Annotated in this window: 55 protein-coding genes, 2 pseudogenes and 1 riboswitch (1 of these 58 running past the window's edge); of the genes and pseudogenes, 45 read left to right on the top strand and 12 right to left on the bottom strand. The window is 35.5% G+C overall.

Annotated features, from left to right (window positions below; translation table 11 throughout):
- Positions 1-325: 325 nt before the first annotated feature.
- Together DES48_RS11210 and DES48_RS11220 are read right to left on the bottom strand one after the other, a co-directional pair.
- A complete protein-coding gene (locus DES48_RS11210; RefSeq protein ID WP_113869261.1) occupies positions 326-655 on the bottom strand; it encodes a hypothetical protein in 330 nt (109 codons plus the stop codon).
- Between the two features lie 1,178 nt (positions 656-1,833).
- On the bottom strand, positions 1,834-2,745 hold the full coding sequence (locus DES48_RS11220) for a LysR family transcriptional regulator (protein WP_113869263.1): 912 nt from the start codon (positions 2,743-2,745) through the stop codon (positions 1,834-1,836).
- A gap of 127 nt (positions 2,746-2,872) precedes the next feature.
- Between DES48_RS11220 and DES48_RS11225 the strand changes: the two genes are divergently transcribed.
- The 4 genes from DES48_RS11225 to DES48_RS11240 all read left to right on the top strand — a co-directional run bounded on the left by DES48_RS11225 (position 2,873) and on the right by DES48_RS11240 (position 6,170).
- Complete coding sequence (locus tag DES48_RS11225) at positions 2,873-3,337, top strand: flavodoxin family protein (protein ID WP_113869264.1); 465 nt, start codon at positions 2,873-2,875, stop codon at positions 3,335-3,337.
- A gap of 48 nt (positions 3,338-3,385) precedes the next feature.
- Positions 3,386-4,294 (top strand): MFS transporter, encoded by a 909-nt coding sequence (locus DES48_RS11230; RefSeq protein ID WP_113869266.1) that lies wholly within the window; start codon positions 3,386-3,388, stop codon positions 4,292-4,294.
- A 389-nt stretch (positions 4,295-4,683) separates the two neighbouring features.
- Positions 4,684-5,436, top strand: coding sequence for a hypothetical protein (locus DES48_RS11235; protein ID WP_113869268.1), 753 nt, complete (start codon positions 4,684-4,686; stop codon positions 5,434-5,436).
- Between the two features lie 110 nt (positions 5,437-5,546).
- Positions 5,547-6,170 (top strand): TetR/AcrR family transcriptional regulator, encoded by a 624-nt coding sequence (locus DES48_RS11240; RefSeq protein WP_113869270.1) that lies wholly within the window; start codon positions 5,547-5,549, stop codon positions 6,168-6,170.
- Between the two features lie 17 nt (positions 6,171-6,187).
- Here the strand turns inward: DES48_RS11240 and DES48_RS16210 are convergent.
- Positions 6,188-6,903: pseudogene (locus DES48_RS16210) on the bottom strand (IS3 family transposase); the annotation flags it as partial.
- Between the two features lie 527 nt (positions 6,904-7,430).
- Between DES48_RS16210 and DES48_RS11245 the strand changes: the two are divergent.
- The 4 genes from DES48_RS11245 to DES48_RS11260 all read left to right on the top strand — a co-directional run bounded on the left by DES48_RS11245 (position 7,431) and on the right by DES48_RS11260 (position 13,610).
- On the top strand, positions 7,431-9,362 hold the full coding sequence (locus DES48_RS11245) for a fructose-1,6-bisphosphatase (protein WP_113869476.1): 1,932 nt from the start codon (positions 7,431-7,433) through the stop codon (positions 9,360-9,362).
- A 186-nt stretch (positions 9,363-9,548) separates the two neighbouring features.
- On the top strand, positions 9,549-10,532 hold the full coding sequence (locus tag DES48_RS11250; RefSeq protein WP_113869272.1) for a tRNA dihydrouridine synthase: 984 nt from the start codon (positions 9,549-9,551) through the stop codon (positions 10,530-10,532).
- A gap of 417 nt (positions 10,533-10,949) precedes the next feature.
- On the top strand, positions 10,950-12,155 hold the full coding sequence (locus DES48_RS11255; RefSeq protein ID WP_113869274.1) for a beta-ketoacyl synthase N-terminal-like domain-containing protein: 1,206 nt from the start codon (positions 10,950-10,952) through the stop codon (positions 12,153-12,155).
- Positions 12,156-12,287: 132 nt separating this feature from the next.
- On the top strand, positions 12,288-13,610 hold the full coding sequence (locus DES48_RS11260; RefSeq protein WP_245911417.1) for a sensor histidine kinase: 1,323 nt from the start codon (positions 12,288-12,290) through the stop codon (positions 13,608-13,610).
- Positions 13,611-13,672: 62 nt separating this feature from the next.
- Here the strand turns inward: DES48_RS11260 and DES48_RS11265 are convergent, their stop codons facing one another.
- Positions 13,673-14,242, bottom strand: coding sequence for a PadR family transcriptional regulator (locus tag DES48_RS11265; RefSeq protein ID WP_281269244.1), 570 nt, complete (start codon positions 14,240-14,242; stop codon positions 13,673-13,675).
- Between the two features lie 114 nt (positions 14,243-14,356).
- Between DES48_RS11265 and DES48_RS11270 the strand changes: the two genes are divergently transcribed.
- The 19 genes and pseudogenes from DES48_RS11270 to DES48_RS11350 all read left to right on the top strand — a co-directional run bounded on the left by DES48_RS11270 (position 14,357) and on the right by DES48_RS11350 (position 30,925).
- Complete coding sequence (locus DES48_RS11270) at positions 14,357-14,860, top strand: phenolic acid decarboxylase (RefSeq protein WP_113869276.1); 504 nt, start codon at positions 14,357-14,359, stop codon at positions 14,858-14,860.
- Between the two features lie 156 nt (positions 14,861-15,016).
- Positions 15,017-15,391, top strand: coding sequence for a DoxX family protein (locus DES48_RS11275; protein ID WP_113869278.1), 375 nt, complete (start codon positions 15,017-15,019; stop codon positions 15,389-15,391).
- Positions 15,392-15,504: 113 nt separating this feature from the next.
- Positions 15,505-15,975 carry a GNAT family N-acetyltransferase gene (locus tag DES48_RS11280; protein ID WP_245911420.1) on the top strand — a complete coding sequence of 157 codons (471 nt, stop codon included), beginning with the start codon at positions 15,505-15,507 and terminating at the stop codon, positions 15,973-15,975.
- Positions 15,976-16,402: 427 nt separating this feature from the next.
- Positions 16,403-18,466, top strand: coding sequence for a methyl-accepting chemotaxis protein (locus DES48_RS11285; protein ID WP_113869280.1), 2,064 nt, complete (start codon positions 16,403-16,405; stop codon positions 18,464-18,466).
- 476 nt (positions 18,467-18,942) lie between these two features.
- Complete coding sequence (locus tag DES48_RS11290) at positions 18,943-19,767, top strand: aldo/keto reductase (RefSeq protein WP_113869282.1); 825 nt, start codon at positions 18,943-18,945, stop codon at positions 19,765-19,767.
- A 326-nt stretch (positions 19,768-20,093) separates the two neighbouring features.
- Positions 20,094-20,822: a DUF981 family protein gene (locus DES48_RS11295; RefSeq protein ID WP_245911422.1), complete on the top strand. Its 729-nt coding sequence runs from the start codon at positions 20,094-20,096 to the stop codon at positions 20,820-20,822.
- 130 nt (positions 20,823-20,952) lie between these two features.
- On the top strand, positions 20,953-21,405 hold the full coding sequence (locus tag DES48_RS11300) for a DUF2975 domain-containing protein (RefSeq protein WP_245911423.1): 453 nt from the start codon (positions 20,953-20,955) through the stop codon (positions 21,403-21,405).
- Between the two features lie 9 nt (positions 21,406-21,414).
- Entirely contained in the window at positions 21,415-21,627 is a 213-nt protein-coding gene (locus DES48_RS11305) for a helix-turn-helix domain-containing protein (protein ID WP_113869286.1), read from the top strand.
- 189 nt (positions 21,628-21,816) lie between these two features.
- Positions 21,817-22,179: pseudogene (locus tag DES48_RS16215) on the top strand (NUDIX domain-containing protein); the annotation flags it as partial.
- Between the two features lie 90 nt (positions 22,180-22,269).
- Positions 22,270-22,695, top strand: a complete 426-nt coding sequence (gene fosB / locus DES48_RS16220) for a metallothiol transferase FosB (RefSeq protein ID WP_170126211.1) — start codon at positions 22,270-22,272, stop codon at positions 22,693-22,695.
- A 23-nt stretch (positions 22,696-22,718) separates the two neighbouring features.
- On the top strand, positions 22,719-23,588 hold the full coding sequence (locus DES48_RS11315; RefSeq protein ID WP_113869290.1) for an ABC transporter permease subunit: 870 nt from the start codon (positions 22,719-22,721) through the stop codon (positions 23,586-23,588).
- Positions 23,585-24,523, top strand: a complete 939-nt coding sequence (locus DES48_RS11320) for an ABC transporter permease subunit (RefSeq protein WP_113869292.1) — start codon at positions 23,585-23,587, stop codon at positions 24,521-24,523. The genes DES48_RS11315 and DES48_RS11320 overlap by 4 nt, the downstream gene beginning before the upstream one ends.
- Before the next feature lie 96 nt (positions 24,524-24,619).
- Positions 24,620-24,997: a YbaN family protein gene (locus tag DES48_RS11325; RefSeq protein WP_113869294.1), complete on the top strand. Its 378-nt coding sequence runs from the start codon at positions 24,620-24,622 to the stop codon at positions 24,995-24,997.
- Between the two features lie 94 nt (positions 24,998-25,091).
- Positions 25,092-25,661, top strand: coding sequence for a GNAT family N-acetyltransferase (locus DES48_RS11330; protein WP_113869296.1), 570 nt, complete (start codon positions 25,092-25,094; stop codon positions 25,659-25,661).
- 33 nt (positions 25,662-25,694) lie between these two features.
- Entirely contained in the window at positions 25,695-25,850 is a 156-nt protein-coding gene (locus DES48_RS15935; RefSeq protein ID WP_170126206.1) for a hypothetical protein, read from the top strand.
- Positions 25,851-25,942: 92 nt separating this feature from the next.
- Complete coding sequence (locus tag DES48_RS11335; RefSeq protein WP_079708763.1) at positions 25,943-26,692, top strand: SDR family NAD(P)-dependent oxidoreductase; 750 nt, start codon at positions 25,943-25,945, stop codon at positions 26,690-26,692.
- Between the two features lie 117 nt (positions 26,693-26,809).
- Entirely contained in the window at positions 26,810-27,331 is a 522-nt protein-coding gene (locus DES48_RS11340; RefSeq protein WP_113869298.1) for a cupin domain-containing protein, read from the top strand.
- Positions 27,332-27,455: 124 nt separating this feature from the next.
- Positions 27,456-29,810, top strand: coding sequence for a polyprenyl synthetase family protein (locus DES48_RS11345; protein ID WP_113869300.1), 2,355 nt, complete (start codon positions 27,456-27,458; stop codon positions 29,808-29,810).
- Between the two features lie 335 nt (positions 29,811-30,145).
- Entirely contained in the window at positions 30,146-30,925 is a 780-nt protein-coding gene (locus tag DES48_RS11350) for a glycerophosphodiester phosphodiesterase (RefSeq protein ID WP_113869302.1), read from the top strand.
- 50 nt (positions 30,926-30,975) lie between these two features.
- Here DES48_RS11350 and DES48_RS11355 read toward each other — a convergent pair whose 3' ends face one another.
- Positions 30,976-32,229 (bottom strand): L-lactate MFS transporter, encoded by a 1,254-nt coding sequence (locus DES48_RS11355; protein WP_211318491.1) that lies wholly within the window; start codon positions 32,227-32,229, stop codon positions 30,976-30,978.
- Between the two features lie 176 nt (positions 32,230-32,405).
- On the bottom strand, positions 32,406-33,086 hold the full coding sequence (locus tag DES48_RS11360) for a CPBP family intramembrane glutamic endopeptidase (RefSeq protein ID WP_113869304.1): 681 nt from the start codon (positions 33,084-33,086) through the stop codon (positions 32,406-32,408).
- A 144-nt stretch (positions 33,087-33,230) separates the two neighbouring features.
- Here DES48_RS11360 and DES48_RS11365 point away from each other — a divergent pair, with 144 nt between their 5' ends.
- The 5 genes from DES48_RS11365 to DES48_RS11385 are packed head-to-tail and all read left to right on the top strand — an operon-like array spanning position 33,231 to position 38,184.
- Positions 33,231-34,136, top strand: coding sequence for a hypothetical protein (locus DES48_RS11365; protein ID WP_113869306.1), 906 nt, complete (start codon positions 33,231-33,233; stop codon positions 34,134-34,136).
- Positions 34,137-34,159: 23 nt separating this feature from the next.
- Positions 34,160-34,816, top strand: a complete 657-nt coding sequence (locus DES48_RS11370; RefSeq protein ID WP_113869308.1) for a DUF4129 domain-containing protein — start codon at positions 34,160-34,162, stop codon at positions 34,814-34,816.
- Between the two features lie 2 nt (positions 34,817-34,818).
- On the top strand, positions 34,819-35,943 hold the full coding sequence (locus DES48_RS11375; RefSeq protein WP_113869310.1) for a DUF4350 domain-containing protein: 1,125 nt from the start codon (positions 34,819-34,821) through the stop codon (positions 35,941-35,943).
- Positions 35,940-36,875, top strand: a complete 936-nt coding sequence (locus DES48_RS11380; protein ID WP_079708771.1) for an AAA family ATPase — start codon at positions 35,940-35,942, stop codon at positions 36,873-36,875. Before DES48_RS11375 ends, DES48_RS11380 begins: the two co-directional genes overlap by 4 nt.
- A complete protein-coding gene (locus tag DES48_RS11385) occupies positions 36,826-38,184 on the top strand; it encodes a DUF58 domain-containing protein (RefSeq protein WP_245911425.1) in 1,359 nt (452 codons plus the stop codon). Before DES48_RS11380 ends, DES48_RS11385 begins: the two co-directional genes overlap by 50 nt.
- On the opposite strand, the gene DES48_RS11390 is transcribed toward DES48_RS11385, so the two are convergent.
- Positions 38,164-39,141 carry a stage II sporulation protein M gene (locus DES48_RS11390; protein ID WP_079708773.1) on the bottom strand — a complete coding sequence of 326 codons (978 nt, stop codon included), beginning with the start codon at positions 39,139-39,141 and terminating at the stop codon, positions 38,164-38,166. The two genes, DES48_RS11385 and DES48_RS11390, sit on opposite strands and share 21 nt — an antisense overlap.
- Positions 39,142-39,244: 103 nt before the next feature.
- Here DES48_RS11390 and DES48_RS11395 point away from each other — a divergent pair, with 103 nt between their 5' ends.
- Positions 39,245-40,054, top strand: coding sequence for an RDD family protein (locus DES48_RS11395; protein WP_113869314.1), 810 nt, complete (start codon positions 39,245-39,247; stop codon positions 40,052-40,054).
- 251 nt (positions 40,055-40,305) lie between these two features.
- Here the strand turns inward: DES48_RS11395 and DES48_RS11400 are convergent, their stop codons facing one another.
- Both DES48_RS11400 and DES48_RS11405 read right to left on the bottom strand, forming a co-directional pair.
- Positions 40,306-41,667 carry a PFL family protein gene (locus DES48_RS11400; RefSeq protein WP_079708775.1) on the bottom strand — a complete coding sequence of 454 codons (1,362 nt, stop codon included), beginning with the start codon at positions 41,665-41,667 and terminating at the stop codon, positions 40,306-40,308.
- Between the two features lie 15 nt (positions 41,668-41,682).
- Positions 41,683-41,955, bottom strand: coding sequence for an ACT domain-containing protein (locus DES48_RS11405; RefSeq protein WP_113869316.1), 273 nt, complete (start codon positions 41,953-41,955; stop codon positions 41,683-41,685).
- A gap of 91 nt (positions 41,956-42,046) precedes the next feature.
- Positions 42,047-42,122, bottom strand: a riboswitch (glycine riboswitch).
- Between the two features lie 553 nt (positions 42,123-42,675).
- Between DES48_RS11405 and DES48_RS11410 the strand changes: the two genes are divergently transcribed.
- The 7 genes from DES48_RS11410 to DES48_RS11440 all read left to right on the top strand — a co-directional run bounded on the left by DES48_RS11410 (position 42,676) and on the right by DES48_RS11440 (position 50,356).
- Complete coding sequence (locus DES48_RS11410) at positions 42,676-43,224, top strand: glycerol-3-phosphate responsive antiterminator (protein ID WP_113869318.1); 549 nt, start codon at positions 42,676-42,678, stop codon at positions 43,222-43,224.
- 206 nt (positions 43,225-43,430) lie between these two features.
- Positions 43,431-44,270 carry an MIP/aquaporin family protein gene (locus DES48_RS11415; RefSeq protein ID WP_113869320.1) on the top strand — a complete coding sequence of 280 codons (840 nt, stop codon included), beginning with the start codon at positions 43,431-43,433 and terminating at the stop codon, positions 44,268-44,270.
- A gap of 68 nt (positions 44,271-44,338) precedes the next feature.
- Complete coding sequence (gene glpK, locus DES48_RS11420; RefSeq protein WP_079708779.1) at positions 44,339-45,829, top strand: glycerol kinase GlpK; 1,491 nt, start codon at positions 44,339-44,341, stop codon at positions 45,827-45,829.
- A 25-nt stretch (positions 45,830-45,854) separates the two neighbouring features.
- Entirely contained in the window at positions 45,855-47,504 is a 1,650-nt protein-coding gene (locus DES48_RS11425; protein ID WP_113869322.1) for a glycerol-3-phosphate dehydrogenase/oxidase, read from the top strand.
- Positions 47,505-47,631: 127 nt separating this feature from the next.
- Entirely contained in the window at positions 47,632-48,369 is a 738-nt protein-coding gene (locus DES48_RS11430; protein WP_113869324.1) for a Cof-type HAD-IIB family hydrolase, read from the top strand.
- Positions 48,370-48,484: 115 nt separating this feature from the next.
- Positions 48,485-49,903, top strand: a complete 1,419-nt coding sequence (gene gndA, locus DES48_RS11435; protein WP_113869326.1) for an NADP-dependent phosphogluconate dehydrogenase — start codon at positions 48,485-48,487, stop codon at positions 49,901-49,903.
- A 132-nt stretch (positions 49,904-50,035) separates the two neighbouring features.
- On the top strand, positions 50,036-50,356 hold the full coding sequence (locus tag DES48_RS11440) for a hypothetical protein (RefSeq protein ID WP_113869328.1): 321 nt from the start codon (positions 50,036-50,038) through the stop codon (positions 50,354-50,356).
- Positions 50,357-50,483: 127 nt separating this feature from the next.
- Here DES48_RS11440 and zwf read toward each other — a convergent pair whose 3' ends face one another.
- Positions 50,484-51,959 (bottom strand): glucose-6-phosphate dehydrogenase, encoded by a 1,476-nt coding sequence (zwf, locus tag DES48_RS11445; protein ID WP_113869330.1) that lies wholly within the window; start codon positions 51,957-51,959, stop codon positions 50,484-50,486.
- Between the two features lie 269 nt (positions 51,960-52,228).
- Here zwf and DES48_RS11450 point away from each other — a divergent pair, with 269 nt between their 5' ends.
- From DES48_RS11450 to DES48_RS11460, 3 genes are all read left to right on the top strand, one after another.
- Positions 52,229-52,996, top strand: a complete 768-nt coding sequence (locus DES48_RS11450) for a TIGR01457 family HAD-type hydrolase (protein WP_113869332.1) — start codon at positions 52,229-52,231, stop codon at positions 52,994-52,996.
- A 16-nt stretch (positions 52,997-53,012) separates the two neighbouring features.
- A complete protein-coding gene (locus tag DES48_RS11455) occupies positions 53,013-53,228 on the top strand; it encodes a YdbC family protein (protein ID WP_113869334.1) in 216 nt (71 codons plus the stop codon).
- An 82-nt stretch (positions 53,229-53,310) separates the two neighbouring features.
- The gene (locus tag DES48_RS11460) at positions 53,311-53,808 is read left to right on the top strand and encodes a PTS sugar transporter subunit IIA (protein ID WP_079708787.1); all 498 of its coding nucleotides are present in this window, start codon (positions 53,311-53,313) and stop codon (positions 53,806-53,808) included.
- Between the two features lie 65 nt (positions 53,809-53,873).
- Here the strand turns inward: DES48_RS11460 and mreBH are convergent, their stop codons facing one another.
- Both mreBH and DES48_RS11470 read right to left on the bottom strand, forming a co-directional pair.
- Entirely contained in the window at positions 53,874-54,881 is a 1,008-nt protein-coding gene (gene mreBH, locus DES48_RS11465) for a rod-share determining protein MreBH (protein ID WP_079708788.1), read from the bottom strand.
- A gap of 502 nt (positions 54,882-55,383) precedes the next feature.
- Entirely contained in the window at positions 55,384-55,515 is a 132-nt protein-coding gene (locus tag DES48_RS11470) for a YflJ family protein (RefSeq protein WP_079708789.1), read from the bottom strand.
- 180 nt (positions 55,516-55,695) lie between these two features.
- On the opposite strand from DES48_RS11470, the gene DES48_RS11475 reads away from it, so the two are divergent.
- Together DES48_RS11475 and DES48_RS11480 are read left to right on the top strand one after the other, a co-directional pair.
- Entirely contained in the window at positions 55,696-56,073 is a 378-nt protein-coding gene (locus DES48_RS11475; protein WP_113869336.1) for a DnaJ family domain-containing protein, read from the top strand.
- Between the two features lie 134 nt (positions 56,074-56,207).
- On the top strand, positions 56,208-57,671 hold the 5' portion of the coding sequence (locus tag DES48_RS11480) for a sensor domain-containing protein (protein ID WP_113869338.1). The gene runs 696 nt beyond the window's last position; 1,464 of the gene's 2,160 nt are visible here — the first part of the coding sequence; the start codon lies at positions 56,208-56,210; its stop codon lies off the right edge, out of view.

A 57,671-nucleotide genomic window follows, 5' to 3' on the forward strand; every position in this document is an offset into this window, starting at 1 on the left:
TTGTACATATATAAATATTAAGTTTGAAGCAAAACAGAGTAGATAGATAGCAAACGCCTCAAAAACGTCGATAAATCTAAATAAAGAATATTTCAATAGTATCACCTTTTAATAAATACCAATTACGTAGCTGTAAAAACAATAAGTTATTAATCATAATTAAAGTAATGCGGTACTTTATAAGATTTAAAAGTCGATAAAAATCGGGCCCTGTAGGAAAGTACCTATCAGGGCCCATTTCCTATCGTTCATTAATAATTAAATTTCATAGATATTTCATTAAGTTTTGTTGAGCAGATATTTAAAGAATTCAAACTGGGAAAGATTATTTACGTGCTCCACGGTCCCAACTAAATTTCGTAGTATACTTGTCTCCCCATCTTATATCGTCCCAAACAGAACCTGTCACTTTGCTACTATAGGCTGTTCTACTTAGTAAAGTTCTACCATTTCGTGTATATTTAAACATTGTCCATTTATATGGTGAACTACTGTAATTCCAGGCGGCCCCATTATATTTAACTTGAAAAACCTCTACAGAAGAAGCTCCACTAGAAGAATTTCCGAAAGATGCCGCATATGCTGTATTTGCACCTAATCCAATTGTGGCAATTACCAACATCGAGCAAATAAACTGTCTCGTTTTCTTTTTCATAGTGTATCCCTCCTTTCTATTAATATTTAAAAATACCAATATTGTAAATATACAATACTAGTATAACTTAACATATTTTTCATTAAAGTACAATAAATTGGAAAAATATAATAGAAAAATATAATGTTATAACGGAAATGGTTCACGGATACAGTAAGATTAAAATTTCTTTTACCCTTTTCAGACGTTTTCCAAGGGAAGCCATTGATAATCAAGCATCTGATTGTAAACGCATCTGTATATCTCTATCGATACTATTCATATTAAGTATCCTCCATATAATAATTGTATTTTGTTTATAACTAATTAAAATTCTATGAAATATCACAGAATAAATCGTGTTTAATGTGTGATAATGACATTTCTTAATTACTATTTATTTTAACTAATCATAATGTAATAGAAGTATATTCCCAACTAAATCATCATATTACATTTTTAGTATGCCATAAACAATTAGTGGTATTAGCAATATACAAATATAGCGTTACAGTAGAGACATTGGGTAAAATCAATGTCTCTTTCTATGAAGAGCGATTTCTTTAAACACTGATATGTTAAGATAGTGTTGAAGGCGAAGTCCACTGTTCTTCATTCAATTGTCTACAGATAGCACTCTACACATGTGGAGTGCATCGTAGAGTTAGTTCGCAAATTGTCTAATTAAAATATAAACTTCCGATCCAAAATAAACATTCCGATTAAGACCCCGAGATTTCGTGAAAACAAACATTTCCGATTTTAGGGTCTTTTTCATGCTCATCCCTTGTCTTTTCTCGGTTATCTCGTGTTTCCATTGCGCAACATTCTCGGAGAACTTTATTTTAAAACAGAAAAAAAGGTGAAAAAACAGACGGAAAGAGGGGAGAAATGGAGTTTTTCGAATCAAAAATCTTTCAAAATGGGGGTTCAGTCGGAAAACTTTATTTTAACTCGAACGGTGGAAGTCAAGATGCAGTCCTTATAAATTGTGTCCAATTTAAATTTAGTGTTGATATTCCACTAAGGTATTGTGCTAAAGAGTGGAGGATTGAAGGAAAAATCTCTATAATTAGGAAAATCTTGAATAAGAAATCCTTGTGATAGGATTGTTTAGCAAGAAAAAGATTTTGTGTTAACTTTAAAGGTACTAAAAATGGATAGCGATTCAAAAAAAGTATGACACCTGAACATTGGTATCATACTTTTTTAATTTCATTGGAGTCATTAAAAGTTCTTCGAGTTAACTCTAAAAAAGACTGTAAAGGAATTGTCATTAGTTTATCTTTATGCCAAGCAATTTGCGTGTAAAAAGGAGGAATAGAGTGGTTCCAATTAAGTTCTTTCAATCGGCCATTCTTTATATCTCGATCTACTACCATGGCTGGTAACATTGCTATTCCAAGTTCAGCAATGACACATTGTTTGATTGCCTCTATACTAACAAATTCAAATTTATTACTTGGAGAAATATTAGCTTCTCTGAAAGAATCCTCTAAAATTGAACGATACGAGCACCCTTTCTCGGTAAGTAGAAGTGTCTCATGCTCCAAATTTTTTATTGTTACGTTTGATTTTTTTGCTAAACGGTGAGAAGGAGAAGCCACTAGTCTCAATTCATCCTGAATAAGTTCTTCTGTTATTAATGAATCTTTCGGTTTAGGTATATCCATTATAAAAGCTAGATCAAGATTACCATTCAGTAACTCCTCTTTCGCTATCTCATCAGAATGAGCAGGTTTAAAAATCAGTTTTACATTAGGAAACTGATTTTTAAACTCTTTTAGAATAGGAGGAAGACGATAAGTACATTGACTTTCTTGTGCACCAATAACAAGGGTACCTGAAGGTTCTCTAAATCCGCTAGTAACTAATCGCGCTTCCTCTGAAAGAGATACCATTTTATTTGCATATTTTTTAAATAACTTTCCAGTTTCTGTTAAATATAATTTGTTCCCTAATCGCTCAAATAACTGTGTGTCAAGTTCCGATTCAAGAGATTTAATCTGTGCCGTTACACTGGATTGAGCATAATCTAGAATTTTAGCTGTTTGTGTAAAGTTCAAATTTTCCGCTGCGATTTTAAACGTAGTTAATTGTTTTATATCCAATCTTTTTCCCTTCCATAATCGGAATTTTTGATTGATGTAATCAAAATAATCATCTTTATTGATTGATAAATTCATTATAAGATTAATGAAGTAAAACATCAAATTATTACAAAGGAGACTTATCGTCATGACTATTGGAGTTATTTATGGGGGAACACGAGTAAACGGGAATACAGAAGTTCTGACAGAACGGGTTATTCATGAGTTACCAGTCGAGAGGATATATTTGTCTGAATTTGAAATTAAACCGATTGAAGATCAGCGACATGTTTTAGGAGGTTTTCAGAATGTAAACGATGATTATAACACAATTATTGATCGTTGGTCACAAACATTGAAGGATATCAGATATGCAAATTTTAAGGATGTAATGTCTTCTAAAAGTGCTTATATCATTGCAGTTGGAGGTGATGAACCATTTTTGAAGGGAATTCCTTTGATTCAACAATTTCAGTATATCTTTGATTTTATAGGAATAACCTTTGTGGATTATGTGGTTGGTACGGGAAATAAACCGAATGAGATTCTTCAAGATGATCGAGCATTAGCGAGTGCCTGTCAAATGCAAAAAACGTTAAAAACACATATCTAACCTAAAGATAGAGGGTGAAAATAATGATTTTAGACAGCAGTTGGGGTTATGCTGACTTTAAATATTATTGCTGGTTTTATAATCTCACCACTTATCGGAACATTGACAGATCGGTTAAATCGGAAAACGATTATCATTTGGACCTATTTAATTCAGGCTCTATTAATTTTAGGAGTTGCAGGTTTATTTATTTTTGACGAATTTAAAATTGGATATCTTTATCTTTTTTCGATTGTCAATGGAATGGGGTGGTCGACCTATCTGTCGACATCTAGGAGCCTTTTACAAGAACTTCTATCCGAAAAAGATATAATTAATGGGAATTCCTTAATAGAAATAAGTTTACAAGGTGGTATGTTTACTGCAGGTGGAATTTCGGGTATCTGCTACCAAATTGCAGGGTTTGAATTTATTCTAATAGCCAATTCTATTGCATTTATTCTTAGTTGTTTGTTAATATCTCGACTTAGACATAATTCTGTTATTAAAAATCATAGTAATGAGTCATACCTTGCTAGTTTCAATAATGGAATTAACTATTTATTAAAGAGACCGTATGTTTTTTCCATTGGTATTGTTGCAATTATTCCGTTGGTTGCTACAATGCTGTATAATGTTGTACTTCCTGAATATGTGAATGAGAGTGTAAATGGTAGTTCTATTGATTTTGGACTATCCGATATGTTTTATGGGAGCGGGAGGTTATCTGGTATTCTTGCAGCTCCTTTTGCTAAGAAATTTTCAAGGAATAGAAGTGTCGCTATCTTATTTCTTGTATCAATCAGTTTCTTGTTTGTATTGTCACTAAATACATACATCATTTTTTTATTTTTAGGAAGTCTTATTTTTGGTTTATGTAATTCATCATTACGAATATTAATGAACACTACAATCATGGAGACGGTACCTAAGTCATACATGGTAGAGCGATGTCGGTTTGGATGGCGATATCTTTAATGTTACAAGCAATTATTTCTCCAAGGTTAGGATTTTTGGTCGATAGATTCTCTCCTGGTTTGGGCTTTCTAATTCTGATTGGAATAATGCTAGGAGGGCTTATTATATATCTCATAGTAATATACATGAGGTCAAATAGAATAAAAAAGAAAATAAAGAAAATTAACACATGATAAAGAATATTAAATAACAATTATTGACAAGCTAATGGAATAAGGCTAAAATATGATTGAACTCATAAATGAGTATACTCATATTTAATAGAATATTAATATTTATTATATAGAAGGAATTAAAACCAAATGCTTCTAAATATTAATAGCTTGTGATATGGGCTGTGTGGCTATGGTTTATTATGTTGTAATTATTCAAAAGATTGGAGTGAGAAGATGAGCGACTTATTAAGAGATAAACCCAATAAAATGAATGACATTGAACAACAGGATCATAGAAGAATTGCATTCTTAGGAAGTGTGTTAACTATTCTTATGATTTGGAATGGAGTATGTGACTATATTTATGGTTACTCACCTAATTTAAGTGGATTTGATTACTTTACTTCTAAGGTTATAGATGTTGTCTCTACAGCTAATGGTCGTCCGCATTGGTTGATTATGCTTGGGCAAACGGCAGGGTGGCTATACCCTGCATATGCTTTAACTTATTATTTATGGTGGAGAGGTATGCGCAAATCTGGGTTTTGGCTTGGATATATACCCAATATATTGTTAGCATATGCTATTTTGATGATTGGTGGGGTTCAACATGCAGGCTGGGCTTTTCTGTCTGTTTTGGAACAAGCAAAGGCAGTGGTTGGAAGTACTGATTCAGAGTTCTATTCATTGGCAAATCGCTATATTTTAGAGCATTTTGCTATGGGGGATATTACAGCTGTACTTGCACTATATATTGGATCAATATGGCATGCAATAGCTATTTTAAGTGGCAGAACAATATTTCCACGTTGGTTTTTAGTAGTATCTCCATTGGGTGTATTAATAATTACTTTTGTAATAGGGTTACTTCTTCCAGCACCTCTAGCAGGATTTGTACTTGCACTATTTGGAACATGGTTCATGTTGATTCCTAATATCTCAAGTACAATATGGTTATTAAATAGAAAAAATTATAGAACTTACTAACAAAACCAATGTTTAATAACTTTGTTTATTTTTTATTTGTAGATTTAAATGGAAAATTATATGATATTAGTGTTATTATAAATGAGTTTACTGATAATTAGGAGGTAAAAATGGCAGGGTTAAGAGAAACAAAAAAGAAAAATACTAGAAAAGCTATATTAGAATATGCCGAGAAAATATTTAAAGAAAAGGGATATAGTAAAGTAAAAACTTCTGAAATAGCCAAAGGAGCAAATATTGCAGAAGGTACTCTATTCAACTATTTTAGTACAAAAGGGGAATTGTTTGTTCAAGCTGTTTTTGTAGATTTTAATTTACAAACGTATCAAATAAGGTTACCCCAACAAATAGATGAAAATATATTAATTAGTGAAATGGTTAGTATCATTGATTTTTATATAAAAAAAATGGCGAGTGTAGATAAAAAATTAGTAAGAGAGTATTTTTCAATTGTTTTTAGTACTGAGAGCTCAGAGGCTTTAGTAGCTAGAAAAAGTATTTTTCATATGGATGAAATGATAATTCAAGATTCAAAACAATTATTATCTCAACTAAAAAATGAATATGAGATAATAAAGGAATTTGATGTGGATTTAGCCGTTGAAATAATATATGGATGTGTTATAAAACAGTTTATGAACTACATATATAGTGATAATTGGGAATACTTTGAGCTTATAGAAGAGATGAAAAAAGAAATTCAATTTGTTATGCATGGAAATATGTTGTTATAGTGATTATAATTATAAAACTAAAAAATGCTGTAATGGTATGTCAACACTATATCGAACAGATTTTTAAGACTACTTAACTTGTATCCAGCTGGTGTTAAATAATCTAGTGATCTGTGAATGCGAATATGATTGAATCAGTCAACATAATCAAAAAGCTCAAGGTGGGGTTGGTCTGTAATTTGATGGCTTTGAATATGGCTTCTGCCACGGCATTGTCATAAGGTGTTCCTTTTTCGCTTAATGAGTAACCTATGCCAAACATTTCTAATGCCTGATTGATCAGCAGTATCTTAAACTCACTACCTCTATCGGTGGGAAACAACTCAAATTGATGAAGATTGTACGGAACGGATGCAAAGGCACGTTGCTCTAAAGCAGCATTTTATGATGTCCTGCACTGTGTCCAATAATTTCCCGATTATATAACTCTACTAACCTGCAAATATCATACCATTTATCCCCTATTCTTACATAGGTTAAGTCACTTACTACTATCTTTAGTTCTTGATCCTGGTCAAACGCTGATTGAGGGTATTTGGGACTAAATTGTGGGATCGTATATTTTGAAACAAGTCCTTGTTCTGTCATTATTCAGTCAATGCGATGCCGGGAGACGATCCAGCCTTTCTTTTAGTTCTATTTTAATCTTTCGTTAACCATAGGTAGGGTGACTTTGTTTAAAAATATCAATAATCAGATCGGTTAATGCTTCCTCTTGGTCATCACAAATCTTTTGAACTCCATCAATGCTGCGCTTGTTTTTTTTCTTTAAATGAATCCGACTGTGGAGACTGCTAGTCCATCAGGCTAAAGCAGAGGTAGTTCACTCCTATTATCGGACAATAACTTTGCGACCTTTCCCACTTTTATATAGAGCAACCAATTGCTTTTTGAATTCTGTGGTAAACGTTTTTCTTTTTTGGAGATAGTAGATTTTCCTCTTTTTTTATTATCATTCTACTTACCCTCATTTTTATTGTCCAACTAAGTGTAACCGATTCACAATTAATTGTGATTAATGTCATGAAATGATTTTTCAGATGAATATGGTGATTTACATTAATCTTTAGTAAAATATTAATAATTTAGATGAAAATGTGAGCTAGTATACGTCGTTTTTTTACTAGCCTAGGTTAATAGTTAATATATCATTGGAACTTATGAAAGCGAAGCAAATAAATAGATTGGCCATGGGGATTAATATTGAAGCATAAACATGTTATTTTTAGTTATATTCAACTAGAGTGGGGTGCAATCATTTTGAACACAAAATTATTAGATTTGTTGGCTGAAACGTATGATAGTGAAGAAAAAGTGGCAACTGAAATTATCAATCTAGCTGCTATTTTGAATTTACCAAAGGGGACAGAACACTTTGTTAGTGATTTACACGGAGAATACCAAGCATTTCAACATGTCTTAAGAAACGGATCGGGAAGAGTAAAGGAAAAAATAAACGATCTATTTAAGGATGAGTTAACCGAAACAGAATTAAATGAATTTGCTTCCTTAGTGTATTATCCGAAAGAAAAGTTACGAATCATAAAGAATGAATACAGTAGTGAACACGAGCTAAACGAGTTTTATACAGAAAGCATTGCGCGAATGATTAAGTTATTATCTTATGCATCCTCTAAGTACACCCGGTCTAAAATACGTAAAGCATTACCTGCTTCGTTTGTTTACATTATTGAAGAGCTTTTGTACAAGACAGATGAAACAAGTAATAAGGAAGAATATTATACCAAAATCGTTCAACAAGTTATTTCACTCGATCAAGCTGATAAACTAATTAGTGGACTTGCGTGTACCATTCAGCGACTAGTAATCGATCACTTACATGTTGTTGGCGATATTTATGATCGTGGACCAGAGCCGGATAAAATTATGGATACACTAATTAATTATCATTCTGTTGATATTCAGTGGGGCAATCATGACGTACTGTGGTTAGGTGCATACTCTGGATCGAAGGTTTGTCTTGCTAATATTATCCGTATTTGTGCACGATATGATAATCTAGATATCATAGAAGATGTATATGGGATAAATCTGAGACCACTTCTTAATCTGGCAGAGCGATATTATGGGGACAACCCTGCATTTCGACCGAAACAGCATGCAGACGAAGAACTTTCAGAACATGAAGCGTTACAAATCACCAAGATCCACCAAGCTATTGCAATCATCCAATTTAAACTTGAAATTCCAATTATTAAGCGACGCCCTCAGTTTAATATGTCCGATAGACTTTTATTAGAGAAAGTGGATTATGAACGAAATGAATTGATCTTAAACGGAGAACTACACAAGCTGGAGGACCCGTGTTTTACTACAGTTGATCCGGCCAACCCGGAGCGATTATTAGCAGAAGAAGAAGAAGTGGTCAACCGATTGTTATTTTCTGTTCAGCATTCGGAAAAGTTGACCAGACATATGGATTTTCTCATAAAAAGAGGAACATTATATTTAAAATATAATGGAAATTTACTAATTCACGGTTGTATTCCTTTAGATAAAAAAGGAAACATGGAAAGTATGGCGATTGAAAATCAGGTATACACTGGCCGTGCATTACTAGATAAATTTGAAGGCTATGTGAGAGAAGCTTTTCAAAAACCGGACATTTCAGATGATTTATCAACAGACATGGTTTGGTATTTATGGACGGGAGAATATTCTTCACTCTTTGGCAAGCGGGCAATGACTACATTTGAAAGGTATTTCATTAAAGATAAGCATACACATAAAGAGGAAAAAAATCCTTATTATTATTTGCGGGAAAATGAAGAGACCTGTCGAAATATCTTAACGGAGTTTGGCCTTGATCCTGAACAAGGTCACATAATAAACGGTCATACACCCGTAAAAGAAATCGATGGCGAAAACCCGATAAAAGGGAATGGTAAGATGGTAGTTATTGATGGTGGGTTTTCTAAGGCCTACCAATCAACCACAGGTATCGCAGGCTACACATTACTATATAATTCATATGGAATGCAACTTGTTGCACATAAACATTTCAGTTCCAAAGACGAGGTCGTTCGAGGTGGTACAGATGTTTTATCTGTAAAACGACTGGTTAATAAAGAACTACAGCGAAAAAAAGTGCTTGAAACGAATATTGGTGAGGAATTATTAGAACAAGTCTCTCTACTAAAAGGTCTGATGAAATATCGCTATATGAAATAATACCATTCTAAAAATTTAATAGTTGTCATTTCCTCGTGTTTTCGTTAAAATAAACTTTTCTAATCTATTTGTTGAAAAGCATGTAACATGATATACGTATAAAAGGAGCAAAGATATCTTTGCTTCTTATTTTTGGATCAAAATTAGGTTTTTGAATGATTCAAATAGAAAGGATTGTATATAAATATGGCAGACAATTTTTGGCGTGAATTACCACGACCGTTTTTTATATTAGCACCAATGGAAGATGTGACAGATGTTGTATTCCGTCATGTCGTCAGTGAAGCGGCTCGACCGGATGTCTTTTTTACGGAGTTTACAAATACAGAGAGTTATTGCCATCCGGATGGGATACAAAGTGTTCGTGGTCGATTGACTTTTACGGAAGATGAGCAACCCATCGTCGCTCACATATGGGGAGATAAACCCGAGTATTTCAGACAAATGAGTATTGGTATGGCCAAAGAAGGTTTCCTTGGCGTAGATATCAATATGGGATGTCCGGCTCCGAACGTAGCACCTAAAGGGAAAGGGTGCGGTTTGATTCGCCGCCCCGATGTTGCAGCTGAACTCATTCAAGCAGCTAAAGCGGGTGGATTGCCAGTAAGTGTGAAAACCCGTCTTGGCTACACAGAGGTAGAGGAATGGCGGGAGTGGCTTAAACACTTATTAGAACAGGATATTGCTAATCTTTCTATTCATTTGCGGACTAAAAAGGAAATGAGTAAAGTAGATGCACATTGGGAATTGATCCCTGAGATTAAGAAGTTACGTGATGAAGTAGCGCCAAATACATTGTTGACGATTAATGGAGATATTCCAGATCGACAAAAAGGCTTAGAGCTTGCGGAACAATATGGTGTAGATGGGGTTATGATTGGACGAGGTATTTTTAAGAATCCGTTTGCATTTGAAAAAGAGAAGCAAGAGCATACAAGTGAAGAATTACTTCATCTCTTACGATCACATCTAGATCTTTTTGATAAATATGCAAAAATTGAGTTCCGATCATTCAAGCCATTACGTCGTTTTTTTAAGATATATGTCCGTGAATTTCGAGGCGCAAGTGAATTAAGAAATGAACTAATGACTACAGAAACAACAGACGAAGTCCGCGCATTGCTCAATGACTTTGAACAGAAAAATGTCGACAGAATTGAAGAACAATAGATTTTGGTAACTTTGCAAAAAACACGCCTTGATTAATTTATAATTGATAGATAAATGATTTGTCCTCCCAAATGTTAGAATAAATAACTAGCATTTGGGGTTTTTTTATATGTCAAAGTATAATGATGAATGTAAGTTGGTAAGGGTATCTTAGATATCAAATTTTAGAAAATACCTGAGTATAAAGATAATTCGAAAGTGGGGAAGAGATCCTTGCAGTTTCATTCAAGCTGGATGTATTACATTATCTGAAAAGAACAGGGCTTTCTTCTTCTAAAAATATTCGCAGATAGAAGTATAAATGGTTATATGGTATGAAGCAAAAAAACAATAGAGAGAATTTTCGCCTATATAGTTACTGTAAATGTCATTTCTGGTATAATCAAATGAGTAAAAAGACTCATTAGGAGAGATGAAATGACAATTGTCGTAACAGGTTACGGAATGATAGCCCCGAAAACGCCTAATATAAAAGAATATCTATTTAATCTTCAGCATGGATTGTGCTCACTAGAGTTGGTAAAAGGAGTGGGATATCAAAAAGAATCTAATATTGTTGGTATAATAAAAGAGGGTATAGAAGATTTAGAAAAAGATAGAAGACTAAAAAGGCTCCCGAAAGTATCAAAATTAGGGATGAAGGCAGCAGAAGAGGCACTAGAATCGGCGGATATCAATTTGAAACAAAAAAATGTTGGCCTCTTTTTTGGTATTTCATTAGGAGCATCTGGTGAAAAGCTCTTTCAAGAAACGATTCAACATGCGAACAATGATAACTATAAAAAAGTACCAGTAACCTTTACCCATTACGCAAATTATCATAGTATTACTGCATCTATCGCCCATTATTTACAAGTGAAAGGAGTTACTAAAACGATTACAACAGGGTGCACTTCCAGTTTAGAAGCTATTGAAGATGCGATGCTTTATTTACAAAGTGGAAAGATTGATGTTGCTATTGTAGGAGGAGCAGACAGCCCGCTTAGCAAAGCAACGACGTATGCTTTTTCTAAAACAAAAGTCCTGCCGTTAAATCAGTCTTTGGATCATGGTGCTGTACCATTTCATGGAGTAAGTAAAGGTTTTGCAATGTCGGAAGCAGCTGGTGTGGTTATTTTAGAGAGAGCCGAAGACGCGGAAAAGCGTGGAGCTAATATTAAGGGAGAAATAGTAGATATTGTTTCTAATAATGATGGAGTATACATTTATTCATTAGATGAATCTGGAGAACAGATGATAAGCGCACTTCGAAAAGTTGTCAAAAATAGAACTCCTGACTATATTAATAGTCAAGCATTAGGCATTCAGCTGAATGATCAAATAGAAAAGAAAAGTTCGAGATTGTTATTTGAGCATAAAATCCCTTATACTTCAATTAAGAGTATGTATGGAAATCCTTTTGGTGCAATTGGTATATTGCAAGTAATAGCTTCTCTCTTAAGTATTCAACACGGATTTATTCCACCTACCATAAGAACCGATACAAAAGGATATGAAGAAATGAATATCGTTACAAAAACAAAATTTCAAAAAATAAATGAAGTAGCTATTACCAATCATGGATATGGTGGAAATAATGCTTGTGCTTATATCAAAAGGTACAGTCAAATAGCAACAACATAGGGAAGTTAGGAGTGATGCGCTACGGTTATTGGTTTATTAATATGCACCATAGGATTAATCCCTCTGGTACTTGCATTAAGTATAAGTAGTTTATATAAAGAATCCAAACTGTCTACAGGACTAAGTATGTACATGATCTTAATTACCATCTGGCAATTTGATGTTGGGATACTTTATTTTGAAAAAATCTTTTCAGACGACATTATTTTATTCCTTTTTAAATTATTTCGTTTAGGACCAACATTTTCAGTCCCGATCGTGCTATATGTTGCTTACACAATTATTAAGGATCAACCAGCAATGCTAAAAGAATCTAGCTGGTTAAACAAACTATCAAGTGTATTGTTCAATAAAAAAGCACTTATTACATTTACTATTTGGAGTGGTATTGTTTATTTGGTGAATTGGACAAGTTTAGGTATAAAAGATTTATCTCTTTTACAACCGGTGTTTTCTTATTCACATTATTTCCCTGTATATGGATCCTTACATTGGTTGTACATTATGCATATGAGTAGCTTCATTATATTTATGTTTCTTGTTTACTTGATTTCTCGAAAGATACCACAGTCAAATTTTAAATCTTTTTTGAAATCTTTTTGTATCTATTCGTTGTTAGTCATTATTCCAGGATTTATGAACTTTGCTCCCACCACTGGAGTAATAGCAAGTAGTATAGGGATTATTATTTTTTCAATTACTATCGTACATTGTTTTATTGCATTAAACACGAACTTGAAGCAAAATTATTATCAAGTGATGGAAAGGCAGAAAAAACTTGATTATACAGGGAATTTGGCAGGGAGTCTAATTCATGAGGTGAAAAATACAAACACGATTATTAGTGGTTTTTCAAGCTTATTATATAATAGTGATTCGCTAACCGAAAAAGACAAAAGCACACTAAAAATGGTTCAAAAGTCATCTGAACACTTAACGGCTCTGACAAACAACTATAAAGCTTATATGAACGCTTCGATGTTATCTTTTAAAAAAGAAGATTTAGAAGTTATTATTAAAAATTCGATAGACTTTTCTTCCGAAATACTCCGTAGCAATCGTGTGGAGTTAACTTTCACAAACGATTATCAGCCGTTACATGCTTATGTAAATAAAACAAGTTTGGAACAGGTTTTTATTAACTTAATAAAAAATAGTGTGGAGGCAATTCCTGCTGACAGAGATAATCGAAACATTACGATCAAAACAGAGTTAGATGATAAGCATATTATCATTCATTTTATTGATACCGGTAAAGGAATACCTCCAGAAAATTTTGAAAATATCTTTGATCCATTCATATCACTTGAGAACAAAGGAATGGGATTGGGTCTTCCTTATGCTAAGAAGATGATTATAGAACATCTTGGCAATATTTTTATTGTTAAAAGTTCGTTCGAAGGGACACACTTTCGAATCGAATTACCTCAAAATGGTATTTTGAATATTGAATGAAAAAACACATGTTATTCATGTGTTTTTTTCAATGGCATTAATTGTAACGAGTTGTAATATGTTTATTTTCTGCCATTTTGCTTAACAATTTCTAAGCTCGTCGTTAACCAATCAATATAATTTTCTTCGCGAGCAATCGCTTTTGTTAACACCAAAAAGTGTCCTAGTTCTTCCTTGTTTAAATCAATTGGATTGTTTTCCTCTCCGAAATAAACAGCATATTGGTCGTTTAAAAAAGCAAGCTTTTCATTTCTAAGCCTCAATTGGTTTTCAAATAGAGATGGTATTTCTTCTAAAGGAATATCCTTTAAAAAATATAGACGCAAGGCGAATACATCTTTCTCCGTTTGTACATGATCTTCAAACGCAAGTAGCCAACTTTTTAGATCTTCTTTCCCTTTACTGGTAAGTGTATACATTTTCCTTTCTAGTTTGACTCCAGATATTTCTATATATTGAGAAATGGAGTCTTCAGTTAATAACTTTTTTAATTCAAGATAGATTTGACTGTGTTTTGCACTCCAAAACTGTCCGATGGCTTTTTTAAATTCCGATGTAATATCATACCCACTCATATCTTGCTTACTCAACAACCCTAAAATGGCATATTTTAAAACTCTACGCTGTGCCAAGTGCTAACCCCCATTACGCTTATCTTGACACAATTATATCATAAGCGTACAATTTATCATATAAATATAAACATGTAATTAATTACATGTTAGATTGAAAGAGGAGGAAAATAAATGAAAGAGCTAAACGAATTTATTGGAAGTCACTTGATCTATACGTATGAAAATGGTTGGGAGTATGAAATGTATATTAAAAATGAGAATACAATTGATTATCGTATCCATAGTGGTATGGTCGGTGGACGTTGGGTTCGTGATCAAAAAGTTAATCTTGTGAAAATTGTTGATGGGGTTTATAAAGTTTCTTGGACGGAACCAACAGGAACTGACGTTTCTTTAAATTTCATGCCAAATGACAAACGAATGTATGGAATCATTTTCTTTCCTAAATGGGTACACGAACATCCGGAAATTACGGTTTGCTATCAAAATGATTATATTGATGTAATGGAAGAATCACGGGTGAAGTATGAAACGTATCCAAAACATGTAGTCCCTGAGTTTGCTGATATTACCTTTTTCAAAAATGAAGGTATCAACAATGAACAGGTTGTAGCAGAGGCACCATACGAAGGAATGACAGAAGATATGCGTTCAGGAAAGTTAACTTTCTCCTGATAAATACCAGAAGATAAATAAAACTATCTTTAAAAGGTAATATCCACTTACCTTTTAAGGATAGTTTTTTGTTTAACGTAGTTCATTAATTTATCGATGTGTAGAAGTTGCATGTAGCCTCATAAACATGGTAAAAGAAAAAGAGGAGGTATATGTATGAAAACATTTTTTCGATTATTATATTCGATTATCCTATTTGGTGCAGGTATTTTACACTTTATTCGTGAAAAAAGCTTTCGTCGGATTGTTCCGAAAGTGCTTCCTTTGCGAAAAACAATTGTACTGATAACGGGAGCTTTTGAAATTATTTTTTCACTATTACTATGGATGAAAAAAGGACAAGCAGTAACCAGTAAATTATTAGCAGGATTTATGATTGCAGTTTTTCCAGCAAATATATATATGGCAGTGAAAAAGATCGCTTTTAAACCTGGCGGAAGTATCTCTCCATGGCTCTTATGGCTGCGTCTTCCCTTGCAAATTCCTCTTGTTATTGGCGCATTAACTTTGGGAAAGAAAAATAATAAGTAGCACATCTTTTTTAATGCCAACCGATAGCTCATGTGTATGATCGATAATTGACTTAAGTTACTATATGCTTATAATGAGACTATATTCTAACTATGTTCGTGGGGGGTTAATCTATGCATCAAACTCGGTGGGCTTCAGTAGATGAACTTAATATCATTATAGATTACTGGATATACATGGCCAATGAAATGAGCGAAATAGATAATATACCTAAACCTGACAGACAGAAAATTGAAAATACAAGAAATCTCTTCATTCGTGAAACGAAAAAGGGTAATCTGAATTTCAGAGTTGCAGTTGATCAAAAAGATCAGATAATTGCTTGTACAGGTGGATTAATTAGACAGGAATATGCTTTCCCACTCGCAGAAGAACAAACTACTTTTGGTTGGATAATAGCTGTTTATACCTTGAAGCCTTATAGGAATAATGGATTGGCACATAGATTAGTAGAGGAAGTGTGTACTTGGCTAAAAGAAAACGGTGCACATCGAGCAAGGCTATGGTCAAGTTCTAAAGGGATACAAATATATGAAAGTCTTGGCTTCCACTCAATGATTGATTTGGCCAAAACATTACATTAGGTGCACAGAGATTTAGAAGTATTTTTAGTTATTCTATTTAAATCCATTACATAATTAAAATGAACAATACGCATTGATAACTGGTACAAGTTTATTTGGTACTAAATCAGATGACGTTGGTGAATCTGAATAGTTAAATGAAATTTTTCGTTCGCGTCCTAAAGCAGGCAAGCTGCTTTAGGGCGTTTTTAATTTACATTCGTTTATTCGTTGTTTTTTTACTGGTTTGAATTGAAGATCTATAAATGAGTAAAGTTAGTTTTTTTTGCAATGATAAAATTTATCCAAAAAAAGGTTAAAAAAAATAAGTAATTCACTTAACTAAACGCGAATTATGTCGAAAATAGAAAAGAAAAGGAAATTAAATAGATTTAAACTATTATAAATAAAATAATTTTCTTTATTTGAAGAAAGGAGATGGGTTTTAATGATGAAATTCAATAGCATCAAAGGAAAGATTTTAGTTTTTTCCATAGGTTTACTTTTACTCACATTAGCGGTAATCAGTACTATTGTTACCTTGCAAGTAAATAAAAATGCTTATGATGATTATATTAGTAATTCTGATGAACAAATGGGAGTTAGTGCACAAGCGATCGATATTTTTTATGAGCAATTAGATAAAAATATTAACATGTTGGCTACACATCCTACGATTATGGATGTAGATAATAGTGTGACAACCTATCAAGACACGAACGATGAGACACAAATGACCCCTTCACAGAATGGTGGAATTGAGCAAGAAATTTATGAGTTGTTTGAACAGTATGTAATGAATCACGAAAACACTTCTTATGTGTATGTAGGAACAGAGGATGGAAGGTATATTCAATGGCCAGAACAAAGTATCGATGCTGGTTACAATCCTACCGATAGACCTTGGTATCAAGATGCGGTTGAAGCAAATGGAGATATTATTAGAACAGATCCTTATACCTTTAAAGAGCAGATGCTGACAAGTAATGCCCGAACCATTACCGATAGTGAGGGAAATAGGATAGGTGTTATAGGAATAGACGTACAGCAATCAGCTATTAGTGACATGCTTACTCAAATGAAAATGGGGGAAACAGGATATTCGATGATCGTGCATGATTCTGGTGTGATTATGGCAGATGGGGAAAATCCTGATAACAATTTCAAAACGATCGAAGAAGCTGGGCTACAAGAAATTGATCAGATTTTGGTTGATAGTTCAACTCCTATTGAGACAAGCATAGATGGCGAGAAATATGTGTTAAATCCATACGAAGTAGAAGGAACAGACTGGGTATTGGCCTCCTTTATGACGACAGAAGAATTACAATCTAGTGCAACAAAACTGATACTGGTAGTTATTTCTTCTGCGGTAATCTTACTGATTTTAATCTCGTTTGTATTTAACTATATCGCGAATAGTATTACGAAACCAATTAAAAGTGTAACAGCGAAAGTCAACCGCTTTGCTGAGCTAGACTTTACAGCAGATGAAAATGAAAAAGAATTAAAGTATTTAAACAATAAAGATGAAACAGGCGAAATGGTGAGGTCGCTTGGCGTGATGCAAGATAACGTGGCAGAATTTATCAAGAAAACCTCTGATGCTTCTCAACAGGTAGCATCTACTTCAGAAGAATTAACTGCTACCTCGCAGCAATCTGCTACGGCAGCAGATGAAGTGGCAAGAACCATTGAGGAAATTGCAAGAGGAGCTAGTGACCAAGCCAAAGATACAGAGACAGCTGCGGATAATGTAGAAGAATTAGGAAACCTATTAGAACAAGATGGCCAATATATTAAAGAACTTAATACAGCAGCTAATCTGATTGAAAAGCAAAAAGAAGAAGGCTTCGCTATCTTAAAAGCGCTTGTAGCTAAGACAAAAGAAAATAGTGAAACTTCGGATAATGTTTATGAGATTATTATGAATAATAATGAAAGTGCAGAAAAAATTGAACAAGCGAGCACTATGATTCAAAGTATTTCAGAACAAACGAATCTACTCGCATTAAATGCAGCAATTGAAGCATCAAGAGCTGGAGAAGCAGGAAAAGGTTTTGCGGTTGTTGCGGAAGAAATTAGAAAGCTTGCGGATCAGTCGAATAATTTCACTAATGATATTAATAAAGTAATTAATGAATTGAAAAACCAATCACAGCATGCGGTAGATTTTATGCAACAATCTAAACGAGTGGTTGATGAACAGTCTGCAAGTGTAGGAGAAACAGAAGAAAAATTTGTTGGTATAGCAGAAGCAATTGATTCCGTTAAAACAGTGATAGATAAATTAAATCATTCAGCTGAATTGATGGTTGATAATAAAGAAAAGATTGTGGAGCTAACGCAAAACTTAGCAGCAATTTCAGAAGAAAATGCTGCCGGAACTGAACAGGCGTCCGCTTCGATGGAAGAACAAGCTGCAACAATTCAGGAAATTGCGCATTCAGGGGAAAACTTATCTTCGATTGCAGAAGAATTGAAAGGAATCATTGATAAATTTAAAGTTTAAATAGTCAATAGATAACAATGTCATAAAAATACCGAGTAGATTCGAAAACAAATGAATCTAAACTCGGTATTTTTGATTAAAGAAGCCCGTATTTCGTATGAGATTAAGGGTTTATTTCAAGAATTTTTTAACATGCTGCGATGAGAGCCTCATTTGTCGTTGCATTGTTTACTAACTTCTCGTTTAATCCTATCTTTTTTCTGAATCTAGGTTTTGCCACGCTTTTATACCTTTTCTTTTTTTGCGATCGATCTTAAATTCTTTAGGATCACCTCCATTGTATTACAACAGTGGATAAAAAGATTAAGAATATATATTAGAAAGAAGTGGTTATGATGATAATTATCTTTCTATGGTCTAAATGTTCGACGTATTTCTAGTACATGTGAAATAATTGCCCAGTAACCGAAGTTTATTCTATAATGAATAGTGGAATGTTTAGATACATAACTATAAAAGAAAAGGTGGTATCGCTTATGGATTTTGTTACATTAAATAATGGTGTCAAAATGCCACAGCTTGGCTTTGGTGTTTGGCAAGTGAAAAATGATGAAGCAACGAAAGCTGTCTCTAAAGCATTAGAGGTTGGCTATCGCTCCATTGATACAGCAATGATTTATCGAAATGAAGAAGGAGTAGGCAAAGCGTTAAAAGAAACGAATGTTCCACGAGAAGACCTCTTCATTACCACAAAAGTTTGGAATGGGGATCAAGGTTACGAGAATACATTACGTGCTTTTGATGAAAGTTTAGCAAGATTAGGGCTTGATTATGTAGATTTATATCTAATCCATTGGCCAACACCGGAATTTGATGATTATGTTGATACGTATAAGGCAATGGAAAAGTTATACCATGACGGCAAGGTCAAAGCTATTGGTGTTTGTAACTTTGAAATTGAACATTTACAACGCCTGTTAGATGAATGTGACGTAAAACCAGTAGTAAATCAAATCGAATGTCACCCACACCTTGCCCAAAAAGACATCAAAGAATTTGGTGCAAAGCATGACATTTTCGTAGAAGCATGGAGTCCGCTTGAACAAGGTGGAGAAATTCTAAAAGATGACGTTATCACAAAAATCGCAGCCGCGCATAACAAAACAGCTGCACAAGTAGTGCTTCGTTGGCACTTACAAAACGACACAATTGTAATTCCGAAGTCTGTTACACCTTCTCGAATTGAAGAAAACTTTAACGTGTTTGATTTTCAATTATCAGATGAGGAAATGAATCAAATTAATAAACTTAACTTGAATCGCCGTAAAGGACCTCATCCAAATGATATGAATAAACGTTAAGATAGTAAAAATAAAAAGTCTTGTACAACTAGCTCAAGTGTTGTACAAGACTTTTTTGTTTGATTAAATCAGGTAGCTTAATGTTTGGTTGGCTCTATACTAAATGTGGTGTTATCCCTTGATTTATCAAAGGTTCCATCGAAGCAAAAAAACACAGTCAATCCCCTCTCTTTTGTTCCCCTGCGGTTCAGGTGCAAGTATGATGAATAATGTAAGTGTAATAAAAGAGATGATGGAGTGAAAATTGCACCACCACATTTGATAGAGAACCATGTTTGGTTGTTTTTTGTAAGGGAACGGTTCTATGTAATGATTTTTAAGGAGGGATGAAATTGACTATTGATTGGGCAGCTACACAGATGTATAACACGACAATGGCGGTAGTTACAGGGGTAGCGCTTTTGTTAATTATTCAATTTTTGAACAAAATTAAAAAAGGTCAAGTAGAGCAGTTAGAAGGCTGGGCTGTAGGTTTTGGAGCAATGGGATTTATACTTACGTTGACCGGAGCCCATATGACATTGACTTGGCCGTTAGCGGAAGTTGGTTTCCCATTTGATGATATTATTTTCGGTGAACCTACACTTGTCTTAGGTGTGATTTTATTAGGGATTGCAGTACTATTATGGAGAAAAGCAAATACGTACACTAAGGCAGGGGTTAATGACAAAGCAACATTAGCCAAACACTTACAGAAAGATATAGCTTCATTAATGCGACCACTAGCCTGGATCGGTGCAGCCATGGGTGGTGCTTTAATCTCTATAGCTATTGCTGGTATAACATATCAACTTTTTGCAGCGCCACCTGAAGAACCGATATCTGGTGCGTTTGCTGCGTATCCAATGGTAGAAGCTACCTTTATCTCTGGTTTATATGCGATAACAGGTATTGGGGCTATTTGTTTTCCATTTGTTTTAAAAACGCATCAGCTTTTTTCCTCATCTCTCTATAAAATATTGATAATTTGCTGGAAAATCGCTGGTTATGTATTTGTTCTATTTGGTATTATGAATTTCTTTACGCATATTGGCTTAATTGTTAATACAATGTAATCAAGTGTATTGATAAGAACACATGCTTTTGAGTATGTGTTCTTTTTATTGATTAACGATAAATTTGAGTGTAAAATATACTTATCGAAGGACGGTGATAGGTTATATGAGTAATTGGAGAATAAATTTTTTGAAAGGTATTGTGTATTTACTTGGATTCACGGTGTTATGTCTAAGTATTTTTGCATTACCCCCGTTAGGGCGGAGTCTAGCCATAACGTATCCAGAATATGCGTACTTACAGTTCCCGGTTCTATTTGGGGTGTATGCAACAGTGATTCCATTTTTCTTTGCATTAGTTCAAACGATTGTACTACTTAATAAAACGAAAGATAATCAAGTGTTTTCTCCTCCTATCTTAAAAGCGTTAGCAGCCATTAAATATAGTGCTGGTATCATTAGTGGAATGTATTTGATTGGGATGATATTTTTGTTCACCCAACAAGCACTCCATCCAAGTCTTTTAATTTTAGGTGTAGCGATTGTTTTAATATCCATTATCATCGCTGTTTTTACAGGGGTGTTACAAGAATTATTAAAGAAAATGATTATGATTAAATCAGAAAATGATCTTACAGTCTGAGGTGAGCAGGTGGCAATTAGAGTGAATATTGATGTGATGTTAGCCAAGCGAAAAATGAGTGTAACCGAATTATCGGAAAGAGTCGGGATTACAATGGCTAATCTTTCCATACTGAAGAATGAAAAAGCAAAAGCAATCCGCTTCTCTACATTAGAGGGAATTTGTAAAGCCTTGGATTGTCAACCAGGGGATATTTTAGAATACACAAATGAAAAAGAATAAAAATAGATAATCGAACAGTGTCTACCGTATGAATAAAAACTACGGAGGTTTACCGAATGTACAGTACTATCCATACACTTATCCAACCATATATATAAAACTGTCATCAACAAAAGATGACAGTTTTTTTATATATGGTAGAATTTTGATATGATATAATGCATTATGATGGTTAGAAGGAGAGGTTATATGTCTGATTACCCAAATTATCGTAATAGTGTAGAACTTATTTTAATACATAAAGGGAAAGTATTGTTGACCAAAAGATCAGAGCAAGCGATTGTAGCGCCTGGGGTGTGGAATGTGCCGGCAGGAAAAGTGAAATATGATGAAATCCCAACAGAGGCAGTCTACCGTGAGGCAAAAGAAGAAACGAATTTAGATGTTGAAATTATCGAAGAGCTAGCTGTTCGAAATTTAACAAGTACAACAGCAACTGGCGAACCAATTTATCGTGTTTTATTTACTTATCTAGTAAAAGCAAAGCATGATGATCTTTCTTCTTTTCAGTTAAATGAAGAACACACCACATACGCTTGGGTTGGAGCAGAAGAATTAGAATCAGAAACATATGCCACATTGCAAACCAGTTTAAAAGAGATTCTAGTAGAAAAAGCGTTTCACATACAAGCAAATACTGAAATTGGCGGTCTTAATCACCTACTTTTTTCGGTGTCTGATTTAGAACAATCCATTTCATTCTACCAATCTGTGTTTCAAGCAAATTTATTAGTGAAAGGAAAGTCGCTTGCTTATTTTGATCTAAATGGAATTTGGTTAGCGTTAAATGAAGAAAAAGATATCCCACGAAATGAGATACAAAAATCGTATACACACATTGCTTTCACCATTACTGAAGATTCCTTGTCTGCCCTCTATCAACGCTTACAATATTTAGGTGTTGATATATTGCCAGGTCGGAAAAGAAAGGAGCAAGATAAGCATTCAATCTATTTTACGGATCCGGATGGACATAAATTTGAATTTCATACCGGTACATTAGCGGATAGACTAAACTATTATCAAACAGAAAAACCACACATGACTTTTTATAAAAATATAAAATGATATAGTTCTAGGGGGGGATTTAAATGCGATTTTCTTTAATCGTAAGAGAAGTGTGTAAACCTTTAATTTTAATTTTTGGAATATTCATAATTAGCTTACTTCCAGTGTTTATTACAATGAATGGGTTCGCTTGGCCAGGTATCAATCCATTATCAGACTTGTTGTACACGGTTTTTCACCCGTCAACGCTAACCTATACGAATCCAACATCTGGTGTGGAACGAACTGTGTTTCCAATTATTTTCACTGCTTTTAAAAGTTCAATTATAGTATTAAGTATGGCTTTACTTTTTTCTTTTGTTGTTGCTCTAGTTGGAGCAATTATTGTTTATCAATTGCCAAAGAAAGCTATAAATCCAATAAAACTGATGTTATCATGCATGCAGAGTATTCCCGATGTCGTATATGTGATTTTTTCCTATATGTGTTTAATTTTCAGCTATCGTTTAACTGGTAGAAATTTCTTCAATATAACCGGAGCAGGTGAAGAAGAGGCCATTGTTGTTCCGAGTGTGGTACTTGCTATCTTGCCAACCATCTACTTTTTTCAATATATGCTAGAGTTAATGGAAGAGGAGGAAAAAACAGCTTACTTTGAGTTTGCGGTAAGCAAAGGGTTCAAAAAATATTACATACTAGTGAAACATGTGATTTGCAATATGCTCGTCCGATTAGCCCATCAAGGGAAATTTTTGTTTGGGATAATGATTACAAATTTGTTTATTGTTGAATATTTATATGGGAATTTTGGTTTAACCTCTTTTTTATTTGCATACAGAGAACCTTCGTTATTTTTTGTTAGTGCTTTGTTGTTTTTTATACCAGTTTATCTATTTTTAAAAATTATCCAATTGGTGATCTATCTAACCACTCACCAGGAGGTGGAAGTGTGATTCGTTCGTTAATGAAAAAGCCAACGTTTATACTTGGATCGCTTTATATTGGTTTTATGCTACTCACGAGCTTTATCCATCAGTTTGTGTTTCATTCATATACAGAACAAACCAAATACTTAAAAGATAGTGAAGGTTTGCTGATTGCAGCTCCTCCGTTTGCCCCTTTTGAGAACACCTTGTTAGGGACAGACCCAGAAGGAAATCATCCGATTTATCTTGTAATGATGGGAGCAAAGTACACGATATTAGGTGCGATAGCTATCGCAGCGATTAGTCTGGTTTGTGCATTTTTAATTGGAGTTGTATTAGGATTTAATCAAGATAAAAAATGGCAACTAATTGAACAACTTTTTGGTGTGTTTTATTTTATCCCAGCGTCCATTATTGCTTATAATCTTTTAAAACCTATTCTATGGGAACCTGAAGGGGGATTTACTACCTCGCTGATGTATCGAATCACATTTGAAGTTATCCTTATTAGTATATTACTAATGCCACCAGCAATTATATTTATATCCAATGAAACAGACGCCATTTTAAAAAAAGATTTCATTGTTTCCAGTAAAGTACTTGGTGCAAGTAAATTTCATTTGTTTACAAAACATGTGTGGCCAGAACTTCGTTTTTATCTTGTTCAATTATCAAATCAACTGATGATACAAGCAATATTAATTATGACTCATTTAGGTGTCTTTCAATTGTTTTTTGGTGGAACACATGTAACATACAGTCTATTTACTGATCCCCCTGTTCCAATTGTATACGATTGGGCATCTATTATTGGCAACTATTTTCGTTATTTACAAACTAATGCACCATGGCTTGTTTATGTTCCTTTGATCTTGTTAATTCTTTTTATCCTATCTGTTCTAGGGATTACTAGAGGTATCAAACAGGTGATGAAGTTTAACTATGATAAAAATAATTTATAACGTGTAAAACTTGCTTTTAGGTAGCATAAGTAGCGCAAAAGCTAAAACTTCATTATACTTATTAGTGAATGCTACATAGAAATAAGGAGCTTTTACATGATTCAAACGATAAAGAAAGTAATTTATATATTTTTCGGGTTTATCTTTATGGGCATCGGTGTTATGGGGATTATTTTTCCGCTTCTACCAGGTATGCCTTTCCTTATTATCGCTTCTATTTGTTTTTTTAGAGGTTCAGAACGGTTAGATAATTGGTTTAAACACACCTCCCTTTATACGAAAGAGGTTGAACCTTTCTTACGAGATCGAGCGCTAACGCTCAAAAAGAAAATAAGCATTAATATCATCGCTGATGCCATGATCTTAATTTCGATAGTAATTGTTGATTATTGGTGGTTAAGAATTTTGTTAATTCTTATTGCGTTGTTTAAGCATTACTATTTTATTTTTCATATTCGGACCATTAAACAATAAAGCATATTTTGTCAGATGGTTCAGGATAGCTAGAAACAGTTATTAGAGGATGCGGTTTTATTTTTGTTTATTTGACGCTTGGGAGGAAAAAAGTTTGCTAATTAATGCTTATAAGTATCATGTACAGGGTACCGAAATCAGTATTCGATCTGCTGTCGAAGCGGATGCTAAATCATTGGCTAAAGTAAGAGTGGAAATAGATGGAGAAACAGAGTATTTGGATCGAGAAGCAGGAGAAGATTATATAGATGAACAAGGTTTTCGACAATTAATAAAGGACGATCAAGTTAAATTGAATCATCTTTTTTTGGTTGCAGAGATCAGTGGAACTATTGTTGGGTTTTCAAGGTGTGACGGAAATTCATTGAAACGAACGGCTCATAAGGTATCGTTTGGTGTTTGTGTTTTGCAAGCTTTTTGGGGGCTTGGGATTGGTCAACAGTTACTAGAACAATCCGTCCAGTGGGCGGATGCAAATGGAATAATGAAGATGGTGCTGCAAGTTTTAGAAGTAAATAGGAAAGCATTGAATATCTATCAAAAGTATGGGTTTAAAGTAGAAGGCATACTTGAACGAGATAAATATTTGGCAGATGGAAAGTATTATAACACCTTGGTAATGGCTAGATTTAGAGAGCCCCATTCATGTAATAGTGGACGCTAGTAGAGGTGAACGTGGTCGAGAGGAAGAACCTCTATGTCAAGCATGAATTCTTATGCTAGACTCGTGGCTGCTCCATTATCTTTATGTGTAACAGCTGAAAATGGTGTGGTAGATAAAGTGGTTATGAACTTATACGTTCAACAAACACTGCCTTTTGGCCATATTATTAATAATCGACTTACTATTTAGTATCAAGTTCAATTAATTTATTTTCCAATATGAAAGTTATATAATAGACATATAGAAAAATTGTTGGACATATAATTTAGGAGGTTTTTCGCATGGCAAAAGTTGCAATTGTGACAGGTGGAGGTAGTGGTTTAGGACAAGCTACAGCAGTAAGATTAGCACAACAAGGTGTCAACATTTCTATCGTTGATGTAAGTGAAAAAGGCGGAAATGAAACTGTTGATTTAGTAAAAGAAGCTGGTGCAGATGCAATTTTTATTCAAGCAGATGTTTCTAAAGCGGAAGAAGTTAAAAACTATGTAGATAGAACCGTTGAGGCATTTGGTACAATTGATTATTTCTTTAATAATGCTGGTATTTCTGGTAGCGGTGGATATTATTTAGATACCGATATCAAAGAAATTGAACAAATTGTTGGTATTAACTTATTAGGTGCATTATATGGTGTTCGGTATGTCGCTGAAGTAATGATCAAAAATGGTGGAGGATCCATCGTAAATACTTCATCTAGTGCCGGCGTTATTGGACAAGATTCTGTTGTTACCTATTCTGCAACCAAACACGGTATTGTTGGACTTACGAAAAGTTTAGTAGCCGAGTATGCAAAAGATGGCTTGCGTGTTAACGCAGTAGCACCAGGTCCTACAGAAACACCAATGGTTAAAGCTTTTTATGAAGCTAATCCTAAGATGAAAGAAAACGCAACTGGAGGAATACCACAAAAACGTCTAGGTACCCCAGAAGAAGTAGCTGAATTAGTAACCTTTTTATTAACATCTAATGCAGATTACATTAATGGTGAAGTAATCCGCATTGATGGTGGCTTTACGAACACAAAATAATAGGATTGAATCTTGAACGCACCATCTGTCTTAAGGATAGATGGTGTTTTTTTCTTCCCTTTTACTAGGCAACTACATATGATAAACAGAAACTTAATGTAAAGGGAGGAATTAACGATGTATTATTATCCTTGTTGCTATTCAAATCAATGGATGCCACCAATGTCTGCGCAATATTACTATGCGAATACGAGCCCAATGTATTATGCAAATAATCAACATTCAATGGGGCGCGATTATGGTGGGATGCCTTATGTGATTAATATTGAGGAAGCTACAAAACAAAACACAACTTACCGTACAGCTATTTGGACGGGAACTTATTTGCAAGTTACATTAATGTGTATTGGAGTGGGAGAAGATATTGGTTTAGAAACACATCCAAAGACAGATCAATTTTTAAGAATTGAAGAAGGGCAAGGCCTAGCTTTAATGGGGGACGATCGGAACAACCTAAACTTCAGAAGATATGTAACAGATGGCGAGGCGATTATGATTCCTGCTGGTAAGTGGCACAACCTAGTAAATACAGGCGATTGTCCACTGAAATTATATTCCATTTATGCACCACCCGAGCATCCATTTGGTACGGTTCATCCAACGAAAGAAATCGCAATGAGTTCTGAAAATACTCATTAGATCAATAAGATAGATATATATGCACTACGTGTTTCAATCCATAAATACGTAGTGTATCATTACATAAAGATGAAGCGACAAAACTCGGGTGGTGTTAGGCACCCTTAAAAAAGGTGTGTAAGTAATGAAGATAGAAAATTCGAAGGCATCTAACTGGTACAAACAAGCAGAAGATAAAGCAAATCAATACTTTCAAACCCTGCTTTCTTATCTGAAAAACAATAAAAGTACAACCATTTTATATAAAGAAATACTAATGTGGAAACGAAGCCATCGTGCTATTTTAGGTGCCATGTATCCTGGCTATGATAAACGTCTAGTAAATGATAAAGGTTACCTTAGCTGGTTAGCTAATAAAGGGAAATTAGATCGTTATTTGGAGCGGAGTATTTCCTATATTTACTTACGTGATTTAGGAAAAAATTTAAGCGATAAAGAAACAAAAGAGCGCATTACACATGAAAAACAAAAACTAAAGCATTCCATTGAACAAGGGGATTCGATTATTGATCAATTTCGTTTAAGTGCTATCTATCGTTGGGCCCAAAAAGAAGCAGTCGAAGAGGCGCTTATCTGGGTATGGAATAAAGTAAATACCATTACTGATGCACTGCCTAAAGCTTTCGATGCAGCTCATGCGAAACGCAAATTAATTAAAACCATTGCCGGCGTTGTCATGCAGGCGTTAGATGATTTGCCAAATGATAGTACCAAGGGCGAACGTACCAAACAAGTAGATAAAGCAATTCGTTTGGGCTATGCCTATGGAATTACCTATCCATTCATTGATGATTTACTAGATTCAGATCTATTGTCTAGTAGTGAACAAGAAACGTTTTCTATGATGATTGAAACAGCCATTATCAATCAAGCAGCGCCGAGGTGGACAAAGTGGCAGGGAAACAATCAACAATTCATGGAACTTGTACAACATGAACTGTCGGCTGCAATTGCATCTATTGCTGAAAAACACCAGAAAGAAACTAAAGATCAATTTTTTGAACAAGCCTATGTGTTTTTTAAATCACAAGAGTTGGATCGAGCAAAAACATTACAAAATACAGAGTATACGAATGAAGCTATTTATTTACCTGTAATAGTAAAATCAGCTTCTTCGAGGTTAATAGTAAGAGGTGTATTGGGGAATGCGAAAGATCATTCTTCCAATGAGCGCATGTTTTACTATGGAATCTATAATCAGTTATCCGATGATTTTGCTGATCTGTTTGATGATATGGAAGCAGGAGCTGTCACCCCTTATACTTATTATTTAACATATAAAGACCAACGTCCTGACTTAATTAATCCATTTGAGCTTTATTGGACGGTAATTACTTACCTTATTCATCATGTATATCAAGCAGATGAGCAGGCTAAAGAGGTCATATTAGCTCGAGCCATTAATGGATTAAGGCGTTTTAAAGCAAAACACGGGAAGAAAAAATACCAACAGATAATGCATGAATTAAAATTTGGAGATAACAAGCTTCAGCGTCTCATACAGCAAATGGTTGAAAAAGCAACAGATGTTGATTTTCTTGATAAAAGGTTACGTGATGACATGTCTCAATCTTTCCGACAAGAACAACAAGAAAAGGCGGATATAACACGTGAAATAAAGCGACTTCGGCAAGAAATCAACGAACTACTATATTTCTCGAATAATAAACAGGTAAATGATTCAGCAGAAAAAATAACGGATGCAGCTAATTATAGTTTACAAGGAAGCGGCAAAAGATTACGTCCAATCATGTCATGGATGGTCGCAGAAAAGGTATATCATTTTGATAAAGATGCCATTACACCATTATTAAAATCATTGGAATTGATGCATACAGCGTCTTTGATATTTGATGATTTACCAGCACAGGATAACGCAACTATTCGAAGGGGGCGCCCTACTTTACACGAAGTATATAATACGGCCTTAGCTGAATTAACTGGTTTATTTTTAACACAGCAAGCTACATATGAACAGGCTTCACTAAAAAAATTCGATCCCGAAAAAGTGCTTGAATTGATTCGCTATGCGTCACATATTACAGCTGAAATGTGCAAAGGGCAGGCAATGGATCTGGCTTCTAAAGAAACAGAACAAACAGTAGCACAGCTAGAAACGATGTGTTACTACAAAACTGGAATGGGATTTGAAGCTTCATTGTTAATGCCAGCAATATTAGCCGGCATTAATACGAATGAGAAGCAACAGCTTATTGATTTTGCCTATCATGCAGGAATTGCATTTCAAATGAAAGATGATTTATTGGATGTCGAAGGGGATGCTACCACGCTAGGTAAATCGAGTGGTATGGATCAAGTTAATAATCGCTCTACGTTTGTGTCGCTATTAGGTAAAACTGGCGCACGAAAAAAGATGTGGGAACATTATTGTGATGCGGAAGAAGCGCTAATGCAATTGCCTGAGGCATATCACTTTCTGCATTACATACTTCTCTATTTGATAAAACGGGTGAATTAATTAGATGAAAATAACAAATAAGGCATGCTGTTTTACGAAAAAACGGCATGTTTGTTTATTTTGAGAGGCGTTAGGTACTACAATCTGTTTAATAAAGTATTAATGTTAAGGACTAATGAAGTAATTATGTATATTTTGTAAAATACACCAAATTATTTTGTTTTTGTGTTGTAATAATATAAGCGGTATATTGAATTAGGGTTACCATCAGGTTTGGTGAATTTTATAAAATTAATGGGAGAAAGCGTCCTTGTAAATATTGAAGGAAAAATAACCTTAACAGCGCATTAACTGTTTTTTCGTTGAATTGTAAAATAAGATGGGAGGTTTTTATAATGACAAGAACAAAAATTTATGCACATCGAGGGGATAAGGGCAATTATCCAGAAAATACTTTACTTAGTTTTCGCAAAGCAGTCGAAGAAGGTGTTGATGGTATTGAATTAGACGTTCATCTAACCAAAGATAATCAATTGGTTATCATTCATGATGAAACATTAGAACGTACTACCAATGGTTCAGGTTTCGTTAAAAATTATACTTTATCTGAATTACAACAATTTCAAGCAAATACAGCAGATCTTCAAGACTTTTCTGATGAATTACATATCCCAACACTTAGGGAAGTATTGGAGTTATTAAAACCTTATCCGACGGAATTAAATATCGAATTGAAAACAAATGAATTTACGTATGAAGGAATAGAACGGCTTGTATTGGAAACGGTAAAACGATATGGAAAAGGGAGGAAAGTCGTTTATTCATCATTTCATCTTCCTAGTCTAATCAGAATCAAAGCAATGGATGATTCTGCTCTGATTGCATGGCTTGTTCTTCAGAAAATACCGCATCCAGTTGATTACATTGAAACATTTAACTTAGAAGCTATTCATTTACACTATGCTATTTTTTTAGAGGATATCACTTATTGGAAAGAAGTTTTACCTCAGTTACGCCTTTGGACAGTGAATGATGAACAAGCGCTAAAAAAGTTAATTACATTATGTCCGGCTGCTATTATTACAGATCTCCCAGATATTGCTTTGAAAATGCAAAATCCCAAAAATGATTCTCTTCAATGCAATAATAGCTTGTCCAAACCATATTTACTTTAATGCAAGAAAAAAAGGACGCTAGCATGGAAAGCTTAGCGTCCTTTTTGCTATCAAGCCGATTGTGCTTGTTCTGCATTATTTTTTTCAAGTCCTTGAATACTAACATGCATTATGATGGAAGTACCTAGTGCTACAAATAATAATGCTGCAAACACATAGAAGGTAATATTGTAACTTTGAAGCGCATCATTTAATGTTGCAACAAGCATCGGTCCAAATATTCCTGCACAAGACCATGCTGTTAATAAATATCCGTGAATGGCGCCAAGTTGTTTTGTACCAAATAAATCACCAATAAAGGCAGGTAAACAGGCAAACCCTCCACCATACATTGACAATATAATAAAGATAAAAATTTGGAACAATAACGGATTATTTATGTTAGGAAGCAATAGGAATAGGATGAATTGTACACCGAAAAATAAGGTAAAAACATTACTTCGTCCCATATAGTCTGAAATGGATGACCACATAATTCTTCCAAAACCATTGAATAATCCCATGATCCCAACCATAGAGGCCGCAGCAACCGCAGACATGCCGACTTTATCTTGAGCAAGCGGAGAAGCAAACGAAATAAGCATAATCCCTGCTGAAATATTGATAAACATCATCACCCAAAGCAACCAAAAACGATTAGTTTTTAACGCTTCATTTGCAGTTAGTTGCGCTAAATCCGCTGGTATTTTTCGCTTATTCGTTTGTGATTGTTCACTCATAACAGCTGGTTTCCACTCTTCAGGTGGACGGACAATATATAAAGCGCCCGCAAGCATTAATAATAAGTAGGCAATTCCAAGTGCAAGAAAGGTTGCTGATAGGCCGATGTTATTGATTAACTTTGCAATAACTGGGCTGGCAATTAACGAGCCTGCGCCAAATCCTAACACAGCCATACCAGTTGCAAGCCCTCTGCGATCAGGGAACCATTTTACTAATGTAGAAACAGGTGCAATATAACCTATTCCTAAACCGATTCCACCAATTACACCGTACGTTAAATAATATAAGGCAAGTGATTCTAAGGTAATAGCCAAACTAGAACCGAGCAGACCTGCTGAGAAGAGTACAGCAGCCAGGATGGCAGATTTTCTTGGACCCCATTTTTCAACTAACCTGCCTAAACTAGCGGCAGAAAGACCTAAAAATGCAATGGCAATGGTAAAAGAGAGGGTTACTTCTTTGCTGTTCCAGCCCAACATATCGGACATCGGATTTTTAAAAACACTATACGCATAGACCGAACCAATGGATAAATGAATAGCAATAGCAGACAGAGCAATAAGCCAACGATTTTTGTTCATAATAACCTCCTGAAATAGACGATGTATTTTATACACTAACTATAACAAAAAGTTAAATTTGTTAAAACGAATATTTGTTTAAATAAATAAATAATTGTTCGTTTTTTGTTTATTTTTATAGGAAGTCGGCTATTTTTTATTGAGATTACACCGGATTTGAAGTGAAATAAATTTTTTTAGATAATATCAAATAAGATTAAACCAATGGTATTAATGGCAAAATTTCCAGCCATATGAACAAACCATGACGTGTAGATATTCTCATTTCGTTCGTTTAACCAATTAAATAGTATACCTGCAATAAATAGACTAATGAGAAGTAACAAAAATAAACCAAAGTTAAACCAATTGATCACCATAAATACATGATATATAGCAAACAGACCTGCGCTGAATAGGTACGCAAATGGACGATTCGTTACCTTTTTCAAAGATAAGAAAGCAAAACCACGAAAGAAAAACTCTTCTACTAACGAATTAATAAAAGAAATATAAATAGCTACAAAAAGAAAATTAGTTGCAGAAACACCAACGCTAGCTTCTAATGACGTTGTAATACTAGTTAAATCGAAAAATGAACCAAATATAAAATAAGCACCAACAATAAAGATATACACGCCCACCCCAATAAGGATGGAGAAGAGTAATGAATCTTTGCGATATGAAAATAAACGTGTAAAAGACGTGTTCTTATCCATCCGTGCATAAACAAGGGGGAGAATCAAAAACAAACCTAATTTGATTCCTGATTTAATAGCATAATTGGGTACCCATATTGCATCTACCCAAGCCATTATCAAGCAGCCGATAAATACGAGTGAGATAATAAATAATGCATTATTTTTTACGTGTCGCATGAAAAAGTGCTCCCCTACTAATTGATTAACCAAAGTATAGCATGTATTTGAATTAAAATTTAAGGTTTTCCATCTTTGTATGTTATTAACACATAATCAATGATAAAATGTTCCATATATCTATTCTAATTTAGGAGGAACAACATGAAAGAAATTTTTGATAAACCAAAACGTTTTGGAGAAATTTTGGACTTAACGTTTCAGATATCGAAACGTCATTTTTCCAAACTGTTTTTACTTTTACTCATTTTCATGGCACCGGTTATCGTAATACAAGCAATAGGTCAAATTATTGGAGGGAGAAACTTTTTAACGGATATATCTGGCGGTAAAACTGTTTTTGATCAAATTTTAAATACATATGATCAAACTACTTTATCCTTATCCAATTCAGAAATGATTGGATTAACAGTTTCCTACATACTTATGATTTTATTTTATCCGGTGGCAATTGCAGCCATTGTCTTACTTGTCAAAAAAATTAAAGAGAGCAGTGACTATACCATCGGTGGCTTAATTAAGCAAGCTTTCACTCGTTTTTGGCCTTTGCTTTGGAGTACGTTATTAATTGGACTTATGGCATTTGGAATTATATTTTTCCCGTTAGTGCTTGGTATTGCCATTGGTTCATTGTTTATTGTTTTTAATCCAATATTAGGTGGTATACTTATTGTTTTATTTAGTATTGGTGGCTTTATTGGTGTTGGATTACTATTTACTCGCTGGGGTTTTTATTTACCTGCACTTTTATTTGATCGAGTAGCACCAGGATTAACTGCCAGTTGGCGGTTAACAAAAGGACGCACATGGAAAATATTTGGCATTTATGTGGTATTAATGATAATTTCAACTATTGTCAGCTTAGGCGTGGATTCTATTGCCGTATTGCTAGGGCAGAGTGTGCTTTATACGATCATTACTAATTTGGTAACACTAATTACCACCTTGTTTGCCACAGTAGGATATGCTGTTGTTTATTTTGACGCAGTGACTAGAAACACCGCTGGAGATTTAAAAGATATGATTGATACCTATCAAGAACAGCAATAATCGCTGACGAGGGTGAGGGTTTTATGGCAAAGGTAAATGAAGCTGAAAAACAATTGGAAGAAATATTGGATAGGCAAGAATACCAAGCATATCTTGAGGATAACCGTAGCTTATTTGAACGGCTATGGAATTGGATAGGGGCTAAGATCTCGGATTGGTTAGAAGGGTTGAATATTACAATTGACCCTTCTAACAATGTAGGAAATGGACTGTTCTATTTTCTTGGGTTCTTAGGAATAGTGGCTGTGTTTCTGATTGTCTTTTTTGCTAGTCGTAATTGGTTGAAAAAACGCAGTCTACAACATAGACAACCGTTACATCAAAATCAACGAGATTGGACAAGTAAAGCGCATTGGGTTGAGGCAGAAAAAATGGAACAGCAACAAGACTATGCTAGTGCGATGCGTCATGTCTTTCTTTCCTTTTTGCTGTTATTGCATGAAAACAAAGCATTAGTGGCTCGCATGTATAAAACAAATTGGGAATATTATGATGAACTTCGGTCGTTTGATCCAAAAATAGCTGATAGTTTCTATCAATTTGCTTTATTTTTTGAAGAAGTTACATACGGGGAACGCCCCATAGAAAAAGAAGGATATCAATCCTATCGAAAACAGGTGTCTGACTGGATGCAAGTGCTTGTGCAACCAGTTGATGACGTTGAAGGCAGGGGAGAGTAACCATGGCACAACAACCTATACACAAAAATACATGGATCTGGTTGCTTATCCTATTAACTTTATTTGTTATTTGTAGTTATATATTTGTTCCGGAAAAGCCAGAAGAGTATCCGCCATATGTCTCGAATTCACCTGCACCAACTGGGACAAAAGCAATCTATACGTATTTAGAAGAAAATCAGCTTCCCATAAAAAAATGGGAACTGCCACCTAGTAATCTAGCAAACCGAGAAAATACATTGCAAGTAATGGTTGAGCCTTCATTATTTTCAGAAGAAAATACATTACAAGCTTATCAAGCTTATGTAGAAAACGGAAATACGCTAGCAATATTTAAACATAATCCAAAAGGAATGTTTGATATTGAAACAACGAACCCGACCATGAGTATAGAAGACACAGTGGAATTAATAAACCACGATTTAGAAGTAGCAACAGCATCTTCATTGCGCTTAAAACCAGATGAAGACGATGAAATTCTATTAGCAGATCATTATGGACCAATCGCGATAAAAAGATCGATTGGTGCTGGGAGCCTAATTGTTGTGACAGAACCGGAATGGTTAACCAACACAGCCATTTTAGAAAATGATCACTTAGAAGCATTGTTCACTGTTCTTAACTTTAATTCTTATGACGCGATTCTATTTAATGAGTATGTGCATGGGAATGAAGCAGGAACATCGATGCTTTCTGTGTTTCCAAATTGGATCATCGTATTAGCATTTGAATTATTGCTTGTTACTGTAGGGGTTTTATGGCTTAAGGGGAAACGTTTTGGACCAATTATAACCCCTAGAGAAGCAACTGTTCGTTTTAGTGATGAAAAAATAAAGGCATTAGCCACTTGGTACATGAAAGGGAAGAATTATCGTGAAGCGATTGGAATTCAAGCTGATTTCCTGAAACGACTTTTGTTAGAACGTTTTGGCATCCCTTATAAAAATACATGGTCAGAAAATACAGAAGCAATTGAACGTACCCTTCCGAACCTTTCGAAAGAAGCAATCCGTCGGTTTACAAACGGATTAGATGACGTATTGAAACAAGAAAAAGTATCAAAGCAGGCATTTTTATCTTGGTCACAGAAGATTGATCATATCAGAAGAGAGGTTGAAGCAGAATGAGAGAACAATTAACGTCTTTATTAGAAAAATATGAAGCAAGGGTACTTGGGCAGAATAAAAACTTGCGGTTGTTATTAACTGCACTTTTAGCGGATGGTCATGTGCTTATTGAGGGTGTACCTGGAACGGGAAAAACGCAAATGGTAAAAACACTTGCTACATTAGTAGGAGGTGACTTTAATCGAATTCAATTTACCCCAGATTTATTACCAAGTGATATTACAGGTAGCACGATTTATAATATGCGAGAAAGCACCTTCCAAACATTACAAGGGCCAATTTTCACTAATATCCTGCTGGCAGATGAGATTAATCGTACACCTGCAAAGACACAGGCAGCTCTTTTAGAGGCAATGGAAGAAAAACAAGTAACCATACAGGGAGAAACGTACCCATTACCATCAGTGTTTTTTGTTGCAGCGACACAGAATCCAATTGAATTTGAAGGTACTTATCCATTGCCTGAAGCGCAGCAAGACCGATTCTTATTTAAATTAAAAGTAGATTTTCCAAATTTAGCGGAAGAAACCGATGTTTTAAAGTTGGTCGTTGATAATCAAATAGAAACAAACAATCCCGTATTAGAAGCACTCTTTACCCCAGATAGTTTAGATGAGACGCGTAAACAAGTAGCAGGTATCACGTTGCATGATAGTATTGCAGATTACATTACAAAGATTGTTCGAAAAACACGTGAAGTAGAAAGTTTACAATATGGAGCTAGTACCAGAGGGGCGATCGCAATCGCCAGGACAGCGAAGGCTTGGGCTTACCTATTAGAAAGAGATTATGTGACTCCAGATGATGTGAAAGTAGTAGCATTACCAAGCTTGAGACATCGTGTACAATTATCTCCGTATGCAGAATTGGAGGGAACAGGTCTTGACGAGATTATTCAAGAATTGGTGGGATCGATTGCTGTTCCGCGATAGAGGGATTATACCAACACCTAGATTGCTGTTTCTGGTAGCTGGTGTTGGTGTCTTATTAACGATTATCTCAGTTTGGCGTTATTCCTTGCTATATATTTGTATTGCAACGGCCCTCGTTATAGCACTTTCATTACTAGATTTGTTGTTTTCTCCAAGAAGAAAACAAGTAAAAGCTAACCGAGTGATACCCGATGAACTTGAACGCCAAAAAAATCATTCCATTACCATTACATTTCAGAATGATAGTAGTTATGATTGTATGATGCGCATGGTAGACCAGATCCCAACCTCTTTCCAAACCGTCTATCCCTTTAATCAAATCATAAAAGGAAATCAGACGACTACGATAACGTATGAGGTGCTTCCATTAGAACGAGGCAAGTTTTCCATTGATAGATTATATGTGCGATATAAAAGTAAATTTGGTTTGTGGGAAAAACAAAAAACATTTTCTATTGAAGAGGTAGCTCATGTCATACCAAACTTAACAGAGATGAATCGCTACTTATCGGATCCCCAGAAATATTTGTTGCACGAAGGGGTAAAAATACGGAAACAAAAATCTGGTATCGGTGAGTTTTCTAAAGTACGCTCATATGTTGTCGGTGATGATCCACGAAAAATTAACTGGCGTCAGTCTGCCAAACTCCAAGAAATAATGACAAATGAGTATGAGCCAGAGCATGGCAAATACGTTACCTTATTAATTGATTGTGGTCGAATGATGGGAGTAGAATTAACCAAAGGAAATCGCTTAGAAAAAGTACTAGAGGCAACAATGGCTACAGCTGCGGCTGCTTTAAAAAATGGAGATTATGTTTCTGTCATTGCTTTTTCAAAAGATATCCATGCGTATGTTCCTCCAGCTAAAGGTTTGGAACATCTAGATAAAATTTTACATGCAATTTATCCGCTGCAAGTAGACCCAAGTGAATCAAATTATCAAAATGTATTGCATTATGTCCAATTAAAACAAAAGAAACGTAGTTTACTACTGTTATTTAGTGATGTGCATACGTTTATTCATGAAGATAGTATGTTGCAATCATTAAGACAAGTCAGAAGAAAACATTTGTTTATGATTATTGGCATTGAAGATGAACAATTACAAGCAAAGAGAAGTGTTTATCCATCTTCGGTAAGTTTAGCAATGGAAAAAGCAATTGCTCAAAAGCAATTGCAATTCAAAAATAAACAAATTCTAAAATGGGGGAAACAAGGATTTTCAGTACTGGAAGCCCCGAAAGATCGTTTGGCTGTTAGATCTATTTCTGTTTACGTTGATCAGCTAAATCGAGGCGCGTTGTAACGGTTTACGGTGTAATAGATAGTGACCGATGACCATATAGGCAATGGTAGCGAGTACCGTAATAAATGCGATGCCATATTTGAATTCCAATGATAAATCAGCGGGTGTAAGAAAACCTTCAATTAAACCTGCGATAATGAACAAAGGAATGGTACCAAGTAAGAGCTGGACAGAATGAATTGTCTGTACTTTTAACTGGTATAACCGAGAGAAACTCTTCGGAACAAATAATCGATATCCCATAAGTAATCCGGATCCACCTGCAATGAAGATAGCTAGAAGTTCAATCATGCCGTGTGGAACAATATAGGCCCAAAAAGTATAAGAACTATCTAAATTCCAAAAATAACCTGCAAGTGCACCGACTAAAATACCGTTGTAAATTAATACGTATCCCGTCAATAAACCAAATGTAATACCACCAGCAAAAGCAAGGAATGCAACCTGAATGTTATTGGTCATGATTTGAGTAGACATTAACGATGGGTTGCTGGCGTTTCCGTTTGATTTTAGTACACTTGGATCAGCGATATTTTGTACCGTCTCTGCAGGCAAGATTGCGTTGATATGTAATGGATTATGAATGACAGCTAAAAAGCTAGCCAAGCCACCAACTCCAAATAGTAACATGGCAATCATTACTGCTTGCCATTGATTTAACAAAAGACCAATAAATTTCGTACTAAAGAAATATTGGATTTGTTTCCAAGAAGAACGCTCGGTTGTGTAAAGAAGATTATGTGCTCTAGCAACAATGTCATTTAAATAGCCGGTTACTTCTTCGTTTGGGAAATAGGTCTGACTATAAGACAGGTGCTGCGTCGCTTTCTGGTAGAGGTGTTCAAATTGATCAATAGTGTTGTTATTAATGTTTCTTCGTTTATGTAATGTTCGAATGGATTGTTCTAAAGCATTCCAATCATTACGATGCTGCCTAATAAACGTTTTTAACTGCACATTTATCACCTTTGTTTTCATTAGATTAATTCAATTATAATAGCAAATAAAGAAAATAGATAGAGCCATGGAATAATTTAACTAAAAAGGAGTGAGGATGCTCATGGAATGGGAAGATCAACAAACAGATATCAAAACACCCGAGTATGTTTCCTTGCAGTTCCAAATTGCAGGTTTAGGAAGTAGAGCTACTGCTTTTATTATCGATCAATTGATCGTAGGCTTAACGATTACTTTAATTATTATTAGCGTGTTTTTCGCATTTTTTGCTAATCCAGGTTTTATGCTTTTCGATTCAGGTAGCGGTTTTATAATCGCTGGAGTAATTATTGCTGTATTCATTCTTAATTATGGTTATTTTATGTTCTTTGAATTTTTTTGGGGAGGAAGGACTATTGGGAAACGTACCCTAGGTATTCGGGTGATCCAAGATAATGGGCACCCCATCACGCTGCTCTCGAGTTTTATTCGTAACTTACTTCGGTTAATTGATAGTTTACCGGCTGGTTATTTAATTGGTATTCTATTTGTGTTTTTACATAAAAAACATAAACGATTAGGAGATTTTGCAGCGGGTACGCTTGTTGTCCACGATAATCGTGTGGAACGGAAGAAAAAGAAATCTGTAATAGATAAAATTATCAAAAGTCGTCGGTTATCAAAAGATGATCTTGTTTTAGAAAAAGTACAATTGAATCAATTCACCCAGCAAGATTGGAGATTAATAAATAAATACTGTGAACGCTATAACAGCTTACCATTACAAGAGAAACGACAAGTAACCTATCAAGTAGCAGAAATCCTTTTCCCTAAAATGGATATGGAGGTAAAAGGGCAATCTGTTATGGATATTGAGAATACGTTGTTTGTATTATACCTGTACTTAAAAGATGAATGGGAATTTACTATGTAAAGAACTTCTATAGCATTTAACCGCTTGAAGACTTAATCTCAAACGGTTTTTTCTATTTAAGAAATAAAATCCTTTTCTATGAAGATAGATGTTCGAGTTTTTTAAATTTATTACTTTACTGTGTCAAGGTAAAAATGAAGGAGCAGGTCGCCGCATGGGACGATCTGCTCCTTCGTTTTTGTTGGTATATGGTAACTCACCCGTACTTCATGGTCACTTCGCCTACCTATGCAGACATTCAGCCGCAGCACTTAATTTATCAAAGCCTGCAATGGAGCAGGAATACGCCCGCCGCGTTGAATCATTTTTGCCGAGCTATATGGATTTACCCCCATGACAGGAGCTCGTCCAAGTAATCCACCGAATTCTACGGTATCTCCTTCCGATTTGCCGATAACAGGAATTACACGAACGGCAGTTGTTTTCTTATTAATCATTCCGATGGCTGCTTCATCGGCAATCATGGCTGCTAATGTTTCTGGCGTAACATCACCAGTGACAGCGATCATATCTAATCCCACGGAACAGACACATGTCATTGCTTCCAGCTTGTCTAAAGATAATGCATTATCCTCGATTCCTTTGATCATACCGTTATCTTCACTGACAGGGATAAATGCTCCGCTCAATCCACCTACATAAGAGCTTGCCATAGCGCCACCTTTTTTGACGGCATCGTTCATTAAAGCAAGTGCAGCAATCGTACCATGCGTGCCGACACGTTCAAGGCCGATTTCTTCTAAAATCTCTGCCACACTATCATTCATGGCATTCGTTGGTGCTAACGATAAATCCATAATGCCAAATGGAACATCAAGGCGTTTGGCTACTTCGCGGCCAAGCAACTCACCAGCCCGTGTAATTTTAAATGCTGTTTTTTTAATGATATCTGATACTTCACCTAAATCTACATTAGGATAGCGTTTTAACGCATTTAACACAACTCCAGGACCGCTAACGCCGACACTTAACACAGCCTCGCCTTCACCTGCACCGTGAAATGCACCTGCCATAAATGGATTGTCCTCTACTGGGTTACAGAAAGCAACGAACTTAGCACAACCGATGCTATTATCTTCTTTAGTAAATTCTGCCGTTTGCTTTAAAATTTTCCCTAGTTGTCCGACAGCATCCATATTAATTCCTGTACGTGTTGTACCAATGGACACAGAAGCACACACTCTTTCGGTAACACTTAACGCTTCGGGAAGTGCATCTAACAGGGTTTGATCCCCTTTACTAATTCCTTTATGCACAAGTGCAGAGTAGCCGCCAATGAAATCAACCTCAAGTGCTTTGGCGGCTTGGTCTAGCGTTCTCGCTAAGTCCACCGCTTGTTCGCGGGTAGCACTTCCTAAAATCTCAGCAATTGGGGTAATGGCAATCCGTTTATTTATAATTGGTATGCCATATTCTTTTTCTACTTGCTCCGCAACCGGTTTTAATTTTGCTGCATAGCTGGTAATTTTGTTATAAACCTTTTCTTTTACTTTTTTAAAATCAGAATCTGCACAGTCATGAAGGTTAATCCCCAACGTTACTGTTCGAATATCTAAGCTTTCCATTTGGACCATACGAATGGTTTCTTGTATTTCTGTAAAAGCAATTGACAATTTTACTACACTCCTTTATACGCGGTGCATTGCTTGGAAAACATCTTCACGCTGGATATTAATTGTTAATCCAAGTTCCTGTTCGACCTTTTTAAAATCCTGCAATAAATGATCTAAGTCACTTATATTAGCCATGTCAACCAACATCATCATGGTAAAGAAATCTTGTAGAATCGTTTGACTAATATCAAGAATATTCATCCTATTATCTGCTAACACATTAGTAACTTTTGCAATGATACCAATTTGATCTTTCCCTACTACTGTTACGACTGCACGTTTCTGCATTGCGTTTCACCTCACGAATAAATAATATAAATAAAAAAAGATTGAAGGAGTACTTCAATCTACGGGACCATAACACGAAATATGTATTTGTGCCATGCCTTCTGTCCTGTTGCCTGAGATTATGAATCCTTCGGCGTCGTTTGAACGATCTCTCCAGAAGCTGCTCCTATTATAGCGTGACCCATAATAATCATTGCGCTTTATAAAATTACTTGTAGCTATTAAGCAGATGTTATCAGTTTCCTGTGTATCCGTCAATAGACAAAAGGTTTCCCCATTGGAAAAGGGAATACCCATGTGGAGTATCCCCTTTATAAAACTTACCATTATAACAAGTGTAAAAAACTAATTTAATTGTTCCTGATTAAATTGCCGCGGTATGATCCACCTGGATGCTTTTAACCTAAACGATATAAGCCCTACCTCTCCTATATCCTTACGACTCCGTAGTCGATCCAGTGTGAATAAGTCTTGCTATCGTATGTGATGTTCCGTGTCACATACATGAAAAAACATTGGCAGATGCCATTATTTTTACGCTTGCTTCTATACTATTGGCAAAGCATTAATTTTAATTATCTAATATTATATTGTGTATGTCAAGTATTATCTGTAAATCAGGTATAATTTAAATGTTTTTATCCTTTACGGTTAATAAAGTCTATTAGTGGGTATATAGTGAAATGAGTTCCAATATTTTGCTTGAAGAGGAGAGCGGCAATGAAACTAGAGGGCGTGTTACCGGCTGTCCGTGATATGAAAGATTTTGATTCCATGTTATCTAGCCAACATGAGTTATTTATTTTACTAGATACCCGGGTTTCCCAATTACCTTATTGCATAAAGCAAGCGAAAAAAGCTAATAAAAAAGTACTTGTTCATGCGGATATGATTAACGGATTAAAAGTTGATAAATACGGAATGGAGTTTTTAGTTCGACTCTTAAAAGTAGACGGTATTATCTCAACCAGAGCTAATGCGATTAGTCTAGCTAAAAAATTTAATACCACTGCTGTTTTACGATTGTTTGCAATCGATAGTTCAGCGATGGAAAAGAACATGAAGCTAGTTGAGCAGACAAAACCTGACTATATTGAGATACTTCCGGGCGTCGTTCCCTCCATTATTAAAGATGTTATTGATCAGACTGTTATCCCTGTTATAGCAGGTGGTTTAATACGAACGAAAGATAACGTTAATCAGGCACTCGATAGTGGTGCCATCGCTGTTACAACTACTAGCAAGGAATTGTATCAAAATGGGCTTTGATTATTGGAATGAAAACGTTGACATTTTTGTGAATGGAGCATAGTATTTATACTAACAAGTTAAAAAAGTGTAGGAGATCTGGAGCCCACACAGCAATTACAACCGTCCAATGGGAAAGGTATGTAATCGCTATGTGGACTTTTTTGTATTAGTGGATGTGAAAAACTGCTGCAAGCTATTTTAAAAAACAAACAAGGGGTGAAACAATGTCTGAATTTTTGGCTGAATTAATTGGAACGATGATACTGGTTATTTTAGGTGATGGTGTAGTCGGAGCAGTGAATTTAAAAAAGTCAAAAGCAGAAGGAGCAGGTTGGGTCGTCATTGCAATAGGATGGGGCTTAGCAGTTGCGTTGGGGGTTTATGCCGTAGGAAATGTTTCTGGCGCACATATTAATCCGGCAGTCACGCTTGGTTTTGCTGCAAATGGCGAATTTCCATGGGAGAAAGTACCGCTCTACATTAGTGCGCAGATGATTGGAGCCATTATTGGCGCAGTGATTGTTTTCTTTCAATACTTACCACACTGGAAAGCGACAGATGATAAAGATGCGAAGCTAGCAGTGTTTGCCACAGATCCAGCAATTAAAAGCACGCCAGCTAATTTGGTAAGTGAAATCATTGGAACGTTTATCTTGGTGATGGGATTATTGTTTATCGGAGCTAACGAATTCACAGAAGGATTAAATCCCGCAATTGTCGGTCTTTTAATCGTAGCGATTGGTATGTCACTAGGAGGACCAACAGGTTATGCGATTAATCCAGCAAGAGATCTTGGACCACGAATCGCACATGCTTTTCTTCCGATTTTTGGAAAGAGAGATTCTAATTGGATATATGCCTGGATCCCAGTAGTTGGGCCAAGTATTGGAGGTGTATACGGAGCTGTTTTCTATAATGCCATATTTGTTGGAGAAATTAGTGGATTGTTTTGGATCATGTCAATTGTGGTAGCAGTAATACTAATAGTCGCGTTAGTAAACGAATTAAATCAACATACGAAGATGAAATCATCTAATCGCTCTTCTAAAAATGAAGCGATGTAAAATGTGAAAAGAAGCTGAAGAGCGAGAATAGATGTTAAAAATAAAAATAATTTAAGGGAGGAAGGAAAATGGAAAAATATATTTTATCGATTGATCAGGGGACGACAAGTTCACGAGCAATTATTTTTAACCAAAAAGGGGAGATCGTGGAAATAGGGCAACATGAATTTGAACAATTTTTCCCGCACTCTGGTTGGGTAGAGCATGACGCTAATGAGATATGGACTTCGGTTTTATCTTGTATCGCAGAAGCATTAAGAAGAGCAGATATTGAACCGCAACAGATCGAAGGAATTGGTATCACCAACCAACGGGAAACGACGGTTGTTTGGGACAAAGATACAGGAAAACCTGTTTATAAAGCGATTGTTTGGCAATCAAGACAGACAGAAGGTATTTGTCGTGAATTAAGAGATGCTGGATATCAAGATACGTTTCGAAGTAAAACAGGTTTGTTAATTGACCCGTACTTTTCTGGTACAAAAGTAAAATGGATCTTAGACAATGTAGAAGGTGCTAGAGAAAAAGCGGAACAAGGAAAGTTATTGTTCGGTACGATTGATACATGGTTAATTTACAAATTAACAGGTTTTAAAGAACATGTCACAGACTATACAAATGCATCTCGAACATTAATGTACAACATTTATGATTTGAAATGGGATGACGAACTATTAGATATTCTCGGTGTTCCGAAAAATATGTTACCAGAAGTGAAGTCCTCTTCTGAAGTATATGGTGAAACAGTAGATTATCATTTCTATGGTCAAAATGTTCCAATCGCAGGAATTGCTGGAGATCAGCAAGCTGCATTGTTTGGGCAGGCTTGTTTTGAAAAAGGGATGGTAAAAAACACTTACGGAACCGGTTGTTTCACGCTAATGCATACAGGTGAAGAACCAGTACAATCTGATAATGGACTACTTACGACGTTAGCATGTAATGTTGATGGCAATGTTGAGTATGTACTGGAAGGCAGTATTTTTGTTGCTGGTTCTGCTATGCAATGGCTCCGAGATGGATTGCGTATGTTTAATAAAGTAAGTGATTCAGAGAATTATGTGAATCGTGTCGACTCGACGGAAGGTGTTTACTTAGTACCAGCTTTTGTTGGATTAGGGACACCGTATTGGGATAGTGATGCTCGAGGAGCAGTATTTGGTTTAACACGAGGGACTACAAAAGAGCATTTCATTCGTGCGACCTTAGAATCCATCGCTTATCAAACAAAAGATGTATTAACAGCGATGATGGAAGATTCAGAGATTGATGTGAAAACTCTACGTGTGGATGGCGGTGCGGTTGCAAATGATTTCTTGATGCAGTTTCAAAGTGATGTATTGGATGTACCGGTTGAACGACCAGAAGTAATTGAAACAACAGCATTAGGCTCAGCTTATCTAGCAGGCCTTGCAGTTGGTTACTGGGAAAGTAAAGAAGAGATCGCAAATCAATGGAAAGTGAATAAACGTTTTGAAAGTAAAATGAATGAGCAAGAAAGAACGGAACTTTATGATGGTTGGAAAACAGCAGTAAAAGCTACAAGGGTTTATAAATAAAAACAACTATTATGGGGGCAACATTATGATATTCTCTAGTAAAAAAAGAGCCGAAACCTATCAAAAAATGAAAGAAAAACCACTAGATTTAATTGTGATTGGTGGTGGGATTACTGGGTCTGGCATTGCGCTTGATGCAGTTTCAAGAGGATTAAATGTAGCTGTAGTAGAGATGCAGGATTATGCAGCAGGTACATCAAGTAGATCGACCAAACTTGTTCATGGTGGTCTGCGCTATCTCAAGCAATTTGAAGTAAAAATGGTTGCGGAAGTAGGAAGAGAACGAGCGATTGTTTTTGAAAATGGACCACATGTAACAACACCAGAGTGGATGATGCTTCCGTTTTATAAAGGAGGCACATTTGGGCCTTTCTCTACTAATATCGGCTTACTCGTTTATGATCGTCTTGCAGGTGTGAAAAAGTCAGAGCGAAGAAGCATGTTTAAGCCACAAGAAGCGCTTAGAAGAGAACCATTGTTAAAACACAATGGCTTAAAAGGTGCGGGTTATTATGTGGAATACCGTACCGATGATGCGCGTTTAACAATGGAAGTAATGAAGAAAGCAGTTGAAAAAGGAGCACTTTCATTAAACTACGCGAAAGTATCTGATTTACTTTATGATGAAAATGGTGCTGTTAATGGGGTTGCAGTAGAAGATCAATTAACAAATGAACAGCACGAATTAAAAGCGAAATATATTGTAAATGCTGCCGGCCCTTGGGTAGACGATATCCGGGAGAATGATAATTCGAAAAAAGGAAAAACACTAAAGCTTACCAAAGGGGTACACCTTGTTTTTGATCAGTCTAAATTTCCTTTAGAACAAGCCATCTATTTTGATGCACCTGATGGTCGGATGATATTTGCTATTCCTCGAAATGGGAAAGCATATGTCGGTACAACAGATACCGTCTATGAAGGAGATATTTCTCATCCAGTAACGACTGTCTCTGATCGTGATTATTTAATTGATGCGATTAATTTTATGTTCCCAGATCAACAGATTACAGCTGAGGATGTGGAATCGAATTGGGCTGGGTTACGACCATTAATTTATGAAGAAGGAAAAGATCCTTCTGAAATTTCACGAAAAGATGAAATTTTTGTATCGAAGTCTGGTTTGATTTCCATTGCTGGTGGTAAATTAACTGGTTATCGTAAAATGGCAGAAAATACAGTTGATGTAGTCTGTAATAAAATGGCTTCTGATGAAGGGATTTTGTTTAGTCATTCTGAGACTAAAAACATTCCGATCTCTGGTGGGGATGTTGGTGGTTCCAAACAGTTTGAAATCTACAAACTAGAACAAATTGAAAAAGGTACCGCATTAGGGTTAACAGAAGCAGATGCTAAGTTCCTTGTTGAACAATATGGTTCCAATACACCACTGGTATTTGACTATTACAAACAAGCTATTGGAAAGAATAGTGTTTTATCACCTGTAACTGAAGCCATGCTCCAATATAGCATTGATTACGAAGCTGTATGTAAACCGGTAGACTTTTTCATTCGAAGAACAGGCGGATTGTTCTTCCATATCCATTGGGTAGAAACAGAGAAAGAAGCTGTTATTGATGAGATGCAACGCATATTTCAGTGGTCAGATCAAGTGAAAGATGGCTATAAACAACAGCTAGAACAGTTAATTTATGAAGCAAAACATGCACAATAAAAAGTGTAGAAACAACAATATGTATAAAAGAAGGTGCAAAAAAGTTTGCCCTTCTTTTTCTTTTGATCACAAAGAGACTATTATTTCATGATATAGTTATTGTAGACTTGTTAAGGGGTGAATCAGAATGAAAAAACCAGATATTCGTTTAATTGCTTTAGACATGGACGGGACGGTACTACATACTGATCACACGATCTCAAAAGAAAATGAGCGTGCGATCAAGCAAGCTATTGCACAAGGCGTTGAAGTTGTATTTGCTACAGGAAGACATTTTAGTACATGTAAGGCTTATGCAGCTTCTTTAGGGATAAATTATTTGATCACCGTAAATGGTGGAGAAATTTGGACGATAAACGGTGAGTTATTGGATCGCAATACATTATCGAAAGAAGCAGTAGCAAAATATCAAAAGTTATATAATAGATATCAACCATGGACATGGTTAGTTTCTAAGGATAGAGTCTGGAGAAATGAGCAACCTGATCGTTTGGAGAATGATACTTGGTTAAAGTTTGGCTTTGATGTTAGCGACGACAAAGTTAGAGAGAATATGATTCAAGAGCTTTCTGAGGAAAAGAGTATTGAGTTAAGTAACTCTAGTCCGACTAACATTGAAATCAATGCAGTTGGTGTCAATAAGGCAAAAGCAATTGAAAAATTATGTGCCAAACTAGATATTGAGATGAATCAAGTGATGGCAATGGGTGATAGTTTAAATGATATAAAAATGATTCAAGAAGCCGGCTTTGGGGTCGCGATGGAAAATGCACAAGACGAAGTGAAGAAAGTAGCGGAGTGGGTAACAACGCACCATACAAAGGATGGAGTAGCCGAAGCGATTGATAAGTGGCTGTTGTCTTAAGTTGTGAAAGTACTTTTCCCAGTTAAATGAAAAAAGTATGAATCGGTTAAGTTGCACAGAGAAACATTTCAACGTATCATAGAGACAGGAAATACATAATAAAGGAGCGAAAAAAATGGCAAAACAACAATTTGGTGTCATCGGTCTTGCTGTGATGGGTAAAAACCTTGCATTAAATGTAGAAAGCAGAGGCTATGGCGTTTCCGTTTTTAATCGAACTTATCAAAAAACACAAGACTTTTTAAATAATGAAGCAAAAGGCAAGAATTTTGTTGGTGTTGAAACAATAGAGGAATTCGTAGATTCTTTAGAGAAACCTCGTAAAATCATGTTAATGGTAAAAGCAGGTCCAGCAACTGATGCTACAATCGAAACATTAAAACCATTACTAGATGAAGGGGACATTTTGATTGATGGTGGTAATACATTTTATAAAGATACCATCCGTCGAAATAAAGAACTAGATGAATCTGGCATTCACTTTATTGGAACTGGTGTATCGGGTGGCGAAGAAGGCGCATTAAAAGGACCTTCTATTATGCCAGGCGGACAAAAAGAAGCATACGACTTGGTTGCTCCAATCCTAGAAGCAATCTCAGCTAAAGTAGGCGGGGAACCGTGTGTTACTTACATCGGACCAAACGGAGCAGGACATTATGTAAAAATGGTCCATAACGGCATTGAATATGGTGACATGCAGCTTATTGGCGAAGCATACTTCATTATGAAACATGTACTAGGTTATGATGCAGACAAATTGCATGAAGTTTTTGCTGATTGGAACAAAGGTGAATTAGATAGTTACCTTATTGAGATTACAGCAGATATCTTTACCAAAAAAGATGAAGAAACAGGTAAACCAATGGTAGATGTCATTCTTGATACAGCTGGTCAAAAAGGTACAGGAAAATGGACAAGTCAAAGCTCACTAGATCTAGGACTTCCATTACCAGTTATTACAGAATCAGTATTTGCGCGTTTCATTTCCGCAATGAAAGAAGAACGTGTGAAAGCAAGCAAAATTTTAGCAGGTCCATCCGCGCAAGATATGCCATATGAAGGTGATGAAGATGAATTAGTAGAAGCAATTCGTAAAGCACTTTATATGAGTAAAATCGTTTCTTATGCACAAGGTTTTGCCCAAATGCGTGCAGCTTCAGAAGAATATGATTGGAACTTACGTTATGGTGACATCGCGATGATCTTCCGTGGTGGTTGTATCATTCGTGCACAATTCTTACAAAAAATTAAAGAAGCATATGATCGCGATCCAGCATTAGCAAACTTATTACTAGATCCTTACTTCAAAGAAGTAGTAGAAACCTATCAAGCTTCTTTACGTAAAGTGCTTTCTATTGCAATGGAACGCGGTATTCCAGTACCAGGTTTTGCAAGTGCGCTAGCATATTATGATAGCTACCGTACGGAAAAACTTCCTGCAAACTTACTACAAGCACAACGTGACTACTTTGGTGCACATACGTACCAACGTATCGACAAAGAAGGTATTTTCCATACAGAATGGTTAGACTAATATAAGAAGTTAAAAAGGAATCATGCTCTAATAATGAGTATGGTTCTTTTTTTATATTATTGATGGAGAGATACACCAACATAGCGGGGAGTTGCAACAAGATGCCGATAAGTTGCAACAAGATGGCAAGAGTTGCAACAAGATAGCAAGAAGTTGCAACAAGATAGCAAGAAGTTGCAACAAGATAGCGGGAAGTTGCAACAAGATAGCGGGAAGTTGCAACAAGATAGCGAAAGTTGCAACAAGATAGCGAGAAGTTGCAACAAGATAGCAAGAAGTTTCAAAAAGATGGCAAGAGTTGCAACAACAAAGCGAAAGTTGCAACAACATAGCGGGAAGTTGCAACAAGATGGCAAGAAGTTGCAACAAGATGGCGGGAAGTTGCAACAAGATAGCAAGAAGTTGCAACAAGATAGCAAGAAGTTGCAACAAGATAATAAGAAGTCTCACTGACGCCAGCGAGGACACAGCCATCCCGCCATCTGCGCCCTTCACTTGCATCATCAAACCAAATTAAAAAGCCGCTTGAACGCATTAGCATTCAAGCGGCTTTCATCTATACATTATTACATTAATATTCTTACTGGATCGTCCACCAATAGAATCCGTCATTTTCTAAAAGCTTATCTGCTTCTCTTGGACCATTTGATCCAGAAGTGTAGTTAGGAAATGCAGCTTTTTTGTCTGTCCACGCTTTGGAAATAATATCAATGTATTTCCATGATAATGCTACTTCATCTGAGTGGACAAAGTTTGTGGAGTCACCGTTTAAACAGTCATTCAGTAATGTTTCATAAGCTTCGGGAGTGTATTCGTTCTCCACTGCACTCTTATCATAGTGCATCGTAATTGGTGTACTTGTTGTATCATAATCCCCTTTTTTAGCATTTAAATGTAAGGTAATGCCATCTTCTGGTTGCACACGAATCACGAGTAAGTTTGGATCGATTGTGTCCCCTTTACCTGCATATAAATTGATTGGAAGGTCTTTAAATTGTACAACAATTTCAGTTGCTTTCTTAGCCATCCGTTTTCCTGTGCGAATGTAGAAAGGAACGCCAGCCCAACGGAAGTTATCAATCATAAATTTACCAGCTACAAATGTTTCTGTATTTGATTCAGGATCTACCCCATTGCCTTCACGATAAGCATTCATCGGTTCGCCATCAATTTCACCGCGATCGTACTGGCCGCGAACAAAATAATTATTTACATCAGCTTCACTAATTGGTCGTAAACTACGCAACACTTTAATTTTTTCATAACGGATATCATCTGGTGTAAGTTTAGCGGGTGGTTCCATTGCCAGTAAAGAAACCATCTGTAAAATGTGGTTCTGTACCATATCGCGCAACGCACCTGATTTATCATAATAACTACCACGCTCTTCAACGCCTAATGTTTCACTTGAAGTTATTTGTATATTGGCGATGTATTGATTATTCCATAGTGGCTCAAATAAAGCATTAGCAAAGCGAACAATTTCAATGTTTTGAATCATTTCTTTTCCAAGGTAATGATCAATACGATAAATTTGATCTTCGCTAAAGGCGTGACGAATTTGATCGTTCAATTGTTGGGCCGTGTCATAATTATGTCCGAATGGTTTTTCGATAACAAGACGTGTCCAACCTTGATTGTTTGTAACACCTTCTGATTTTAAATTAGCGGCAATCGTACCAAAGAAATTTGGTGCCATTGCTAGATAAAATAATCGATTGCCACCTGCATCGTATTTTTCATCCAGTTCATCCATAAACGCATTTAACTTTTGGTAATGGGTTAAATCTTGTACATCAAATGGGTTGTAATGAAAATGCGATGCAAACTCATCTGGATTAATGTGTTCATCGTTGAAATCAGCAATCGATTTCTTTATATTATTACGAAAATCTTCATTGGTGAGTGGTCTTCTAGCTACACCAATTACTGCGAAATTTTCTGAAAGCTTGCCATTTCGGTACAACCGATAAAGGGAAGGGTATAACTTGCGGTTCGCTAAATCCCCTGTTGCTCCGAAAATAACAATTACTGCCTTTGGCGTATGGAGTGTCATTGACTTTAACTACCTCACTTTTTTTATAATTGAAAATCATTCTATTTCCCAATGTGACCTTGTCATGCAATTATGTAGATGATCAAATAAGGAAATAGACAACGAAAAAATACAATGTCTTATTATACAATATCATGTTCCCAATTTTAGATAAACTATTTTACATCGTTCACGTAAAACGTATATAATTTGACTAAGTTATATACGTACTATCTTATCACTAATTCAGAAAATAAAAAATAATTAAATTACTTACCTGGAGGTTTATAATGAAGCAATATAAAGGATATTTAATTGATTTAGACGGAACCGTTTATAAAGGTACAGAAAAAATTGATGCGGCAATTGCATTTGTAAAAGAATTGAAAGAAAAAAATATCCCTTATTTATTTTTAACCAATAATTCAACAAAACATCCAAAAGATGTAGCAAAAAAATTACAAGACATGGATGTTCCCGCAAATACAGAAGATGTGTTTACTACCAGTATGGCAACTGCAAAGTATCTTGCTGATCAGAAGCCGGGTGCTCGGGTCTATCCGATTGGTGAAGAAGGATTACATATGGCGCTAAAAGAAAGAGGATTAATCATCGCTGAAACGGATGTCGATTTTGTTGTGATGGGACTTGATCGTGATATTAATTATGAAAAACTAGCTGTCGGTGCATTAGCGATCCGAAGTGGTGCAACATTTGTAGCCACGAATGGGGACGTCACTCTACCAACGGAACGCGGATTTTTACCAGGAGCTGGTTCGTTAATCTCTGTTTTATCAGTAACAACTGGTGTGAAGCCAACATTTATTGGCAAGCCAGAAGCTGTCATTGTAGAACAAGCTTTAGAAGTATTAGGAACCGAAAAAGAAGATACAGTCATGATTGGAGATAATTATCATACCGATATTCTCGCGGGTATCAATGCTGGAATTGACTCATTATTAGTACATTCAGGTGTAACCACTAGAGAAGAAATGAGACTGATTGAAAAGCAACCAACCCATTCCATCGATAGTTTAGCAGAATGGACATTAGAATAAGTGAAGGAGGAGCATAATGGCTGGTATTAAATATGAAATTGTAGAAACGATTGGTGTCGTTTCAGAATCCAATAAAGGTTGGAAAAAAGAGTTGAATTTGGTTTCCTGGAATGAACGGGAGCCGAAATATGACTTGCGTGACTGGTCACCAGACCATGAAAAAATGGGTAAAGGTATTACTTTATCAAAAGAGGAGCTCTTTGAATTACGAGAGTTATTGAGCTCTCTATAAGGAAGGTTTACTTTTCCATCATTTTCATTTAGGGTAAACAATAAGGGAATGATGTAGATTCACGACGGAGAGGAGATTATGTATGTTTAAAAAATTGTTTGGAAAAAAAGAAGAGCAAGTTACCGTAGAAGAAGAGGAAGTAAAAGCACCAGTCACAGGTGAGCTTGTAGCCTTGGAAGATGTACCGGATCCAACATTTTCACAAAAAATGATGGGAGATGGTGTTGCGTTCAAACCAACGGATGGGACATTTGTGGCACCTGTTTCAGGAGAAGTGGTCAATCTTTTTCCAACTAAACACGCAATAGGGATTAAATCACAAGCTGGTGTAGAGTATCTATTACACATTGGACTTGAAACAGTTGCATTAGATGGAGAAGGTTTTGAGGCACACGTGAAACAAGGGGATAAAGTAGAGGTTGGCGATAAGTTAGTAACCGTAGACTTAGAGCTTGTTGCTGAAAAAGCAGATACCATATCACCTCTTGTTATTACAAATGAAATTAGTTCTTTAGATAAAGCAGATCCCCAATCTGTAGTTAAAGCAGAAACAGCAGTATTAACTGTGCATACGAAATAATATTAGACAAAAAAAATTCCGAACAATGACATAAAGTTGGTCGGAATTTTTTTATGATAAGCTTTTTATTTGTTTGCTTTTTGTAATTTTTGAATCATTTTAAGTGACTTGCCTGTTCCAATTGCTACGGATTCTAATGGACTTGGTGCAAGATGAACGGGAACATGAATTTTATTCATTATCCATTCTTGCATTCCTTCTAATAAAGCACCGCCACCAGTAAGCGTAATTCCGCGTTCAACAATATCTCCACTTAATTCAGGAGGGCAATTTTCTAATGTTAAATGAATCGTTTCTAAAATGGATAATAAGGATTCTCGTATCGCATCTTGTACTTGAGTAGATGTAACAGTGATTACACGCGGTAGTCCAGTAACAAGATCTCGTCCTCTTACTTCCATCGATTCTTCTGGATGATCCATAAGTGCATGTCCGATTTCCATTTTAATTAATTCGGCTGTGCGCTCTCCAATTAGAATATTAAAATGTCTGCGAATATACTGAATAATCTCTTCATCCATCTTATCGCCACCAGTTCGCACAGATCGACAAGAAACAACTCCACCTAATGAAATAATAGCTACTTCGCTCGTACCGCCACCAACATCGACAATCACACTAGCAGTCGGCTCATCCACAGGAAGTTCAGCACCGATTGCAGCTGCAAGTGGTTCTTCAATTAAATGCACTTCTTTTGCTCCAAAACTTTTTACGGCGTTGTGGATTGCTCGGCGCTCAACGGACGTACTACCTGAAGGCGTACACACAACTACTGTAGGCTTACGCATAGAAACGCCTGATTTTTTACTTAATTTTTTTAAAATCGTTTTTAACATTTGAGCGGTAATGTCGTAATCCGCAATAACGCCATCTTTTAGTGGACGAATTGGAATAATATTACGAGGGGTTTTTCCGACCATTTCTTTTGCATCTTTCCCCACTGCGACAACTTGATTATTCTGAGTGTTAATAGCCACAACAGATGGTTCATTTAATACAATTCCCTTTGCTTTTGTATATACTAAGATATTTGCTGTTCCAAGGTCTATTCCAATTTCTACATTTCCAAACATGATGCTTCCTCCAATTGATGTTCATATTTCTATCTATAATTATTCTCTAATAAGCTGTATTTTATGGGGGTCTTTTTAAATCTTAAAAAATGAAGATAGCATTATCTACGGGGCATTGCAAGTGAGATAGAAATAAAAATGAGTCTTTTGATAAAAAATAAAAAAGGGGCTGGGACAAAACTAATTTTTAACTACAGTATACGAATGATTGATGAGAGCTTAACCATCGCAACTGGAAATACACTCGCGTTCTGCGGGCACGGCCTCGGGCACACAGGACGTGACGGTTTTCGTCTAACTTCTACCCGCTTTACAAAGTGGATCTTCGGCTCGTGGGACTGCGATTACTCGTCCCATCGAAAATATACGCTGCTTCCGCTAGAGTCTCGTATATTTCTATTTACTTAGTTATGTTTTCCAACTGAAAACGAACGATAGGTTATCCATCGTTCGTTTATCAGGGATCTTCATTCACTTTTGTCCCGGCCTCAATTAATTATTATTAATTCTGTTTGTCTTCCAATAAATTTGCAAGGGTTGTTGTCTTGAACTTTTCAATCTTACGACCTTCATGACGATTTACACCAAGTCTTTTTAATTGAGATACATACCAACCTTTACTTCCTACGTGCATAGATACCATCCTTTCAAAAATAATTTCAAGCGCATTGTAACATTTGTAAAGATATACGAAAACCGTTGGGCATTACTTCTTTAGAAAAATCCTTTATAATTATAGGTAAGAGTCAATGTTGCAGTTACCAAAACTTTTGCTTCTTTGATATTCGTTATTATTAATAAGGAGTTGTTTGCGATGGATTTTGCATCACGTATGGCAGAAGAAAAAATCCGAGAAGCAATGAAACAGGGATCCTTTGATCATCTAGAAGGAAAAGGGAAGCCACAACAGCTAGAAGATTTATCGCACATCCCTGCTGAACTTCGCATGGGATACCATCTTATGAAGAATTCTGACTACCTTCCAGAAGAGATTCACCTTCATAAAGAACTCTTATCTTTAAGAGAGATGGTAAAAGCTTGCGACAATGATGAAGAAAAACAGCAATTAAAACGCAGATTAACGGAAAAAGAGCTGCGCTATCGCCTGTTAATGGAAAAACGGGGCTCTCAGCAAACATCTGCATTCAAAAGTTATCAATCAAAAATTAATCAACAGCTTTTTAGAAAGTAACTTCATTTAAAATTTGATCTTTTTGTCTAAACTTCGAAAAAAAAGTAAAAGTATTGTTAAATGGAAATCCTATACCTTTTCATTACTTGTATAATTCGGTATACTTAGGTAAATCTCATATTAAAGGTGAACTTATGACTTTATATCCAATAGACAATGTATTAACTGATCAAAAAATAAATGAATTGCAAGATATAATTCAACGACATGCTGATGTATATAATTGGCCGGCATTGAAAGAAGAAGTTCTAGCTTCTCTAACAGAGAATCTCACTATTTATTCGACTTTAAGAGATTTAATGAGCGAGGCTTTTGAAATGATGATGTTTGATCAAGATGGGTACATTGTCCATATTGATGACCGTTTTAGTTCTCAACTTGGTTATGAAAAAGAAGAATTAATCTATCGTCATTATCGTTTATTGCATGCTGGAGTACACGATGAAACATTCTATGAACAGATGTGGAAAACTCTTTCTCATTATAACATGTGGGAAGGTGATATCTGTTCAAAAGCAAAGGAAGGGACGATGATTTGGCATCGGACGAAATTAGTTCGAATGACAGATAGCTTATTTGTCTCCTTTCGAATTGATATAAATGACGTCAAAAACGAAGAGTCTCGTGTGATTGAAGCCTTAAATGATGATTATGCAAAAGTGCTACAACAATTAATGAATTTGGTTTTTCGGGTGCAAAAAAATAAACAAACTGGCAAATATTATTTTGTATTAATTGAAGGGAAATTGAGCAAGAAATTAAACATTAATTCTGAAACGATATATAACCAATCATTAGATTCTTTAGTTGAAGGCGAAGAACTGGCTTGTTTAATAAGTGAAATTGATAAAGTATTCTCGGGTGAAGAAGTTGTCTTTAAACATCGTCACGGAGCTCATTTATTATATTCCCTAGTTTCACCAATAGTTGAAAATGGGGAAGTTATCGAAGCAGTTGGATCATCTGTAGATATCACTTCTTTGGAAGAAGCAGAACAACGAGTAAAACATTTAGCTTTCTTTGATTCGTTGACCGATCTACCTAACCGAACAAAACTCCGTGAAGATTTAAAAATTGGAGTAGAGAAAGCGAATGACACGCAGCCTTTTGCTATTTTATATTGCGACATTGATCGTTTAAAGTACATTAATGATACGCTAGGCGAATATATTGGGGATCAAGTCATACAAGTGATTGCCAAGCGATTAAAGGAAACATTACCAACTAATAGTCAGCTCTATCGGTTTGGTGGAGATGAATTTGTTGTTGTAATAAATGGTTCCAAAGCACATGCTGATCGTGTTAGTGAAGCAACGCTAAATAAGATTAAACAACCAATTAATATACATGGGAATGAGTTTTTTGTTACTTGCTCCATTGGGATAAGTTTTTATGGAGAAGATGGTGTTGATGCAGAAGGATTAATGAATCACGCAAGTATTGCTGTTCACTATTGTAAGATGACCGGTCGAAATAATCGTCTATTTTATTCCCCTAAAATGAATAATATGTATAACGATATACTATTCATGGAAGGCGAGCTGAGAAAAGCTTTATATAATGATGAGTTTGAGTTATTTTATCAACCACAGCTCGAT

Source organism: Paraliobacillus ryukyuensis (assembly GCF_003315295.1).
GTDB classification, from domain to species: Bacteria; Bacillota; Bacilli; order Bacillales; family Amphibacillaceae; genus Paraliobacillus; species Paraliobacillus ryukyuensis.

Excerpts from the sequence above, each read along its gene's own strand:
- DES48_RS11210 (WP_113869261.1), bottom strand. The coding sequence starts at position 655 with ATGAAAAAGAAAACGAGACAGTTTATTTGCTCGATGTTGGTAATTGCC.
- DES48_RS11225 (WP_113869264.1), top strand. The coding sequence starts at position 2,873 with ATGACTATTGGAGTTATTTATGGGGGAACACGAGTAAACGGGAATACA.
- DES48_RS11230 (WP_113869266.1), top strand. The coding sequence starts at position 3,386 with ATGCTGACTTTAAATATTATTGCTGGTTTTATAATCTCACCACTTATC.
- DES48_RS11235 (WP_113869268.1), top strand. The coding sequence starts at position 4,684 with ATGAGCGACTTATTAAGAGATAAACCCAATAAAATGAATGACATTGAA.
- DES48_RS11240 (WP_113869270.1), top strand. The coding sequence starts at position 5,547 with ATGGCAGGGTTAAGAGAAACAAAAAAGAAAAATACTAGAAAAGCTATA.
- DES48_RS11250 (WP_113869272.1), top strand. The coding sequence starts at position 9,549 with ATGGCAGACAATTTTTGGCGTGAATTACCACGACCGTTTTTTATATTA.
- DES48_RS11255 (WP_113869274.1), top strand. The coding sequence starts at position 10,950 with ATGACAATTGTCGTAACAGGTTACGGAATGATAGCCCCGAAAACGCCT.
- DES48_RS11260 (WP_245911417.1), top strand. The coding sequence starts at position 12,288 with ATGATCTTAATTACCATCTGGCAATTTGATGTTGGGATACTTTATTTT.
- DES48_RS11270 (WP_113869276.1), top strand. The coding sequence starts at position 14,357 with ATGAAAGAGCTAAACGAATTTATTGGAAGTCACTTGATCTATACGTAT.
- DES48_RS11275 (WP_113869278.1), top strand. The coding sequence starts at position 15,017 with ATGAAAACATTTTTTCGATTATTATATTCGATTATCCTATTTGGTGCA.
- DES48_RS11280 (WP_245911420.1), top strand. The coding sequence starts at position 15,505 with ATGCATCAAACTCGGTGGGCTTCAGTAGATGAACTTAATATCATTATA.
- DES48_RS11285 (WP_113869280.1), top strand. The coding sequence starts at position 16,403 with ATGATGAAATTCAATAGCATCAAAGGAAAGATTTTAGTTTTTTCCATA.
- DES48_RS11290 (WP_113869282.1), top strand. The coding sequence starts at position 18,943 with ATGGATTTTGTTACATTAAATAATGGTGTCAAAATGCCACAGCTTGGC.
- DES48_RS11295 (WP_245911422.1), top strand. The coding sequence starts at position 20,094 with ATGAAATTGACTATTGATTGGGCAGCTACACAGATGTATAACACGACA.
- DES48_RS11315 (WP_113869290.1), top strand. The coding sequence starts at position 22,719 with ATGCGATTTTCTTTAATCGTAAGAGAAGTGTGTAAACCTTTAATTTTA.
- DES48_RS11325 (WP_113869294.1), top strand. The coding sequence starts at position 24,620 with ATGATTCAAACGATAAAGAAAGTAATTTATATATTTTTCGGGTTTATC.
- DES48_RS15935 (WP_170126206.1), top strand. The coding sequence starts at position 25,695 with ATGTCAAGCATGAATTCTTATGCTAGACTCGTGGCTGCTCCATTATCT.
- DES48_RS11335 (WP_079708763.1), top strand. The coding sequence starts at position 25,943 with ATGGCAAAAGTTGCAATTGTGACAGGTGGAGGTAGTGGTTTAGGACAA.
- DES48_RS11340 (WP_113869298.1), top strand. The coding sequence starts at position 26,810 with ATGTATTATTATCCTTGTTGCTATTCAAATCAATGGATGCCACCAATG.
- DES48_RS11345 (WP_113869300.1), top strand. The coding sequence starts at position 27,456 with ATGAAGATAGAAAATTCGAAGGCATCTAACTGGTACAAACAAGCAGAA.
- DES48_RS11350 (WP_113869302.1), top strand. The coding sequence starts at position 30,146 with ATGACAAGAACAAAAATTTATGCACATCGAGGGGATAAGGGCAATTAT.
- DES48_RS11355 (WP_211318491.1), bottom strand. The coding sequence starts at position 32,229 with ATGAACAAAAATCGTTGGCTTATTGCTCTGTCTGCTATTGCTATTCAT.
- DES48_RS11360 (WP_113869304.1), bottom strand. The coding sequence starts at position 33,086 with ATGCGACACGTAAAAAATAATGCATTATTTATTATCTCACTCGTATTT.
- DES48_RS11365 (WP_113869306.1), top strand. The coding sequence starts at position 33,231 with ATGAAAGAAATTTTTGATAAACCAAAACGTTTTGGAGAAATTTTGGAC.
- DES48_RS11370 (WP_113869308.1), top strand. The coding sequence starts at position 34,160 with ATGGCAAAGGTAAATGAAGCTGAAAAACAATTGGAAGAAATATTGGAT.
- DES48_RS11375 (WP_113869310.1), top strand. The coding sequence starts at position 34,819 with ATGGCACAACAACCTATACACAAAAATACATGGATCTGGTTGCTTATC.
- DES48_RS11380 (WP_079708771.1), top strand. The coding sequence starts at position 35,940 with ATGAGAGAACAATTAACGTCTTTATTAGAAAAATATGAAGCAAGGGTA.
- DES48_RS11395 (WP_113869314.1), top strand. The coding sequence starts at position 39,245 with ATGGAATGGGAAGATCAACAAACAGATATCAAAACACCCGAGTATGTT.
- DES48_RS11405 (WP_113869316.1), bottom strand. The coding sequence starts at position 41,955 with ATGCAGAAACGTGCAGTCGTAACAGTAGTAGGGAAAGATCAAATTGGT.
- DES48_RS11410 (WP_113869318.1), top strand. The coding sequence starts at position 42,676 with ATGAAACTAGAGGGCGTGTTACCGGCTGTCCGTGATATGAAAGATTTT.
- DES48_RS11415 (WP_113869320.1), top strand. The coding sequence starts at position 43,431 with ATGTCTGAATTTTTGGCTGAATTAATTGGAACGATGATACTGGTTATT.
- glpK (WP_079708779.1), top strand. The coding sequence starts at position 44,339 with ATGGAAAAATATATTTTATCGATTGATCAGGGGACGACAAGTTCACGA.
- DES48_RS11425 (WP_113869322.1), top strand. The coding sequence starts at position 45,855 with ATGATATTCTCTAGTAAAAAAAGAGCCGAAACCTATCAAAAAATGAAA.
- DES48_RS11430 (WP_113869324.1), top strand. The coding sequence starts at position 47,632 with ATGAAAAAACCAGATATTCGTTTAATTGCTTTAGACATGGACGGGACG.
- gndA (WP_113869326.1), top strand. The coding sequence starts at position 48,485 with ATGGCAAAACAACAATTTGGTGTCATCGGTCTTGCTGTGATGGGTAAA.
- zwf (WP_113869330.1), bottom strand. The coding sequence starts at position 51,959 with ATGACACTCCATACGCCAAAGGCAGTAATTGTTATTTTCGGAGCAACA.
- DES48_RS11450 (WP_113869332.1), top strand. The coding sequence starts at position 52,229 with ATGAAGCAATATAAAGGATATTTAATTGATTTAGACGGAACCGTTTAT.
- DES48_RS11455 (WP_113869334.1), top strand. The coding sequence starts at position 53,013 with ATGGCTGGTATTAAATATGAAATTGTAGAAACGATTGGTGTCGTTTCA.
- DES48_RS11460 (WP_079708787.1), top strand. The coding sequence starts at position 53,311 with ATGTTTAAAAAATTGTTTGGAAAAAAAGAAGAGCAAGTTACCGTAGAA.
- mreBH (WP_079708788.1), bottom strand. The coding sequence starts at position 54,881 with ATGTTTGGAAATGTAGAAATTGGAATAGACCTTGGAACAGCAAATATC.
- DES48_RS11470 (WP_079708789.1), bottom strand. The coding sequence starts at position 55,515 with ATGCACGTAGGAAGTAAAGGTTGGTATGTATCTCAATTAAAAAGACTT.
- DES48_RS11475 (WP_113869336.1), top strand. The coding sequence starts at position 55,696 with ATGGATTTTGCATCACGTATGGCAGAAGAAAAAATCCGAGAAGCAATG.